Origin of the sequence: Streptomyces sp. NBC_00448, assembly GCF_036014115.1 — a bacterium.
GTDB lineage: Bacteria > Actinomycetota > Actinomycetes > Streptomycetales > Streptomycetaceae > Actinacidiphila.
Genome location: NZ_CP107913.1, coordinates 629,386 through 687,056, shown reverse-complemented (window position 1 = coordinate 687,056; position 57,671 = coordinate 629,386). Strand labels below are relative to the sequence as shown.

General features: G+C 70.7%; 43 protein-coding genes (2 of these 43 only partly in view). 23 read left to right on the top strand and 20 right to left on the bottom strand.

What is annotated here, in order from left to right; genetic code table 11:
• A protein-coding gene (locus OG370_RS03035) for a carboxypeptidase regulatory-like domain-containing protein (RefSeq protein ID WP_328460283.1) crosses the window boundary here: on the bottom strand, positions 1-1,809 show its beginning. Its footprint begins 2,361 nt before the window's first position; 1,809 of the gene's 4,170 nt are visible here — the first part of the coding sequence; its start codon is at positions 1,807-1,809; the stop codon falls past the left edge of the window.
• A 947-nt stretch (positions 1,810-2,756) separates the two neighbouring features.
• Positions 2,757-3,422: a hypothetical protein gene (locus OG370_RS03030; protein WP_328460281.1), complete on the bottom strand. Its 666-nt coding sequence runs from the start codon at positions 3,420-3,422 to the stop codon at positions 2,757-2,759.
• Positions 3,423-3,550: 128 nt separating this feature from the next.
• Here OG370_RS03030 and OG370_RS03025 point away from each other — a divergent pair, with 128 nt between their 5' ends.
• The gene (locus tag OG370_RS03025) at positions 3,551-3,982 is read left to right on the top strand and encodes an Hsp20/alpha crystallin family protein (protein ID WP_328460279.1); all 432 of its coding nucleotides are present in this window, start codon (positions 3,551-3,553) and stop codon (positions 3,980-3,982) included.
• 124 nt (positions 3,983-4,106) lie between these two features.
• The gene (locus OG370_RS03020) at positions 4,107-4,547 is read left to right on the top strand and encodes a DUF2267 domain-containing protein (protein ID WP_328460277.1); all 441 of its coding nucleotides are present in this window, start codon (positions 4,107-4,109) and stop codon (positions 4,545-4,547) included.
• Positions 4,548-4,721: 174 nt separating this feature from the next.
• Here the strand turns inward: OG370_RS03020 and OG370_RS03015 are convergent, their stop codons facing one another.
• Entirely contained in the window at positions 4,722-5,201 is a 480-nt protein-coding gene (locus OG370_RS03015) for an STAS domain-containing protein (RefSeq protein ID WP_328460275.1), read from the bottom strand.
• 100 nt (positions 5,202-5,301) lie between these two features.
• Between OG370_RS03015 and OG370_RS03010 the strand changes: the two genes are divergently transcribed.
• The gene (locus OG370_RS03010) at positions 5,302-5,643 is read left to right on the top strand and encodes a helix-turn-helix transcriptional regulator (RefSeq protein WP_443060840.1); all 342 of its coding nucleotides are present in this window, start codon (positions 5,302-5,304) and stop codon (positions 5,641-5,643) included.
• A 191-nt stretch (positions 5,644-5,834) separates the two neighbouring features.
• On the opposite strand, the gene OG370_RS03005 is transcribed toward OG370_RS03010, so the two are convergent.
• From OG370_RS03005 to glsA, 3 genes are all read right to left on the bottom strand, one after another.
• On the bottom strand, positions 5,835-6,344 hold the full coding sequence (locus OG370_RS03005; protein ID WP_328460271.1) for a DUF6328 family protein: 510 nt from the start codon (positions 6,342-6,344) through the stop codon (positions 5,835-5,837).
• Positions 6,345-6,417: 73 nt separating this feature from the next.
• Complete coding sequence (locus OG370_RS03000) at positions 6,418-7,575, bottom strand: carboxylate-amine ligase (RefSeq protein WP_328460269.1); 1,158 nt, start codon at positions 7,573-7,575, stop codon at positions 6,418-6,420.
• A 318-nt stretch (positions 7,576-7,893) separates the two neighbouring features.
• Positions 7,894-8,919, bottom strand: a complete 1,026-nt coding sequence (gene glsA, locus OG370_RS02995; RefSeq protein ID WP_328460267.1) for a glutaminase A — start codon at positions 8,917-8,919, stop codon at positions 7,894-7,896.
• A gap of 357 nt (positions 8,920-9,276) precedes the next feature.
• Between glsA and OG370_RS02990 the strand changes: the two genes are divergently transcribed.
• On the top strand, positions 9,277-10,473 hold the full coding sequence (locus tag OG370_RS02990) for a PP2C family protein-serine/threonine phosphatase (RefSeq protein ID WP_328460265.1): 1,197 nt from the start codon (positions 9,277-9,279) through the stop codon (positions 10,471-10,473).
• Positions 10,474-10,687: 214 nt separating this feature from the next.
• On the opposite strand, the gene OG370_RS02985 is transcribed toward OG370_RS02990, so the two are convergent.
• Complete coding sequence (locus OG370_RS02985; RefSeq protein ID WP_328460263.1) at positions 10,688-10,948, bottom strand: hypothetical protein; 261 nt, start codon at positions 10,946-10,948, stop codon at positions 10,688-10,690.
• Positions 10,949-11,042: 94 nt separating this feature from the next.
• Between OG370_RS02985 and OG370_RS02980 the strand changes: the two genes are divergently transcribed.
• Positions 11,043-12,902 carry an MFS transporter gene (locus OG370_RS02980; protein ID WP_328460261.1) on the top strand — a complete coding sequence of 620 codons (1,860 nt, stop codon included), beginning with the start codon at positions 11,043-11,045 and terminating at the stop codon, positions 12,900-12,902.
• A 120-nt stretch (positions 12,903-13,022) separates the two neighbouring features.
• Here OG370_RS02980 and OG370_RS02975 read toward each other — a convergent pair whose 3' ends face one another.
• A complete protein-coding gene (locus tag OG370_RS02975) occupies positions 13,023-15,197 on the bottom strand; it encodes an FUSC family protein (protein WP_328460259.1) in 2,175 nt (724 codons plus the stop codon).
• Between the two features lie 524 nt (positions 15,198-15,721).
• Here OG370_RS02975 and OG370_RS02970 point away from each other — a divergent pair.
• Both OG370_RS02970 and OG370_RS02965 read left to right on the top strand, forming a co-directional pair.
• Complete coding sequence (locus tag OG370_RS02970) at positions 15,722-16,363, top strand: hypothetical protein (RefSeq protein WP_328473741.1); 642 nt, start codon at positions 15,722-15,724, stop codon at positions 16,361-16,363.
• A gap of 218 nt (positions 16,364-16,581) precedes the next feature.
• Positions 16,582-17,016 carry a DUF2267 domain-containing protein gene (locus OG370_RS02965; RefSeq protein ID WP_328460257.1) on the top strand — a complete coding sequence of 145 codons (435 nt, stop codon included), beginning with the start codon at positions 16,582-16,584 and terminating at the stop codon, positions 17,014-17,016.
• Positions 17,017-17,071: 55 nt separating this feature from the next.
• On the opposite strand, the gene OG370_RS02960 is transcribed toward OG370_RS02965, so the two are convergent.
• The 3 genes from OG370_RS02960 to OG370_RS02950 form a co-directional block, all read right to left on the bottom strand.
• Positions 17,072-18,580: an IS3 family transposase gene (locus OG370_RS02960; RefSeq protein ID WP_328460255.1), complete on the bottom strand. Its 1,509-nt coding sequence runs from the start codon at positions 18,578-18,580 to the stop codon at positions 17,072-17,074.
• A gap of 28 nt (positions 18,581-18,608) precedes the next feature.
• Entirely contained in the window at positions 18,609-19,775 is a 1,167-nt protein-coding gene (locus OG370_RS02955) for an acetate/propionate family kinase (protein ID WP_328460253.1), read from the bottom strand.
• Between the two features lie 68 nt (positions 19,776-19,843).
• Positions 19,844-21,619: a helix-turn-helix domain-containing protein gene (locus OG370_RS02950; RefSeq protein ID WP_328460251.1), complete on the bottom strand. Its 1,776-nt coding sequence runs from the start codon at positions 21,617-21,619 to the stop codon at positions 19,844-19,846.
• Between the two features lie 339 nt (positions 21,620-21,958).
• On the opposite strand from OG370_RS02950, the gene dnaK reads away from it, so the two are divergent.
• The 10 genes from dnaK to OG370_RS02900 all read left to right on the top strand — a co-directional run bounded on the left by dnaK (position 21,959) and on the right by OG370_RS02900 (position 32,642).
• On the top strand, positions 21,959-23,869 hold the full coding sequence (gene dnaK, locus OG370_RS02945) for a molecular chaperone DnaK (RefSeq protein WP_328460249.1): 1,911 nt from the start codon (positions 21,959-21,961) through the stop codon (positions 23,867-23,869).
• Between the two features lie 9 nt (positions 23,870-23,878).
• Positions 23,879-24,457: a nucleotide exchange factor GrpE gene (locus OG370_RS02940; protein ID WP_328460247.1), complete on the top strand. Its 579-nt coding sequence runs from the start codon at positions 23,879-23,881 to the stop codon at positions 24,455-24,457.
• A gap of 7 nt (positions 24,458-24,464) precedes the next feature.
• The gene (locus tag OG370_RS02935; protein ID WP_328460245.1) at positions 24,465-25,442 is read left to right on the top strand and encodes a J domain-containing protein; all 978 of its coding nucleotides are present in this window, start codon (positions 24,465-24,467) and stop codon (positions 25,440-25,442) included.
• Complete coding sequence (locus OG370_RS02930; RefSeq protein ID WP_328460243.1) at positions 25,439-25,828, top strand: chaperone modulator CbpM; 390 nt, start codon at positions 25,439-25,441, stop codon at positions 25,826-25,828. Before OG370_RS02935 ends, OG370_RS02930 begins: the two co-directional genes overlap by 4 nt.
• Positions 25,819-28,446: an ATP-dependent chaperone ClpB gene (clpB, locus tag OG370_RS02925; protein ID WP_328460241.1), complete on the top strand. Its 2,628-nt coding sequence runs from the start codon at positions 25,819-25,821 to the stop codon at positions 28,444-28,446. The genes OG370_RS02930 and clpB overlap by 10 nt, the downstream gene beginning before the upstream one ends.
• Positions 28,446-28,976 carry a thioredoxin gene (gene trxA / locus OG370_RS02920; RefSeq protein WP_328460239.1) on the top strand — a complete coding sequence of 177 codons (531 nt, stop codon included), beginning with the start codon at positions 28,446-28,448 and terminating at the stop codon, positions 28,974-28,976. Before clpB ends, trxA begins: the two co-directional genes overlap by 1 nt.
• On the top strand, positions 28,976-29,239 hold the full coding sequence (locus OG370_RS02915) for a UBP-type zinc finger domain-containing protein (RefSeq protein WP_328460237.1): 264 nt from the start codon (positions 28,976-28,978) through the stop codon (positions 29,237-29,239). The genes trxA and OG370_RS02915 overlap by 1 nt, the downstream gene beginning before the upstream one ends.
• A gap of 93 nt (positions 29,240-29,332) precedes the next feature.
• On the top strand, positions 29,333-31,009 hold the full coding sequence (locus tag OG370_RS02910; protein ID WP_328460235.1) for an FAD-dependent oxidoreductase: 1,677 nt from the start codon (positions 29,333-29,335) through the stop codon (positions 31,007-31,009).
• Positions 31,010-31,045: 36 nt separating this feature from the next.
• Positions 31,046-31,495, top strand: a complete 450-nt coding sequence (locus tag OG370_RS02905; protein WP_328460233.1) for a DUF1931 family protein — start codon at positions 31,046-31,048, stop codon at positions 31,493-31,495.
• An 814-nt stretch (positions 31,496-32,309) separates the two neighbouring features.
• The gene (locus OG370_RS02900; RefSeq protein WP_328460231.1) at positions 32,310-32,642 is read left to right on the top strand and encodes a helix-turn-helix domain-containing protein; all 333 of its coding nucleotides are present in this window, start codon (positions 32,310-32,312) and stop codon (positions 32,640-32,642) included.
• 255 nt (positions 32,643-32,897) lie between these two features.
• Here the strand turns inward: OG370_RS02900 and uvrA are convergent, their stop codons facing one another.
• The 3 genes from uvrA to OG370_RS02885 all read right to left on the bottom strand — a co-directional run bounded on the left by uvrA (position 32,898) and on the right by OG370_RS02885 (position 39,449).
• Positions 32,898-35,369 carry an excinuclease ABC subunit UvrA gene (uvrA, locus tag OG370_RS02895; RefSeq protein ID WP_328460229.1) on the bottom strand — a complete coding sequence of 824 codons (2,472 nt, stop codon included), beginning with the start codon at positions 35,367-35,369 and terminating at the stop codon, positions 32,898-32,900.
• Positions 35,370-35,527: 158 nt separating this feature from the next.
• Positions 35,528-36,769, bottom strand: coding sequence for an SGNH/GDSL hydrolase family protein (locus tag OG370_RS02890; protein WP_328460227.1), 1,242 nt, complete (start codon positions 36,767-36,769; stop codon positions 35,528-35,530).
• Between the two features lie 67 nt (positions 36,770-36,836).
• Positions 36,837-39,449 carry a hypothetical protein gene (locus OG370_RS02885; RefSeq protein ID WP_328460225.1) on the bottom strand — a complete coding sequence of 871 codons (2,613 nt, stop codon included), beginning with the start codon at positions 39,447-39,449 and terminating at the stop codon, positions 36,837-36,839.
• A 404-nt stretch (positions 39,450-39,853) separates the two neighbouring features.
• Here OG370_RS02885 and OG370_RS02880 point away from each other — a divergent pair, with 404 nt between their 5' ends.
• The 3 genes from OG370_RS02880 to OG370_RS02870 all read left to right on the top strand — a co-directional run bounded on the left by OG370_RS02880 (position 39,854) and on the right by OG370_RS02870 (position 46,318).
• Positions 39,854-40,216, top strand: a complete 363-nt coding sequence (locus OG370_RS02880) for a CU044_2847 family protein (RefSeq protein ID WP_328460223.1) — start codon at positions 39,854-39,856, stop codon at positions 40,214-40,216.
• Positions 40,217-40,323: 107 nt separating this feature from the next.
• On the top strand, positions 40,324-44,169 hold the full coding sequence (locus tag OG370_RS02875) for a trypsin-like peptidase domain-containing protein (protein ID WP_328460221.1): 3,846 nt from the start codon (positions 40,324-40,326) through the stop codon (positions 44,167-44,169).
• A gap of 319 nt (positions 44,170-44,488) precedes the next feature.
• Positions 44,489-46,318, top strand: a complete 1,830-nt coding sequence (locus OG370_RS02870) for an alkyl/aryl-sulfatase (protein WP_328460219.1) — start codon at positions 44,489-44,491, stop codon at positions 46,316-46,318.
• A 78-nt stretch (positions 46,319-46,396) separates the two neighbouring features.
• Here OG370_RS02870 and OG370_RS02865 read toward each other — a convergent pair whose 3' ends face one another.
• From OG370_RS02865 to OG370_RS02845, 5 genes are all read right to left on the bottom strand, one after another.
• A complete protein-coding gene (locus OG370_RS02865) occupies positions 46,397-50,242 on the bottom strand; it encodes a GH116 family glycosyl hydrolase (protein WP_328460217.1) in 3,846 nt (1,281 codons plus the stop codon).
• A gap of 30 nt (positions 50,243-50,272) precedes the next feature.
• The gene (locus OG370_RS02860; protein WP_328460215.1) at positions 50,273-51,262 is read right to left on the bottom strand and encodes an ABC transporter substrate-binding protein; all 990 of its coding nucleotides are present in this window, start codon (positions 51,260-51,262) and stop codon (positions 50,273-50,275) included.
• A 51-nt stretch (positions 51,263-51,313) separates the two neighbouring features.
• Positions 51,314-52,369, bottom strand: a complete 1,056-nt coding sequence (locus OG370_RS02855; protein WP_328460213.1) for an ABC transporter permease — start codon at positions 52,367-52,369, stop codon at positions 51,314-51,316.
• The gene (locus tag OG370_RS02850) at positions 52,366-53,160 is read right to left on the bottom strand and encodes an ATP-binding cassette domain-containing protein (RefSeq protein WP_328460211.1); all 795 of its coding nucleotides are present in this window, start codon (positions 53,158-53,160) and stop codon (positions 52,366-52,368) included. The genes OG370_RS02855 and OG370_RS02850 overlap by 4 nt, the downstream gene beginning before the upstream one ends.
• 153 nt (positions 53,161-53,313) lie before the next feature.
• Positions 53,314-54,000, bottom strand: coding sequence for a FadR/GntR family transcriptional regulator (locus OG370_RS02845; RefSeq protein WP_328460208.1), 687 nt, complete (start codon positions 53,998-54,000; stop codon positions 53,314-53,316).
• Between the two features lie 570 nt (positions 54,001-54,570).
• On the opposite strand from OG370_RS02845, the gene OG370_RS02840 reads away from it, so the two are divergent.
• A complete protein-coding gene (locus tag OG370_RS02840) occupies positions 54,571-55,584 on the top strand; it encodes an MFS transporter (protein ID WP_328473739.1) in 1,014 nt (337 codons plus the stop codon).
• A 99-nt stretch (positions 55,585-55,683) separates the two neighbouring features.
• Here OG370_RS02840 and OG370_RS02835 read toward each other — a convergent pair whose 3' ends face one another.
• Positions 55,684-56,265: a TetR/AcrR family transcriptional regulator gene (locus tag OG370_RS02835; protein WP_328460206.1), complete on the bottom strand. Its 582-nt coding sequence runs from the start codon at positions 56,263-56,265 to the stop codon at positions 55,684-55,686.
• A gap of 154 nt (positions 56,266-56,419) precedes the next feature.
• Here OG370_RS02835 and OG370_RS02830 point away from each other — a divergent pair, with 154 nt between their 5' ends.
• Complete coding sequence (locus tag OG370_RS02830; protein ID WP_328460204.1) at positions 56,420-57,238, top strand: SDR family NAD(P)-dependent oxidoreductase; 819 nt, start codon at positions 56,420-56,422, stop codon at positions 57,236-57,238.
• On the top strand, positions 57,235-57,671 hold the beginning of the coding sequence (locus tag OG370_RS02825; RefSeq protein ID WP_328460202.1) for a DMT family transporter. It continues 511 nt past the right edge of the window; only the first 437 of its 948 coding nucleotides appear in the window; its start codon is at positions 57,235-57,237; its stop codon lies off the right edge, out of view. The genes OG370_RS02830 and OG370_RS02825 overlap by 4 nt, the downstream gene beginning before the upstream one ends.

The window sequence follows — 57,671 nt, the reverse complement described above, 5'->3', positions numbered from 1 at the left end:
GTCCTCCGTGCCGCCGTGGGAGTGGGAGGTGTACCCGGCCGCGGTGCATCCGGCGTCCACCGGGACTCCGATGTTCCGCGTCACGTTGCCGTCGCCGACCGCGACGGACGTCTCGTTCGGCGCGTAGCCCGGGTACGCGGCTGCGGTCTGCAGGGTGTAGCTGCCGTCGACCGGAACGCTCAGCGTGTAGCGGCCGGTGGCGGGGTCGGTGTGCACGGCGCTGGTCGGCTCGCCCTTGACCTGCACGGTGGCGTACAGCGGCCAGCCGTGGCCTGATGCGTCGGCGACGGTGCCGGTGACCGCCACCCGTGCCTTGGCGGCGAGAGCGGCGTCCTCGGTGAGCGTCTGCCCGTCCACGAGGGCGACACCGGGGAAGGTCTTCGCCGCGTAGCCGAACTTGGTAGCCGTGATGTCATAGGTGCCAGGGTCGACGACGACGGTGTACGTGCCGTCTGCCGCGGTGGTCGCTTGCGCGTCCCCGGCGGTGACGAGCGCTCCCGCGAGGGGGGCACCGGTGGCGCCGTCCGTGATCGTGCCCTTGACCGTGGCGTGCGGGCCGGCGGCGAACGCCGAGACGCCGTCGGGGGTCCCCAGCCCGGTCGGCCCGTCGTAGCCGTCGCCGCCGGTGCACAGATAGCCGCCGCCGCACGACCCGTTGGACCCCGACGTCACGTCGTGGAGCGCGCTTTGCCTGGCGTACGGGAAGGTCATCGGATACGAACCGGCGGCGGGCACACCGGCCAGCGCGTACACCGACGCGATGATGGGGGAGGAGACGCTGGTGCCGCCGAAGACGTGCCAGGTGGAGCCGGAGAAGACGGCCACACCGGTGTCGGGGTCCGCGATCGCGGAGACGTCGGCGACCGTGCGCCCGGCGCAGCCGCTGTCGGTCTGGACCGACGGCTTTGCCTCGAACTTCGAGCAGCCGCTGCCCGCGTCGCTCCACGCGGACTCCGACCAGCCGCGTGCGGAGGAGTCGCGTACCAGCGAGGTGCCGCCGACCGCGGTGACCAGGGGGGAGGCCGCCGGATAGTTCACGCCGTACCCGTCGTCACCGGAGCTCGCCGTGATCACGACGCCCGGGTGGTCGTAGTACTGCGCGTCGGACTGCGGTGCCGAGGCGTCCTCGGGGGCGCCGTAGCTGTTGGAGACGAACTTGGCGCCCTTCGCGACGGCCTGGTTCACCCCGGCGCCGAGGTTGGCCATGGAGGCGCTGTCGGTCTCGACCAGCATGATCTTGCAGTCGGGGCAGACCGCGCTGATCATCTGGACATCGAGCGCGATCTCCCCGGCCCAGTCGGCGTTGGGGGCAGGGTAGTCGGTGCCGCCGCGCTGGTCGATCTTGGTGAAACAGCCGTTGGCCGTGGTGCAGGCGGGCAGCCCGTACTGCTGGCGGTAGGTGGCCAGTTCCGTCTCCGCGGACGGGTCGTCGTAGGCGTCGACGACGGCGACGGTCTGGCCGGCCGAGGCGGCGGTCGAGGGCAGGTGGTAAGCGGCCTTGAGGTCCGTGGGGCCCAGGCCGGTCGGGGTGGCGTCTGCGCTCGCGGCCACCTGCGCCTTGGACTGCTGGACGTCGTCGCGTTCCAGCGCGGAACACGCCGCCTGCGACGGCTTGGTGGAATGGGAGCACAGGCGGTGCGACGGATGCGGGGTCTTCTTGCTGGTCGTGGCGGCCGCCGGCGCCGGGGCGGTGCCCGGTGGTGCGGCCTGCGCCGGGAGTTGAACGGTCAGTACGGCCATCGCGGCAGCGGCGCCGACGACCAGCAGTCGTCTGAGTCGTTGCCGTGAGTGGGCACCGGGTATCGCCAAGGTGTTCCCTCCGGGTACATGGAGCGGTCGTGACTCCTGTCGGGCGGTGGTGCCGCGAGCATGGCAGGAGCAGAGGGAACGCAGCGGGGTCCCGGGCGGCAGGCAGCGGCCAACTTCCGGAAGGGGACAGCAACCGGTCCGCGGGACAGCCCGCCACCTGAACGTGACCGGGGCCGGCGCTCTGCCGTGCTCAGGCGAAGGCGCCAGTCAGGGGCGTTGCCCGTGGGTGGGGGTGGACGCGGGTCGGGCGATCAGCAGGCAGGTGTCCGACCGGCCGTGTCGGCCGCTTCGGGGCGTGATCCGCTGGTCGTCCCTGCCGTCGCTCATCGATCACCGCCGTGGCTGGAGCGGCGGCTCGACGCGGCCACCGCTGCCGGGTGCCGGGTGCCGGAAGGTCCTCGCGGACAAGAAGTCAGGCAGGAACGCGCTCCGCCCCGAACTGAAGGCGTGCCGCGCCTTCTCAACCCCGGCGGCACCCTCGTCGTCCCGAGCCTGGACCGCCCGGGCCTGGCCGCCGCCCGCGAGTGAGGCCGGGTCGGCGGGAGGCCGAGCGTCGCCACCGGGCAAGTCATCCGCGCCGCGGCGATCAGCTGCCGACCCCGGCCGCTCGATCACCTCGATCGCCACGCCGCCGGCCGTCTCCCCACGCACTCCCGACAACCACATCCGCAGGACCGCGTCGCCGGACCACGAGGGGGCGCCGTCGGACGCGGCGCCCGCACGCGAGGCGGCGGGGCTGGTGTCGCGCTCGGACGGAACCCACCACATCGCATCCCGCGAGGCGAACTCCCGCCCGCGCCCTCGCTCATCCTCCCTCGCTCCCCTGAGGTGAGAGATGTGGGAGCGGACGCCGTAGGAGGGCTCGCCGCAGAGACGATCAGCCCACGGGGCGAAGGCCGCTGTGGGCGTGGACGATGCTCTCGCCGCGTACCCGGGGTTCGCGGGGCTTATGAGGCATCCTCGCCGGGACTGCGGAGCTGGTCGGTGTGCTTGGTGACCTGGTCGACGCGAGCGGCGAGATCGGGATGCTCGGCACGCAGGTGGGAGCGGGTGGCGGTGAGGGGAGCGAGCAGGCCGGCGGCGTCGTCAGCGGCGAGGGCTGTGTCGAGATCGCTGACCGCGGTCCGCGCGGTGGAGGGAAGGCCGGTCAGGGCAGTGATCTGTCCGGCAAGCCTGCGCAGGTCGGCGGCGTTGGTGCGGGCCCATGTGTCGACCGTTCGGTCGGCCGCGCGGCGGGTGCGGGTGGCGGTGACTCTTTCTTCGCCGGTGGAGCCTGGCGGGCCGGGGCGAAGGCGCAGGTACCGCCGTTCGGCGGCCTGGCGGCTGGCCACGCCGAGGGGGCCGGCGAGATCGGCCCAGCTGGCGCCGGATGCCCTCGCCGTTTCGATCAGGCCCGTTTCCCAACCGGCGAGTTGCTCGCGCACCTCGCGCAGGAGGAGCAGGGAGTCCAGAGCCTGCTGGGGCTCCGGCCCGGGCGGGGGAGTGTCGTCGGGGTGTGCGCCGCGGGCGCCGCGGACCGCAGCGTCGATCTTCTCCAGTGCCGCCTTGGCTGCGAGGAAGGAGGCCGCGCCTGGCGGCGGAGGCCCGGCCGGGGTGGGGCGTTCGGCTGTCATGGAGCTCTCCTTCGCCATGTCATCCATTGGGTGACGCTGATGTTTGTCATCCAATGGATGACATGCTACAACAGTGGGCAGGTGAACGACACCGGCGACAACCGCCCCGTCTCTGGAGGTGTACAGCGATGCTTCTGCGTACCGACCCCTTCCGTGAACTGGACCGCCTCACCGAGCAGTTCCTGCGTCCCGGCACTTGGTCGCGCCCGACGGCGATGCCGATGGACGCCTACCGCGACGGCGACGAATACGTGGTGGTCCTCGATCTTCCCGGCGTGCCGCGGGAGGCAATCGACATCGACGTCGAGCGCAACGTGCTCGTCGTGAAGGCCGAGCGGCGGCCGACAGCGCACGGCGACGGCGTCCGGATGGACCTGTCCGAGCGGCCCTTGGGCGCCTTCTCCCGCCAGATCATGCTGTCCGACGTCCTCGACACCGACCGTATCCAGGCCGACTACGAGGACGGCGTGCTGACGGTGCGTATCCCGATCGCTGAGCGCGCGAAGCCCCGTAAGGTCGTTGTCGGTTCGGGGTCCCGCCGCGGGGAGATCGCCGGCTGAATCGACCCGGCCGGCGGCCACCACTGTTGCCGGCCGCCGCCGACGGCTTGTCCATTTCCCTGTGCCCGTCGGTCCGCCCACCGGGCCGACGGGTCTGCCGAGACGGAAGGTTTCGACTTCACCCATGCACGCACAGCCCGGGTCTCGCCAGACCGCACCGGCGCTTCCCTGCGACTACGAGAGGTTGCTCGAACACGTTCGCTACGACGGCGCGTACGCCACCCGCGAGCGGGCCGAACGGGCCGTCCGCACGGTCCTCACGGCCTTGGGCAGCCAAGTCGGTGACGACTTGCGCGGCGAACTCGCCACCCACCTGCCGACCGAGGCCGTAGGCGCTCTCCTGGCCGAACCCTCGACCTCGGCGCGCCGTACCGGCTGGGCCTTCGTCCAGGACGTCGCCGCGCGCATCGGCGTTTCCCCGGCGGTCGCGCGCTGGGAGACCGGGGCGGTACTGAGCACCCTTGCCACCCTGCTGCCCCCCGATCTGCTCACCCGCGCTCTGGAGCAGCTACCTCCCGGTTACGCGCTGCTGTTCGGTCGGGCCGAACTCATCCAGGCCGCCTGAAAGCCTGGCGCGGCGGTCCCGGACATTCGAACGTACCCGCCGCCCCGTCGGGGTCTCGAAGGAGCCCCAGTACGGCTGCCGCTTGCTTGCGACGCCGGCACGGTACTGGCCCTGGCCGGGTCCGCCGCCACGATCCAGCGGCTCGGGTCGGAGCGGGCGATCCCGGTCAAAGCACTAGGCGTGCCGCCGTCCTGCTGCCGATCGCCACCTGGCCGGGCGCACGATCCGCGGCGTGGGCCCGGCCTCTTCGGGGCTACCGAACAGCCCGCGGGTGCCGGAGAGTTCCAGTATCCGTGCGACCGTCGGTGCGAGCGCCGAGACGGTCAGCGTGACATTGCGGTCGATGGCCCGCGACCTGAGCCGCAGCAACATGTTCAGACCCACGCAGTCGAAGAACAGGACGTCGCCGAGGTCGAGGTCCAGGCCGCCCGGCGAGCGTTCCAGGCAGTGCGCCAGCACGCTGCCGACGCCCGCCGCGGTGGCGAGATCGATCTCGCCGCATACGGCGGCCCGGCAGCGGCCGTTCCGCTCGACGGTCCGGATGGTGAGGCCCGAGCCGATGTCCCGGAAGGTGGCGGTTCTCGACTGCGCCGGGTCGTCTCCGTGAGCGAGCAGGTGGTTGCCGGCGGCTGACACGGGTTCTGTGACGGACATGGGACCTACCCCCCTTTGTGGTTGTACCTGGCCATGAGCGTTCCCTTCCGCTCCGCACACGTCAAGGAATACACGAAATATTGTTCATGAATTGAGCGACATGAACAACTCGCCGTATGGTGGGCGGGTGCCCGAACCAGCCGACGCCCGCCCGACCTGGACTTTCCTGACCAACCACGCGCGGGTACTGGCCGCCATCGCCGGTGACCCCGGGGTCCGCGTGCGCGACATCGCGGCACGATGCCTGCTGACCGAGCGTGCGGTGCAGAGGATCATCGCCGACCTGGAAGGCGACGGTTACCTCACGCACACGCGGGTCGGACGCGCCAACCACTACGAGATCCCCCCGGGCACCAGGCTCCGGCACCCCGCCGACGCCGGACCCACCGTCGCCGACCTGCTCGCCCTTCTCGCCCTGGAATCCGGCGACCGGTCGAGCTGACCGGCAGCACGTCACCGCACGGCTCGAGCGTGACGCCCCGGGAGCCCGGACAGGGGCTTGCGTGAGGGCGACGCGGTCAGACCACCCGTCACCGGTGTGACCGGTCGCCTGCGCACGTGCGGGAGCACGCCGAACGACCGGGTGTCGGCGCGCTCCGATCAGCAGGGCCGCAGTTGATGGCGCGCCCCGGGTCAGCGGTTGCGCCGTTCGTTGTGCCAGGCCCACAGGGGCAGCGCGAACCAGCACAGCGCGAACCACACGACCAGCGCCCCGACCAGCCATGCCGCTGTGGTATCCCGCATCGCCACCCGCAGCACCAGCAGCAGCGACGAGGCCATCGTGCACAGCAGGAGGAAGAGCCCGAGCAGCGTCAGCCGGGACGCGAGGACGACCGTCTGCGGCTTGAGCCGGCGGCCGGTGAGCAGTCGGTGCATCGTCACGGGCCCGACCAGCGCGCCGGTGGTGGCGGCGCCCAGCACGACGGTGACCACGTAGATGTGCCGGTCGGTCCCGTCCAGGGTCGTGAACCGCTGCTGGAAGACCACGGTCAGCAGAAAACCGAAGAGGATCTGCACGCCGGTCTGCGCGACCCGCACCTCCTGCAGGAGGTCGCCCCACCTGCGGTCGGCCCGCTCCTCGGGGCTCTCGTTCCGCCCGCGCCCGGCGGCCGGCGGCTCGTCGTGCGGGTCGCGGGCGTTCATCGGCCCTCCTGTCGCCCCGTCCCCCTCGTCGGGGGTATCGGCTCGATCGTCGTCCGCCTCGCGTATGCCGCGCTCATCCGACCGGGGCCGCGTGAGGGGGGAGGCAGTCCTGGCCGGGGCCTCCGGCGGGCTGTTCCGGGTCGGGTGCGATCAGGTCCAAGAGGCCGTCCATGCCGCCCTGCGCGAACGCGGCGCGCTGCCGTGCGGCCCCCGTTCCGTTGCGGATGAGGCGCTGCGCGCCAGCGGTCACGCGGCCGACGTCGCCGAGCTCCTTGAGCGCGGGGGCGATGCGTTCCAGCAGCGAACCGACCACTTCGGCCGCGGACGAGGGGGTGGCGGTGCACGGATCGACCAGGTCGGCGCTCAGGCCGCGGCGGGCGGCATGCCATCCGGCGGCCTGCAGCACGCTGGCCGGTGGGTCCAGCGGGCGGGCTCCTCGGCGGCCCTCGCGCAACGCCGTCGCCACCAGCCCCCGTGCCATACCCGCGATCGTGACCGCACTCTCGACGTCGAGCTGGACATCGGGAGCCCGAACCTCGAGCGTCGGGTATTCGTCGGACAGCCGGGCGTGCCAGTAGAGCTGGTGCCGGTCGGCGACCACGCCGGTGGCCAGCAGGGCCGCCACCCGCTCCTCGTAGTGGGCAGCGCCGGAGAAGAAGGGCGGCGGCCCGCTGACCGGCCAGCGCCCGAACACCACGGTGCGCCAGCTGGCGAACCCGGTGTCCCGCCCCTCCCAGAAGGGGGAGTTGGCGCCCAGCGCCACCAGCACCGGCAGCCAGGGCCGCAGCCGGCCGAGCGCGGCGGCTCCGGCTTCGCGGTCGGGTACGGCTACGTGGATGTGCATGCCGCAGATCAACTGCTCGTCGACCAGTCGCGCCGCGTCCGCCCGTATCTCCCGGTAACGCTGCGTGGCTGTCACGGGTACCGCCGGTCCGTCCGCCACGGGCGCGGCCCCGGTGGAGGCGAGCCGGCAGCCGGCACGGCGTGCCGCGGCTCCGACGGTCCGCCGGTACCGGACGAGATGCGAGGCGGCCTCGTCCAGTTCGGAGCACACCGGGGTGGCGACCTCGACCTGCGCCTGCAGCAGCTCGCTGTCGACCTCTTCGCGCCGCAGGCCGCGCTCCCGCTCGGCCGCCGCCTGCACCTCGCCCACGCGCGGGGCCGGCAGTCCGGTCTTCCGGTCGAGCAGCAGGAACTCTTCTTCCACGCCGAGGGTCAGGCCTGTCGTCATGTGGAGCACCTACCCCTGATCGGTGCCGGCACGACGGGACCGGGGGACTTTGGCGCTCGGACCGCAACCCCGGCCGCGCGCCTCCGGCAGGAAGGTCACCCAGACCGTCGCGGCGGCCGACGCCGTACCCGTCACCGCCACCTCGCCGGCGCTCACCGGCTCCGCGACGGCCGCCGCACGGACAAGGGCGCGGGTCGGTACAGCAGGTCGCTTCCGAACGGTTCGAGCACCAACTGAACGGGCTGTGCCCGGGGACGCGTCCTCGGGCACAGTGCGGGAACTGGAGATCACGGCCACTCCCGTCGAGAGGAGTGGCGCCTACTGCGGATCTTGCGGGGCGGATGCGAAGAGGTTGAGGCCCAGCGCGCCGGACAGGTAGTGGGTCGCCCGTTGGCCTCGGACGCTGTTGCCGGCCGGGTCCAGACCGGGGGAGAACACGGCCAGCCCGCCCTTGCCGGGAGCGATGGTCAGGATGCCGCCGGATACCCCGCTCTTGCCCGGCATGCCGATCTCGTAGAGCCAGTCGCCGCTGCGTTCGTACAGGCCGGAGGTGGCCAGCGCGGCCAGAGTGTCGCGGCATACCGCGGCGTCGACGACCTGATCGCCGGTGAGGGGATTGACGCCGCCGGTGGCGAGGGTGGCTCCCATGACGGCCAGGTCGCGGGTGGTCACCGAGAGGGAGCACTGCTTGGTGTAGACGTCCGTGGTCTCGATAGGATCCCAGCCGAGGCGGTGGTAACTGTCGAGTAGCCGGGCGATCGACTCGTTGCGCTGGTTGGCGGCAGCCTCCGACTCGTACACCCGCGTGTCCAGGTCGAGTTCACGGCCGGCGAAGCGGGACAGTCCGTGGTGGACGAAGTCCCAGCGCTCGGCGGCGTCCGCTCCGGGGACCAGGCTCGTGGTGGCCAGTGCGCCGGCGTTGACCATCGGATTCATCGGGCTGCCGTGATTGAGTTCGATGGCCAGGATGGAGTTGAACGGCAGGCCGGTGTTGTTGACGCCCACCCGCCGCCTGACCGACTCGCGCCCGAGGGCCTGGTCCACCAGGGCGAACACGAACGCCTTCGAGATGGACTGGATGGAGAACGGATGGCCGGCGTCACCGGCGTGGCGAACGCTTCCATGCCCGTCGGCGACGCTGAGTCCGAACAGGCTCGGATCGGCCTCGGCCAAAGCGGGAATGTAGTCCGCCACGCGTCCCGAGGCGTCGTCCCGAAACCGTGCGTAGGCCGCGGACAGCGCGTCATCCACGGCTGCCGCACTGGGCAAGGTGCCGGTGGAGACAGCCGCCGCCTCATGGACGGGCCCGGCCGAGTCGCCGGGATCGTGGATTATGCCGCCCATGGACTATGGCCTCCTCTCACGGATCACCCGCAAGCCTGCCCTACATGAGAGTCATATGGCACATAGTGTCGCAATTGACCCTCTTACGTGAGGTCGGCGCAGGCGGCACGTAGGCGGTGACGCTGTACGTGCGGTACCTGCCTATGCCCGGGGCGCGATCGGGCGCCGGCTGGAGCAGACTGGTGGAGGACCGGACGGCATCATGGCGCGGGCCGTGCGCCCGCGTTTGCCGCGCCCCGACGCGGCCCGCGTCCGCCGCCAGGCTCTGCCGCCCCGCCCAGGTGATCGGGCAGCAGGGCGACTACCTCAAGGTACGGCGTTGTGACGGTGGTGACTCGGCACGGCAGGGGTGATCGGATGGCAGGCGCGAGCGTTTCGGCCGCCGCTGGGGAACGGCTGCTGGCGGAGCTGATCAGGACCGCCCAGCAGGCGTCGCCCGCGGAACTGCCGACGGTCCTGGAGCGGTATGCCGAGGCCATGGGTATGGGCCGTGCGGTCGTCTACCTGGCCGATCTCCAGCAACGACTGCTGCTACCGCTGGTCGAGGGCGAGCCGGACCTGGAGATCGACGCTTCCCTCGCCGGATGGGCCTATCGGACCAACTCCCTGCGGGTGGAGGAGGGTACACCCGCAGAGCTGACCATATGGCTGCCGCTGGTCGACGGAGCGGAGCGACTGGGAGTCCTGGAACTCCGCATGGAGACACTGGACAGGCTCACACTCTGGCGTTGCCGGGCGATGGCATCGCTCCTGTCCATGATCATCAACTCCAAGCGCACATACAGCGACACCTTCGCGCGGCGCATGCGGACCCGGCCGATGCAACTGCACACGGAGATGCTGAGGGCCTTTCTCCCCCCGCGCTCGATCGGCACCGGCCAGGTGGTGTCGACCGCCGTCCTGGAACCTGCGTACGGGCTGGGCGGCGACGCCTTCGACCATTCGTTCACCGAGGGCTGTCTGCACGCCACGATCCTTGATGCCATGGGCCACGACCTGTCGTCCGGGCTTGCCACCTCCGTGGCCATGGCGGGCTGCCGCACTGCGCGTCGCACGGGGGCGGATCTGGCCGAACTCGTCGACGTGGTCGACCAGGCACTGACGAAGTGGCTCCCGGACCAGTTCTGCACCGGCATCTTCACGCAGTTGCACATGCCGACCGGCGTACTGCACTGGTCCAACTGCGGTCACCCGCCGCCGTTGCTCATCCGCGGCCAGCGCCTGCTCGATGAAGCTCTGGAGCGCGATTCCGAGCCTCCGCTGGGGCTGCCCGCCAGCCTGGCCGGCGGTTCCCGCCAGGTGCACGAAGCCGGCCTCGAACCCGGTGACCGGATACTGCTCTACACCGACGGCGTCGTGGAGTCGCGCGACGAGCGCGGGGAGCAATTCGGCCTGGAGCGGTTCACCGACTACGTCATCCGGTCGACCGCCGCCGGGCAGAACGCCCCAGAGGTGCTCCGCCTGCTCATCCATGCAATCCTCGCTCATCAGCACAACGAACTCAGCGACGACGCCACTATTCTGATGATCGAATGGCGGCCGCCAGGCCAGTGAGCCGACGCAGCCATGGCGCCCGGAAGCTCGGCGGGCTGCCGCCGAAACGCCGGGCGGTTGATGGCGAGTTGATTCCTGCAACTCTCTCCCCGCGAATCCCACGCTCGACGCCTGAGAATGCCGAGCTGTCGGGACGGCTGCAGCGCGGTCAGCAGGGTGCCCAAGTCCGCTGGCATGGGATGCGAGCGTTCAGCGACCTGGGCGGGTGTGACGGTTAGCCGGCCGCCGGGCGGGCGCGTCGCCGGTCGCGCCAGGCCCGCCACAGTCGCAGCGGGTAAAGTCCGAACAGCGGAGCGTGTCGACCGAGGGAATCGATGTCCCGACGGTCGAAAGCCCGGGCATACCGCTCCGCCTCCTCGGCGGTCGGATAGCGCTTGTCCCCGCACGCACCGCACTCCCGCAGGCAACTCCAGCGCAGGGTGCAGCCCTCGTGGGAGAAGCGGTAAAGGTGACCGAGCAGGCGGCAGCGCAGCATTCTGCCGACCATACGCGGAATTGCGCGTGCCGGGCTCCTGGATGCCTGCCGGATCGCCCGAATGGACTATTCCGAAAAGAGAGCTGAGGCACCTATGAGCGAGTCCGGCACGTTGCGCACCATTCGCACGGACATCCCGGCCCGCCTGGACCGGCTGCCATGGTCGCGCTTCCATTGGCGGATCGTCATCGGCCTGGGCACCGTCTGGATTCTCGACGGCCTGGAGGTGACCATCGTCGGATCGGTGGCCTCCCGTATGACCCAAAAGGGCAGCGGGATCCATATGTCCTCCGGCGACATCGGTACCGCGGCCGGTATCTACGTCGCCGGTGCGTGCGTGGGCGCATTGTTCTTCGGACAGCTCACCGACCGGTTCGGCCGCAAGAAGCTGTTCATCGTCACCCTGGGGCTCTACGTCGTGGCCACACTCGCCACCGCCTTCGCTTTCGCGCCCTGGTATTTCTTCCTGATCCGGTTCTTCACCGGCGCCGGTATCGGCGGCGAATACGCGGCGATCAACTCGGCCATCGACGAACTCATCCCCGCGCGGAACCGGGGCCAGATCGACCTGACCATCAACGGCAGCTACTGGGTGGGGGCCGCGCTGGGGAGCCTGGGGTCACTCATCCTGCTCAACACCTCATGGGTCAGTCTGCACATCGGCTGGCGGATCGCTTTCGGGATCGGGGGAATCCTCGGACTGGGCATCATGATCGTCCGCCGCCATGTCCCCGAGAGCCCCCGATGGCTCTTCATCCACGGCCGGGAACAGGAAGCCGAGCGGATCGTGGACCGGATCGAGAACGAGGTGCGGGCCGAGACGCAGCGGGAGTTGCCGCGGCCGCAGGGGTCCATCGCCGTGCGGCAGCGGCGCGTGATCCCGTTCCGGGAGATCGCCCGGGGGGCCGCGCAGCGCTACCCGCGGCGGGCACTGCTGGGCCTGGCCCTCTTCGTGGGCCAGGCATTCCTGTACAACGCGGTGACCTTCAACCTCGGCACGCTCCTCAGCGGCTTCTTCGGCGTGGCTTCCGGCCAGGTGCCCTACTTCATGGTGATCTTCGCGGTCAGCAACTTCCTCGGGCCGTTGCTGCTCGGCCGGCTCTTCGACACGGTCGGGCGGAAGCCCATGATCATGGCGACCTACTTCGGGTCGGCGATCGTCACCGCCATCCTGGCGGCGCTGCTGATGAACAACAACCTGACCGACTGGTCCTTCTTCGCCCTGGTCCTGGTGACCTTCTTCATCGCCTCGGCGGGAGCCAGCTCCGCGTATCTGACGGTCAGCGAGGTCTTCCCGATGGAAAGCCGGGCGCTGTGCATCGCCCTGTTCTTCGCGGTGGGAACGGCCGTCGGCGGTATCACCGGTCCGCTGCTTTTCGGCCAGTTCATCAACAGCGGAAGCAGGAACCTCGTCGCTGTCGGCTTCCTGATCGGCGCGGGCGTCATGCTGCTGGGCGGTGTGGCGGAGATGTTCTTCGGCGTACGCGCGGAGCAGCAGTCGCTGGAGAACATCGCCCGCCCGCTCACCGCGGAAGAGGCCGAGGCCGAATCCGAAGGACGCGAACCCGCCCCGCAGCCGGATCTCGGCGCGCGCGGCGCCCGGATCGCGGAGCGCAAGGTGCGTCAGAGCCAGCGGGAGCGCAGCGGTGGCCGCCGCTACGCGCCCGGCGTCGGGAGTTCCTTCTACTCTCCGGGACTGGCCGGCACCGGCGGGCAGAACAGCCGCACGGCCGCGATGGCGGACGAGGCCGAGGACAGTGAGATCGAAGAGGTATCGGACGCGCTCCACGACAACGGGACGATGGACCGGGCCGCCCTCGAAAAGCTGGTGAACGGGAAGGGCTGGGGCCCCGGCCGTTTCCGCAAGGCCCTCGGGGAAGCGGTCTTCGAGTCCCGGGCGCGGCGGACATCCGCCCACGCGTACTCCCCACCGGAGCGCGGGAACGACCACTGACCAGGTCAGACGCCCCCCGCTCACCTCCGGGGGTCCTCCACCTTCGCCTTCGCGCTGGTGGAGGACCGTGCCGGTGCGGAAGTTGGCGTTCAGCGGAAGGAGCTGACGCAGCCACACCGGTCACCCACCTCGGTGTGCGAGCCCCGACCCGTCACCTTCCGCCTCCCCGGCCGCCCGCAACCGCTGCTCCTCCCGAGCTGAGTCGACGTCCCGTTCCAGGGGTGTACGGCTCACGGCCGTTGCAAGGTCGTCCAAGGCCCGCTTCTGCAGTTCCGCCCCACGCCGCACCACCGGGCGTCGACCCCCAGCAGCGCCATCCCATGCGTGGAGCACCTCCTTCACGCGCCGCCACTCCGGATTCCTGTGCTCGCGCACGTTGACTGCCGCCTGCGCGGTGTCCGCCTCCAGGGCCTCGGCGAACCGCTTCGACTCGGGGACGAAACGGCTGTCGGCCGGAGGAGGTTGGCCCTCCATGAGCATCGCCGCCCGGCCGAACCCCTTGAGCGCTTCCTGCGCCTCCTCCGCCTCGCGCGACGTCAGACCGCGGGGGCGGACCGGTTCCTGCCTTGCCCTGTCGTACGACTCCTGCCAGGCGGCACCTGCCTCCCTGCTCGCCAGCAGTGCCCTACGCATGTCGGCGTGATGTTCCCGAGTCGGTTCAGCGTGGTTGCGGAGCACCGCGGCCGCATAGCGTCCGTTGGCGGCAAGCCAGTCCGCAAGCCGGCTCGGCAGCCGGGGTGTCTCCCATGCGGGGAACAGCACGTACGCCAGCATGGCCAGGGCCCCGCCGAGCAGGGTGAGCACCACTCGCTCCGGGACGGCCTGCTCCCATGCCTGACCTCCCATGCCGAGCAGGAAGACGGCGTACGCGGCGGTGAAACACTGGGAGTAGGCGTAGCCGGTACGGATCAGCGTGTAGGACAGGCCCGCCGAGACCACCGCCAACACGCCGTACACATGGGTGCTCGGGCCCAGGGCCTGCACCATCCCGGTGGCGAGCGCGACGCCCGCCAGGGTTCCGGCGAGACGGGCCACCGCGCGCGCGTACGTCCGGTGAAAGTCCGGTCGCATCACCATCACCGAGGCGATCGGCGCCCAGTAGGCGTGGCCCAGGGGTAGCCGGGTGGCGAGCAGGTAGCCGAGTGGGGCCACCACCGCCAAGCGGATGGCGTGCCGTAACACGGGCGAGTCCCGCCGGAGTTCACGGCGGACCGCCCGGATGATGACCGGGGCCAGCCGGAACATCGTCGGGCGCACCAGGGACCGGGCGTCCGCGGGGCCGGGCGGCGTGGGCGTCCTCCCGCGCTCGTCGCCGGTCCGGGCGATCTTCATCGCCTCGCCGAGCAGTTCCACGAGCTGCTCGGCGGCCTCCCGCGCCGGCCCCTCCAGCACCTCGTGGTCCTTGTCGACGCGCAGGACGTCCGCGCTCTCGGCCGGGACCTCGGCGGGAGTACCGCGGCGGATCGAACGGGCGGCCGTATCCAGCACGTCGGCGGCCGCGTCGAGCAACTCCCGAGCGCGGTCCCGCCCGGGCCCCTCCGCCGGGGCTCCGACGTCCGGGTCGGCGAGCGCGGCGACGACCGGCCGAATGCGCTCGGCGAGTCCCCGGGGGCCGTGGAGGACGGCGGGACGGGTGCGGGCCTGTGATGGCGTCATGGCGGCCGCGTCCCGGGCCGACATCAACGGCTCAGGGCGGAACGGAGCGGTCGGGTCGTGCCGTAGTCGGCGTGCGTAGTCCGCCACGGCGGCCAGGGCGTCGGCGAGCGCGTCACGATGCGCCCCCCAACGGCGGATCGGGAACAGCAAGATCAGCACGGCCTGCGCCACGCCTCCGAGCGCGATGACTCCGGCGTGCTCCAGGGCTCGCCAGACACTCGTGGGCAAGGTGATGGTCACCAGCATGCTGCCGACGGTCGTCGCCGCGACGATCCCAGCGGTCGAACCGACGGCCCACGCCATGCCCGCGACAAAGGCCCATACGGCCAGCAGCGGCAGGAACGTCACAAGTCGTCCCGCCGCCAGGTAGCCCACGAAGGTGCTGAGCGCCAGACCCGCGCCCGCGCCGAGTGCGATCACCTTGCGTGGACGGCAGGTGCGCTGGAAGGTGGCGCCACCCGCGGAGTAGGCACCCAGGGCGGCGGACGCGGCATACGCAGGGGAGGCCAGCCACAGCGTCGACCCGATGACGATCGCCACACCAGCTGCCGCGCGCAGTGCCAGCAGGGGCTCCAGCCGTGTCTCCTCGATCGTGAGCGCGGATCGCACGACCTCCCCGAAGGCCCGCAGCCACGTCACGGGTGTGAGCCTAACCGGAATGTCCTGCGGGGTCGCATCGGCCGCGCCGCCGCCTCCTCGCGGCGTCGCGTTCGGCGGACGCGAGCCCCCGGGCGAGTCGTTGGCCACCGCCTCGGCGCTGCCTGTTCAGCCTGAGTGGCCGCGGCTCGATGTCGTCCGCATGGCCGATCCGGAATGCCCGCCGAAGGTCGCGAAGCAGGTGAGGGCGGTACACGGAATCGAGGCCGAGAGCCGCGAGCCGGCGGGCGAGGGCGGGCGGGTGCGGTGCCCCATGCCGCAGGGACAGTGTGCGGCCGGACGGCCAGTGTGTGACCGGGGGTAGCCAGCCGGGCTTCCTGTCGATTCGGGGGGACGAGCCCGCCGGTTCCGTCGGAGTTCGAGTCGCCGGTGATAAAACTTCAGGGAAGTCGGACTACAGCGGGCAACGGCCGACGAAAGGGACGCAGGCGATGACGCACAGGCTCGCTTATGCCCGGACCAGGCGTCCCCGACACGAGCGCCGTGGAGAGGCCCGGTTGCCCGGCGTGATCGCGACCGTTTCCGCGATCGCGCTCTACGTGGGCCTGCCGCAACGACTGCTGATCGCACCGCGCTATGTACTGCCGGCTCTGGAACTGTTGCTGCTTGTACCGCTCATCGCGGTCAACCCCAAACGGTTGACACGGCAGAGCAAGGTGTTCCGGGTCCTGTCGCTGGCGCTCGTGCTGGTCATCGCCGCCAGCAATCTGGTCGCCCTCGGCATCTTGATCCACGAGCTGGTCTACGCCGGAGTGAAGGACGGGCGTTCCTTGTTGGTGGCCGCGTTGCAGGTCTGGCTCACCAACATCATCGTCTTCGGCCTGGCGTACTGGGAACTGGACCGGGGCGGCCCCGTCACCCGCACCCAGGCCCGGCGCGCCGACCTGCCGTTGGCGGACTTCCGGTTCCCCCAGGACGAGGACGACGACGCGGTTCAGGAAGTCGCGGACGGTGCCAGCGCCACATCGGACTGGATGCCCACCCTGATCGATTACCTGTACGTCTCCGTGACGAACTCGACCGCCTTCAGCCCTACGGACACCATGCCGCTGTCCACTCGCGCCAAGGTCATGATGGGCGTGCAGGCCATCGCCGCCCTGCTGACGTCACTCCTCGTTATCGCCCGCGCGGTGAGCATTCTCCACTGACGGATGGCTCGCCGACGGTGATGGGGCGCGCCCGAGACGAATACACCCGTTCGCCTCACCGGGGCGGACATACGACTCATCCGTTGGTCCAATGTTCTGGGGTGCCGCGGGGGAGCACGGCGGCCGCGATCCACGTTGCCGAGGCCTGTTTCGGTGTCTTCTCACCCCAGACCGGGCCCACCGGCCCGACCCACCCAAGGCGGCGGAAGGATCACAAGATGGTGGATACAGGTTTCTCTTCGTTCGACGTCATGGTGGACAAGGCGAATCACGTCCTCAAGGAGATCGAGCACGCCTACGGGTGGCCCAAGGATCGCCGGAAGCAGTCATACGCCGCCCTGCGAGCGGTGCTGCACACGGCTCGGGACCGCATGACGGTCGAGGAGTGCGTCCAATTCGGTGCGCAGCTGCCGACGTTGCTGCGGGGCGTCTACTACGACGGGTGGAAGCCATCGGAAGCACCGTTGAAGATGAGCAAGGAAGAATTCTTCACGCGCGTCCGAGAGAACTTCCCCTATGCGATCGAAGGCGACACCGAGCAGCTGGCACGCACTGTCCTCAAGGTGCTGCAGCAGTACGTCAGCAGCGGGGAGTGGGCTGACGTGAAGGCCGTTTTTCCCGGTTCGCTGGCGGCCATCCTGCCGCAGCCCTAACGGCGGATGAGGGCGCGGCGGAACCTGTCAACGTGATCAAGGCAGGTAGTTCGATCTATTGCTGGGCCGGGATCGTTTGATCGTGGTGTCGGAGGTCGGCCGGTTTGTTGATCCAGGCAGCCTCGGGAAGTTTTGGGGGCTCGGGTGGTCTGCGGACGAACCGCTCGGGGTGTTGTTGATAGGCGCTCGCGAGGACGTCGGCGCGCATCTCGCGGAGCTGGTCGGCGAGACCGAAGTGCACGTCGTAGGGAGCGTGCATCGCTATCCCCGAGTGTCGGTGGGTGAGGTTGTACCAGTCGAAGAAGCCGGTGCACCAGGTGCGGGCGTCCTCGATGCAGCCGAACCGGTCAGGGAAATCGTGCCGATATTTTAGGGTTTTGTACTGACTTTCCGAGTACGGGTTGTCATTCGACGTCTTCGGTCTCGAGTGAGACTTGGTGACACCCATATTGCTGAGCATCTGCGCGACGTTGTGGGCGATCATCGGCGATCCCCGGTCGGAGTGGATCGTCAACTTCCCCCGTTCAACGGGGTACTTGGAGATAGTGGAGGACAGAAACTGCTCGGCGAGCTCCTTGTTCTCGGATGCGGCGATCATCCAGCCGACGGTGTAGCGGCTGTAGATATCAATGATCGTGTAGAGGCAGAAATAGCTGCCCGGATACGGGCCCTTCAGCTTGGTGATGTCCCACGACCACACCCGGTTCGGCGCGGTCGCGATCAACTCGGGCTTCTTGCGCGGCGGATGGACGGCCTGGCGCCGACGCTCACGGACCTCGCCGTGCCGGCGCAGGATCCGGTACATCGTCGCCTCCGCACACAGGTAGGTGCCCCGGTCCAGCAACACCGCGTAGATCTCGGCCGGTGCCATGTCGACGAACTCCCCCGACCGCAACACCGCCAACACCTCCGCTTCCTCGGCCTCGCTCAGGGCCCGCGGATCGCGCTTACGCTCCCGGGTCGGCTTCACCGGCGGTGGGGACGTGCGGTGGTGGCGATACCAGGTCGCCCGGCTCATGCCGAGCGCGGCGCACGCCTTCACCCGGCCGACCAGATGGGACAGCTTGTCCAGGGCAGCCGCGCGGGCCGCCTCGAAGGCCGACCCGCCCAGGTCGCCGGCCACCTCAGCGGCCGCCGCTTCCACCGGGGTCACGTGTTCTCGCCGTTGTTCGTCGTGGCGCTGTCCGTGGCGAACTGGTCGAGCAGCGCGGAGAGTTTTGACTGCACCTCGATGACGGTGCGGGCCTTGCCCAACTCGGCTTGCAGCTTGGCATTTTCGGTCTCGATCGAGCCGGGCGATCTCCTTGTCCCGCGGATCGGCCTTCGGCCGACCCGCCGGCGCGGCCAACGCCTCCTTTGCACCCTTGTCCCGCTGCTGGCGCCAGGTTGTGATCAGTGACGAGTACAGGCCCTCGCGCCGCAGCAAGGCACCCTTGGCCTGCTTGTCGAGCCCCTCATACTCGGCCAAGATCTTTGCCTTGTACGCCGCCGAGTACCGGCGATGACCCGCCGAGCGGGGTGTCACCTGCGGATCCGAGGTCCCGTGGTCGTTGGTACTGGCCACCAAGCACTTCTCCTTCTCCACCCTCGGCTCAATGAATCATCCAGTATGCCTGACTCGACCTACGTTGCCAGAGAGGGCGGCGCGTCTCCTCGGCGATCTGCTGGGTCTCCCCGGTGGCGACGACGAGAATCGGGACGTCCGTGCCGGGTGCGTCGATCCTGCGTGCTCCGTCTTCGCGCAGCTCCTTGACCGAGGGGACGGACAGCCCGCCGCGTACTCCCAGGACGGATAGGCGCGCGCAGATCTCCTCGCGTACCTCGGGCTGGTCCTCGCCGATTTCGCCGGTGAAGACCAGAGCGTCGAGGCGGTCCAACGAGGCGGCCATGGCAGCGATGCCGCGGCAGCAGCTGTGCACGAAGGCGGCCAGAGCGCCCTGGGCGGACGCGTCTCCTTTCGCACGCGCGCGCACGAGGTCGCGCGTGTCCCCTGAGGTACCCGAGAGGCCGAGAAGACCCGAGTGCCGATGGAGTGTCTCCTCGATCTCCTTTGCGCTCAGCCCGTGTCGACGTTGGAGCCACACCAGCGCTCCCGGATCGACGCTGCCGCTACGACGGCTCATCACCAGCCCCTCCAGCGGGGTCAGCCCCATGGTCGTGTCCACGCTGCGGCCGTTGCGCACGGCGCAGGCCGAGCAGCCACCGCCCAGGTGGGCGATGACGAGGTGGAGGGTTTCGGCGGGGCGGCCCAGCACGTCGGCAGTGCGCGCCAGGGACCACGTGTAGGAGAGACCGTGAAAGCCGTAGCGGCGCAACCCGTACTGCACGCGCCACTGCTCGGGGACCGCGTACTGGTAGGCGGCGGCAGGCAGTTCCGCGTGGAAGGCGGTATCGAAACAGGCGACGTGGGGAATGTCGGGCAGTAGCTCACCGGCAGCGTCCACCACGGCGAGGGCGGGAGGCATGTGCAGGGGTGCCAGAGGCGCGGCCTCCTCCAGCAACGCGCGCACCGGTCCGTCGATCAGCGTGTGCTCCGTCAGACCCGGCCCACCGTGAACGAGGCGATGTCCTACGGCCGATGGCGTGGGCACAGTGGCCAGGAAGCCGCGCAACTCCTCGGTCGTTTCGGGCCCTGGCGGCCTCTCGGCGTCGTGACCGGCGATCCGTGTGCCTTCCGCGCCGAACAGGGTGATGTGCAGACTCGAGGAGCCGGCGTCGAGTACCAGAACACCCTCTCCGGAAGACGCGCTGGGACCCATCTTTGCCTCCTCGCGAGTCGGGCCGTTCGTGTGCCGCGGCCCGTATGTACGAGCGCGGGCGTATCCGTTCAGCGGGGTGCGTCGAGCACGTTGCGGATGCGGGTGGCGACGTGCAGGTTGAGGCGGGTCTCGACGTCGGTGAGGTCGTGCCCGGTGATCTCGCGGATGCGCTGGAGGCGGTAGCGGACGGTGCTGCGGTGGATGAGCAGCGTCTCCGAGGTCGTGTCGTAGCTGCCGCCGCTCTCCAGATAGCGCGAGAGCGTCGTCACCAGCTCGGTGTGGTGGTGGGTGTCGTAGTCCAGCAGCTGTCCCAGCCATTCGCGGACGAAGCGGTCGGCTTCCCGTTCGCCTTCGCCGGTGCCCATCATGCGGCACAGGCCCAGGTCCTCGAAGCTGGTGCTTCCGTGCGGGTCCTGAGAACGGCGGCGGACGGTGAGGGCACGGACGGCCTCGTCGTAGGAGTGCGGCAGTTCGGTGAACGAGTCGCAGCGGCCGCCGACCCCGATCGAGCCGGCTCCGGCGCCGAGTTCGTCTGCGACGGCCCGGTACAACTCGCCTTCCGGGTCACGCCGGTCCTCGCCGGCCACAAGGATGACCGTGGTCGGGCCACGGGAGCCGACGAGCACGTCCAGGCGCAGCCGCCCGGCCGCCCGCGACACTGCATCGCTGAGCGCGGCCCTCTCGGCCGTCCCGGGCCACTCCAGTACCGCGACCTTGTACGGCCGGTGCAGGTCGTGGCCGAGGACGGCTGCCTGGGCGAAGTCGTCGTCGGTCGTCTCTCCCGCGATCAGCCGCTCGACCAGGTCGTGGCCAAGGCGGGGCTTCAGCTCGACCAGTCCGCGTTCGTGGGAGAGCAGGGGGGCCAGCACCAGGGCGGCCTGTTCGAGCGCCGAGGTGTCCGTTTCCGTGGCCCGCTGGTTCGGATCGACGAGTGCTGCCACGCCGAGCAGATCTCCGGCCATCTCGATGGGGACGATCAGCCGGTCCCGGTCGCGGACGGCGCCGGGGTGGTGGCGCGCGTCACGGATCAGGGCGTCCTGGTCCCGGTGTCCCGAGCGTGGGCGCGGTCCACTCGTGTCCTCTCGACGGGGTTCGCCCCTGCCGGGACCCGCCCAGGCCCGCGGGTTGCCGAAGCGGTCCTCGGTGAGGGCCGCGAATCCCGTGTGATCGTGCAGTTCCCGCAGGATTCCGGTCTCGCCGCTGCCGGAGGCGGCGGCGCGGGAGAGCGCTTCCTGGACGGCGAGCCGCGCGGCCAGGACGGAGACGGTCGCGTCGGGTCCTGGGGTGGGCGAGCCGCCCTCGGTCCCCAGTGGGTTCTCGGTGTCTGGCAGGTCCCCGATCCCCGGCACACCCTCCGACTCGACGCGGGCCGGATCTGCCCGGTGCCCGGTGAGGCGCGCGAGGGCGATCCCGGTCTGCTGTGCGAGCAGGTCGGTCAGAGCGGTCTCCTCGGCCGAGGGCGTGGTCAGGGATCGAACGACGAGATAGCCGAGGCAGTCATCCCGGTATCGCAGAGCGATGGCTCGTGCCCACGGCCCGCCCGGCTCGTGCAGGTGCCGGCTGCGGCCGTCCAGAGCGTCGATCCGCCGGTCGAGCCGGTCGGCGGCAACCACGTCGGCGACGGCTGCTTCAGCCGGGACCCCGCCGGCGGGGCCCACCGCCGGTTTCCGCGCCGCCGCACCCCCCGGCCGGGCGACGGTGGGAGCAGCAAGCCGGCGCGGTGGGCAGCGCCGCGCCAGACCGTCGTGCACGGTGTAGGCCGCTTCGGCGGTGAAAGGGCCGGTGGCGGCGATCGCCGCCATGGCCCCCCACAGCACCTCGCGCTCGTCCTCGCCGTCGAGCATGACCGTTACCAGCCGTAGCAGTGCGTGTCGCGCGGCCCCCGGCTGCGGGATGGGGTGGAGGGGTCCGGCGGTCGGAAAGGGAACAGCGTCCATCGCAGGTCCATTCGCGGCTCGACAGCGACTTCCCACCTGCCACGCTACGCCGCTCGACACGGGGTCTCACCTGCGAACCGCGTCGCGTCCCCGTCCTCGCGGGCCGGAACGTCAGCGCGGATTGGTCCTGCCGGGGCGAGGAAGAGCGCCGCGTACCGCGCGAGGCTGCGAGGTGGTGCGGTGTGCCCCGGCTCCGTGCGCCGGGCAGCCCGCCGACCGGTCCGCGTCGCGACGGAGGAGATTCTTATGGCGAAGGCAGTAGGCATCGATCTCGGCACCACCAACTCGGTCATCGCGGTCTGGGAGGGCGGTGAGCCCTCTGTCGTCCCGAATGCGGAGGGGGCCAGGACGACCCCGTCGGTGGTCGCCTTCTCCGATGACGGCCAGCGGTTGGTCGGACAGCTCGCGCGCCGGCAGTCGATCCTCAACCCCAAGGGCACCATCACCTCCGCGAAGCGGTTCATCGGACGTCGCTACGACGAGATCTCCGACGAGGCCAAGGCGGTCTCCTTCGACGTGGTCGAGGGGCCCGGCGGCGTGGCCCGCTTCGAGGTGAGCGGAAAGCAGTACGCGCCGGAGGAGATCAGCGCACAGGTGCTGCGCAAGCTCGCCGACGACGCCGGGAAGTCGCTCGGCGAGAAGGTGACCGAGGCCGTCATCACCGTACCGGCGTACTTCAACGACGCCCAGCGCCAGGCCACCAAGGACGCCGGGAAGATCGCCGGCCTCGAAGTCCTGCGGATCATCAACGAGCCGACAGCCGCGGCGCTGGCCTACGGGCTGGACAAGAAGGGCCATGAGACGGTCATGGTCTTCGACCTCGGCGGCGGCACGTTCGACGTCAGCCTGCTGGACGTCGGCGACGGCGTGGTGGAGGTCCGCGCCACGGCGGGCGACTCCCACCTGGGCGGCGACGACTTCGACCGCCGGCTGGTGGACCACCTGGCGGACGGCTTCCAGAAGGCCGAGGGCATCGACCTGCGCAAGGACCCGCAGGCTCTGCAGCGCCTCTTCGAGGCGGCCGAGAAGGCGAAGACCGAGCTGAGTTCGGTCAGCCAGACCCAGGTGAGCCTCCCGTTCATCACGGCGGACGCCTCCGGGCCGAAGCACCTCACCGAGACGGTCCGCCGCTCCACCTTCGAGCAGATCACCTCGGACCTGGTGGAGCGCTGCCTGGAACCGGTCAGGACGGCGATGAGCGACGCCAAGGTCACCGACAACGACATCGACGAGGTCATTCTCGTCGGCGGCTCGACCCGCATCCCGGCCGTGCAGAACCTGGTCCGCCGGATGACCGGCGGCAAGGACCCGAACATGAGCGTCAATCCGGACGAGGTGGTGGCGCTGGGCGCCGCCATCCAGGCCGGCGTGCTCAAGGGCGAGGTCAAGGACGTCCTGCTGCTGGACGTCACCCCGCTGTCGCTGGGCGTCGAGACGGCCGGCGGCGTGATGACCAAGATCATCGAGCGGAACACCACCGTCCCTGCCCGCCGGTCCGAGACCTTCTCCACGGCTGAGGACAACCAGCCGGCCGTGGACATCGTGGTGCTCCAGGGCGAGCGCGAACTGGCAGCTGACAACAGGGTGCTGGGCCGTTTCCGGCTGGAGAACCTGCGGCCGGCTCCGCGCGGGGAGACCCAGATCGAGGTCACCTTCGACATCGACGCCAACGGCATCCTCAGGGTCAGCGCCAAGGACCGGGACACCGGCGCCGAGCAGTCGATCACCATCAGTGAGGGCTCCAACCTCGACCCGTCCGAGGTCGAGCGGATGATCAACGAGGCCGAGACCAACCGCAGCTCCGACCTGGCCCTGCGCGAGGCCATCGACGCCCGCAACGAGCTCGACGCCGCCGCGTACCAGGTGGAGCGCCGGCTGGACGACCTCGGCGACGCCGCACCGGAGCACGAGCGCGCCCGCGCCCAACTGCTCGTCGACGAGGCACGCACCGCCGTCAAGGAGGAGGCGCCGGCGGAACGGTCCCGGAGCCTGACCTCCGAACTCCAGCAGATCCACGCGGCGCTGGCCGCCCACGCCGCTGGACCGGGTGGAGCCGGGGGTGAAGCCCAGCCCGGCGCAGCTCCCGGCCAGGGTCCCGAGCGCGGCTCCTCGAGTGGCGACGACGAGGTCATCGACGCCGATTTCGACAAGAGCTGAGGCGGCGACATGTCGGATCAGGAACAGACGCGTCCCGCCGAGGACCGCTCCCCGCCCGAGTCCGAGCAGACGTCGGCCGAGCGGGCACCCGCACCGCAGACGACCCCGCGGGTCCCCGAAGCCGGGGAGCAGGAGGCGGCACCTGCCCGCCGCAGCCCCGAGGTGGAGGAACTGGAGGACCGGTGGCGGCGAGCCCTCGCCGATCTCGACAACCTCCGCAAGCGCTACGCCCGCGAGCTTCCCCGGGAACGGGAGGCCGAACGGGCCAAGGTGGCTGCGGCGTTCCTGCCGGTCGTCGACAACCTCGAACTGGCCCTCGCCCACGCGGGCGACGGCGACCCTGGCGCGATCGTCAGCGGAGTCCGGGCGGTACGCGACCAGGCCGTCGAGGTGCTGCGAAGCCTCGGCTACCCCCGCTACGAGGAGACCGGCGTCCCCTTCCACCCCGAGCAGCACGAGGTGGTGTCCGTGGTGGACGAACCTGACGTACCTGCGGGAACCGTCGTCCAGGTGCTGCGGCCCGGCTACGGCGAAGCCGGTCACCAGCTGCGGCCGGCAGCGGTAGCGGTCAGCCGCAGGCAGGAGTGAGGCCGCCATGGCAGAGGACTACTACGAGGTGCTGGGCGTTCCCCGCACCGCCGACGGCGCCGAGATCCAGCAGGCGTTCCGTACCCTGGCCCGCCGCTACCACCCGGACGTCAACCGCGATCCGGCCGCGGAGGAGCGCTTCAAGCAGATCAACGAGGCGTACAGCGTGCTGTCCGACCCCGACACCCGGTCCCGCTACGACCGCTTCGGCCCCGACTTCCGGCAGGTTCCGGAGGACTACGACGAGCGTGTCGCGGCCGGCCAGGGCTTCGGCGGCGGAGCCGGCGCGTACCGCGGCAGTCCCTTCGGCGGCAGCCGAGGCGCCGACCGGGCAGGCGGCCGGACCTGGACGGAGACCGGTTTTGATGCCTCTGGCGTGGACTTCGAAGATCTCTTCGGAGGCATGTTCGGCGGCCGGGCGGGGGGCGCCGGGCGGGGCAGCCCGATCCCCGGCGCGGATCAAGAGGCCGAACTCACGCTCAGTGTGGAGGAGGCGTACCGCGGCGGCCGGCGGAAGATCACTCTCGGCGGCCCCGGCGGGGAGCGCAGCTACGACGTCACCATTCCGGCCGGCGTCGTCGACGGGCAGCGCATCCGGCTCGCAGGAGAGGGCGGCCGGGGCCGCGGTCCGGGTTCTGCCGGGGACCTCTATCTGGTGGTCCGCATCGCCCCCCATCCCCGCTACCGGCTCGTTGGGCGCGACATCCATGTCGATCTGCCGGTCACCGCCTGGGAGGCCGCGCTGGGGGCCACGGTGCCGCTCTCCGCTCCGGGCGGGACGGTCAAGGTGCATGTGCCGCCCGGTACCTCCACCGGCCGCCGGCTGCGGCTGCGCGGCGAGGGGATGCCCCACCCCAAGGGTTCCCCCGGGCACCTCTACGCCGAAATCCAGGTGATGGTGCCGCCCTCGCCCAGCCCGCGCGAGCGTGAGTTGTTCGAGGAACTGGCCGCCGTCTCCTCCTTCGACCCGAGGAAGCAGACATGAGAGCCGAACACCGTTCGCCCGCCCAAGGAGCCGGACAGCCCGGCACCAGGGCTGCTTATCCGCTGGTGCGCGTCTACCGGACCAGGCCCAGCCCCTACCAGCTCCCCATGGCCGCAGTGACCAGCAGGAGCGGACTGCCGCCCGAACTCGTCAGCCGCTTCGTCGCCCTCGGACTGGTGGACGCCGAGCGTGACGCACGGGGCCGGCTGTGGTTCCGGCCGAGCGCGCCGTCGGCCATCGCCCGGGTGCAGCGGCTGCGGGACGGACTGTGCCTCAACTACGCGGCCATCGGCGTGGTCCTGGACCTGCTCGACCGCATCGAACGCCTGGAAACCGCACTGCGGCACAGCGAACGAGCCGCCAAGGAGCCCACGACATGGACATGAACCGCCTCACCCAGAAGTCCCAGGAAGCGCTGCAGGAAGCGCAGAGCGTCGCGGTGCGGATGGGCCAGACCGAGGTCGACGGGGAGCACCTGCTGCTGGCCCTGCTCGATCAGCAGGATGGCCTGACCACCCGTCTGCTGGCCGACGCCGGTGCCGATCCGGCCGCCCTGCGGGCCGCAGTCGAGGCCGATCTCGCCAAGCGCCCGCGCACGACCGGTCCGGGTGCCGCCCCCGGGCAGGTGATGGTGACCCAGCGGTTGGCCCGGCTGCTGGACAGCGCGGAGCAGGAGACCAAGCGGCTCAAGGACGAGTACGTCTCCACCGAGCACCTGGTGCTCGCACTGGTGGACGAGGGTTCGACCACCGCGGCCGGCCGGCGGCTCGGCGAACAGGGCGTCACCAAGGACTCCTTCCTCGCCGCCCTCACCACGGTGCGCGGGAATCAGCGGGTCACCTCCGCCAATCCTGAGGAAGCCTACGAGGCCCTGGAGAAGTACGGGCGCGACCTCGTCGTCGAGGCCCGCACCGGCCGCCTCGACCCGGTGATCGGCCGGGACGCCGAGATCCGCCGGGTGATCCAGATCCTCAGCCGCAAGAGCAAGAACAACCCAGTCCTGATCGGCGAACCCGGCGTCGGCAAGACCGCCATCGTCGAGGGCCTGGCCCAGCGGATCGTGCGCGGCGACGTGCCCGAAGGGCTGCGGGACAAGACGGTGTTCTCGCTCGACATGGGGTCGCTGGTGGCCGGGGCGAAGTACCGCGGCGAGTTCGAGGAGCGCCTCAAGGCCGTTCTGTCGGAGGTGAAGGGCGCCGAGGGCCGGATATTGCTGTTCGTGGACGAGCTGCACACCGTCGTCGGGGCCGGCGCCGCCGAGGGCGCGATGGACGCGGGGAACATGCTCAAGCCGATGCTGGCCCGCGGCGAGCTGCACATGATCGGGGCCACCACGCTGGACGAGTACCGCAAGCACATCGAGTCCGACGCCGCCCTGGAGCGCCGCTTCCAGACCGTCCAGGTGGACGAGCCGACCGTCGAGGACGCCATCTCCATCCTGCGCGGCATCCGGGAGCGACTGGAGATCTTCCACGGCGTCAAGATCCAGGACAACGCCCTGGTCGCCGCGGCCACCCTCAGCCACCGCTACATCAGCGACCGCTTCCTCCCGGACAAGGCCATCGACCTGGTCGACGAGGCCTGCGCACGGCTGCGGACCGAGATCGACTCCATGCCCGCCGAACTCGACGAACTCACCCGCCGGGCAACCCGCCTGGAGATCGAGGAGGCCGCGCTGGACCAGGAGACCGACCCCGCCAGCCGCGCCCGCCTGGAGGACCTGCGGCGTGAACTGGCGGACCTGCGCGGTGAGGCGGACGCCAAGCATGCCCAGTGGGAGGCCGAGCGCCAGGCCATCCGCAAGGTCCAGGAACTGCGCCAGGATCTGGAACGCGCCCGGCAGGAGGCCGAGCACGCCGAACGCGCCTACGAACTCAACCGTGCCGCCCAACTTCGCTATGGAACGGTCGCCGAACTTGAGCGGCGCCTGGCGTCCGAGGAGGAGCACCTCGCCGACAAGCAGGGCGAGAGCCGGCTGCTGCGCGAGGTGGTGACCGCCGAGGAGATCGCCGAGATCGTCTCCGCGTGGACCGGCATCCCCGTCACCCGCCTTCAGGAGGGCGAACGGCAGAAGCTGCTCAAGCTGGACGAGATCCTGCGCGAGCGGGTCGTGGGCCAGGACGAGGCCGTCCAGCTCGTCGCCGACGCGGTGATACGGGCCCGCTCCGGGGTACGTGACCCGCGCCGGCCGATCGGCTCGTTCATCTTCCTCGGCCCGACCGGCGTCGGGAAGACCGAGCTGGCCAAGACGCTGGCCGCAGCGCTGTTCGACAGCGAGAGCAACATGATCCGCCTCGACATGAGCGAGTACCAGGAGCGCCACACCGTCAGCCGACTGGTCGGCGCGCCCCCCGGATACGTGGGCTACGAGGAGGGCGGCCAGCTCACCGAGGCGGTACGCCGCAAGCCCTACTCCGTCATCCTGTTCGACGAGATCGAGAAGGCGCACGCCGACGTCTTCAACACGCTCCTCCAGGTGCTGGACGACGGCCGGATCACCGACGCCCAGGGCCGGACCGTCGACTTCCGCAACACCGTGATCATCATGACCTCCAACCTCGGGTCGCAGTACCTGCTCCAGGACGCCACTCAGGCGGGCGAGATCAAGCCCGAGGCGCGGGCGCTGGTGATGACCGAACTCAACGGCCATTTCCGCCCCGAGTTCCTCAACCGCGTCGACGACATCGTCCTCTTCCACCCGCTCGGCATCGCGCAGATCGAGCGCATCGTCGACCTGCTCCTCGACGAGCTGCGCGACCGCCTCTCCGAGCAGCGCATCACGCTCGTCCTCACCGAGCCGGCCCGCCACCTGATCGCCGCCGAGGGCTACGACCCGGTCTACGGAGCCAGGCCGCTGCGCCGCTTCATCTCGCACGAGGTCGAGACCAGGATCGGCCGCGCGTTGCTCAGCGGCGAGGCACGCGAAGGCGTGACCGTCCTGGTCGACGCCGCGGGCGGCGAACTGACCGTCACCCTGCAGGACGACGAGCCACAGGAGCCGTGATGAGTACTTCTCCAGAAGGCCGAGCCGACCGCGGCGGTCGTGACGGCAGTACCGGCGGTGCCGAGAGTTCGGTGCGGACGGTCACCTGCGCCAACTGCGGCCGGACCAACCGCGTACCCGCCGCGGCGGAGGGCAGCCCGCGCTGCGGAAACTGCCGGGCCCCGCTTCCGTGGATCGCCGAAGCGGGCGACGCCGACTTCGGGGAGGTCGCCGAGCAGGCGAGCCTGCCGGTGCTGGTGGACCTCTGGGCCACCTGGTGCGGCCCCTGCCGCATGGTGAGCCCGGCCCTCGAACAGGTCGCCAGGGACCTGGCCGGCCGGATCAAACTCGTCAAGGTCGACATCGACAAGTCCCCGGCCTTGGCACGGCAGTTCGAGGTCCAAGCCGTACCCACCCTGCTGATCCTCGACAGGGGCAGGCAAGTCGCCCGCCAGACCGGCGCCGCGCCCGCGAACGCGCTGCGCCAGTGGGTGGACGAGTCGCTGTCGATGTCCCATGGACCAGCCGATCCCGCCTCCCGGAGGCCGTGATGACCAACTTTCCCGACCCGCACCTTTCCATGGTCCGGCCCGTTGCGCCCAGAACACCGCAGGGCTGCGAGGACTGCCTGCGCATGGGGACTCAGTGGCTGCACCTGCGCCTCTGCCTGACCTGTGGCCACGTCGGCTGCTGCGACTCCTCGCCGATGCGGCACGCCCGCGCTCACGCGGCGACCGACGGGCACCCGATCGTGCAGTCGTTCGAACCCGGCGAGGACTGGCGGTGGTGCTTCGTGCACGAAGCGATGGTCTGAGCGGGCCGGCGCCTCCTCCTGCGCCGCTGCTCTGGCTGACCTTCAAACTGTGCTCATCGCCTCCGCCTCTGCTTCCGACGAAGGGAGCGAACCGTGCCGACCCTGACCCCGACGGCCGACGTCCACGGTGCCTACCCGCGGCTGACGGACGACCAGATCGCGATCCTGAGATCCTGCGGACGGAAACGGCACGTCCGCGAGGGGGAACAGCTCTTCCGGGCCGGCGAACGCGGTGACGAGTTCTTCGTCGTCCTCAGCGGCACGGTGGCCGTGGTCGAAGGCCGCGACGACCAGGAGCACGTCGTCCAGTTGCACGGTCCGCGCAGCTTCCTCGGCGAACTGGGCGTACTGGAGGGCCAGACCGCCTTCGTCAGCGCGGTGGTGAACAGGCCCGGAGAGGTACTGGCTGTGGGTTCGGCCGCCCTGCGCGACCTGCTCAGCCGCGAACCCGCGCTCGGCGACGTCATCCTGCGGGCCTACCTTCTGCGCCGCAGGATGCTGGCCGGCGCGGGCACGGGCTTCCGCATCATCGGCTCCGCCTTTTCCCCCGACACCCGGCGGCTACTGGAGTTCGCCGCCCGCAACCGCCTCCCGCACCGCTGGGCCGATCTGGAGAAGGACACCGAGGCCGAGGCGCTGCTCACGCGTCTCGGGATCGCTCCCGAGGAGACCCCGATCGTCGTCTGGAACGACTACCGGGTGCTGCGCAATCCCTCCAACGTCGAACTCGCCCAGGTCATCGGGCTGCGGACCGAGACCGCCGCGAAGGCCGTCTGCGACCTGGTGGTGGTCGGCGCGGGACCCGGGGGCCTTGCCGCCGCGGTGTACGGCGCCTCCGAGGGACTCTCCACCGTCGTCCTGGACGGCGTGGCGACCGGCGGCCAGGCCGGGACCTCCTCCCGGATCGAGAACTACCTCGGTTTCCCCGCCGGGATCTCCGGCATGGAGCTCGCCGAACGCGCCGTCGTACAGGCCAAGCGGTTCGGCGCCCGGATCGACGTCCCCGCCGAGGCCACCGGCCTCGAACAGCGCGACGGGACCAACGTGGTGCGGCTCGCCGATGGCGGCACGGCCACCGCCACCAACGTCGTGGTGGCCACCGGCGCCCGCTACCGGCGGCTGACCGCCCCCGGCGTCGAGCGGTTCGAAGGACTCGGGGTCCACTACGCCGCCACCGTCTGGGAAGCACGGAACTGTCGCCTTGACCCGGTCGCCGTCGTAGGCGGCGGCAACTCCGCCGGCCAAGCAGCCCTGTTCCTGGCTCGCGAGTCGCCCGCCGTCCATCTTCTGGTCCGCGGTGGAGACCTGGAACACAGCATGTCCCGCTACCTGATCGACAGGATCGAGCGGCACCCCCGGATCAATGTCCAGTTGCATACCGAAGTCCGGGAGGTCACCGGCGAGGACCGGGTCGAATCCCTCATCGTCGAGGACAACCGCACCCGCGAGCAGCAGGTGCTGGCAGCCCGCGCCCTGTTCGTCTTCATCGGCGCGCGCCCCGCCACCTCCTGGCTCGCCGACGCCGTCACCCTGGACCGGCGGGGCTTCATTCCGACCGGGCAGGACGTGGTCCAGGTAGCAGCGGACCTCTGGAATCGCCTCGCCCGCACCCCGCTCGCCCTGGAGACCGGTTTGCCGGGAGTCTTCGCCGTCGGCGACGTCCGCAGCGGCTCGGTCAAGCGGGTGGCCTCCGCTGTCGGTGAGGGCGCCATGGCTGTGCGCCTGGCGCACGAGCACCTCGGGGAGGTGGGAACACCCGCCATCCGCTGACCTCAGCGTATCCACCACGCGAGAAGGTGAAATGAGATGCCCGTCATGGGAGTCACCAAGTTCGAGCGCTTCTTCCGCGCAGCCGCCGGCATCGACGTCAACAAGAACGACCTCAAACGCTACAACGACTTCGTGGACGCCAAGCTCTACGACCTCTTCCTCATCGGCACGGCCGATGCCAAGGCCAACGACCGGGACGTCATCGAGCCTCAGGACCTCCCGGTCACGAAAGGCCTGCAGGAGAGCATCCACGCCTTCCGGAAGCTGGAGGAGGGCATCGAACTGCGCCCCCTGCTCGAACAGCTCGCCGCCCGCCCCGACCTCGGCATGGATGCCGCCGAGGACACCCAGCAGCGGCTGCCCGACCTGGCCGGCGGCCTCAGCGTCGCTCTCGCGCGCGCTCTCAAAACCCTCGCGCGCGACACCCGGCGCCCCTCCACGGACCAGTGGGACGAAGCCTTCGAACTGTTCGACCTGCTGATCTGAGCGGAGACGTCCTGCGGCCCGGCCGGTTCGGCCGGAGCCGATCAGGCTGCGGGCTGTCGCCGTGCTGCCGAGCTCTCCGTCTGTGGTCGAGGGCGACTACCTTTGCGATCGACACGCGAAAATCTGTGTTCGCTGGAGTAGACATCGGGGGTCGGTGTGGCTATGGTTTCTCTCGTAGCCGAGATCGAGCAGGGCCTGGCAGAGACGAACTGCCGGGCAGTGGTACCCGCAGTTGAAGGACGGTGCGGTGGTGGAGTTCCGGCGCTGGATTGCCAGATGGCGTCGGGGCTGACGACCGGACCGGGCGGCCCGCGGTGATCAGGGGCCGCCGGGAGAAGTACCGCAGTTCGGTATGTGCGGTTCGCAGTACCCAGCAGTGAAGTCAGTGAGCAGTACCTCGGTGAAGGCGTCGGCTGCGGGCGCGCGCACCGGGAAGTTCGGCACGTGGGGTTCCAAGCCAGAGCAGAGGCAGGACAGGCGACGGGGCCGGCTGCCGAAGAGTGGCGCTACCGCAGGCCACGGAGCAGTTCGCATGACCAATGGGTTTTCGGTCGACAGAGGAAAGAACGGAGGGGCCAGGCGCCATCAGGATCGCCCGGGCGGAAGTGTGAGCCCGGGTACCGCAGGACATCGATAGTGAGGTGGTCTCCGGTCAAGCAACCGCGATCCCCGCGGCTCCGACGGCATCACGGTCGGGTCAGCGGAAACAGAGAGCCGGCGCAGTGGCAAGGCCGGCAGATGGTGTAGTAGTTCCTTCGGGGTCCTGGCGCCGTACGGTGCCAGGACCCCTCCACGCGTTCCACAGAGAGGTGCAATGACAGCAGACGACTCGTTCGGCCGTCTCGATGACGACGACTACCCCGCCTTCACCATGGGCCGCGCCGCGGAACTCCTGGGCGCCACTGCCGGCTTCTTGCGCGCCATCGGCGAAGCCCGGTTGATCACGCCGCTCCGTTCCGAGGGCGGTCACCGACGCTACTCGCGCTATCAACTGCGCATCGCTGCCCGTGCGCGGGAGCTCGTCGACCAGGGCACCCCCATTGAGGCGGCCTGCCGGATCATCATCCTCGAAGACCAGCTCGAAGAAGCGCAGCGCATCAACGCCCAATACCGCCGCTCCGCATCGCAGGACGTGGCCGAGAATTGATCTGCGGTCGCCGGAAGCGGGCGGGTACCCCCGCCGCTCCGGAGACACGTCCGGCGTCCTCCACACCCCCCGCCGTCGATTCGCCTGCGTCGCGCACCGGCAGGCGGCTCGGTCGTGATCGCCATTCCCCGCTCGGCAGCGGTAGCGGAGGCGTGCCGGGAAGCGTCATGGACGCGTTCGCCGGCTGGTCCTGACGCCGCGAACGATCCTGCGCACCGGAGCCGGCTGACCGGTGCGTAGTGCCTCGCGCTGTCGTCAGGAGCGCGCGAGCCGGGCTGCGAGGTAGGGCGCGGTGGCGCTGCGGCGGGCCCTCGCCACCTTGGCCGGCGGGCCCGACGCGACCACCCGCCCGCCCGCGTCTCCGCCGCCCGGCCCGAGGTCGATGACCCAGTCCGCGGTGGCGATCGTGTCGAGGTCGTGCTCGACGAGGACGACCGTGTTGCCGGCGTCAACGAGCCGGTGCAGCTGTCGCAGCAGCAGCGCGATGTCCGAGGGATGCAGCCCCGCCGTCGGCTCGTCGAGCAGGTAGAGCGCGTGCCCGCGGCGGGCCCGCTGCAGTTCGGTGGCCAGTTTGATGCGTTGCGCCTCACCACCGCTGAGTTCCGTCGCGGGCTGCCCCAGCCGCAGGTACCCGAGTCCCACCTCGCGCAACGTCTCCAGACTGCGGGATGCGGCCGGGACGGCGGACAGGAACTCGGCGGCGGCGTCGACGGACAGCCCCAGCACGTCCGCGATGTTCTTGCCGCGGTAGGTGACTTCCAGCGTCTCGGCGTTGTACCGGGCACCCTGGCAGGTCGGGCACGGCGCGTAGGTGCCGGGCAGGAACAGCAGTTCCACCGCGACGAATCCTTCGCCCTGGCAGGTCTCGCACCGCCCTTCGGGCACGTTGAAGGAGAACCGCCCGGCCGAGTAGCCGCGCGCCTTGGCCTCGTCCGTCTCCGCGTACAGCTTGCGCACCGCGTCGAACATCCCCGTGTACGTGGCCAGGTTGGACCGGGGAGTTCGGCCGATGGGCCGTTGGTCGACCCGGACCAGCCGGTCGAACGACTCGACCCCCGACGCGTCCTGGACGTCGACCTCCAGCTGTGCCTCGTCGGGCTCCTCGGATACGAGTCCGAGATGGCCGCGGACGACCTCGGCGAGCACCTGCGTCACCAGCGTCGACTTTCCGGAACCGGACACGCCCGTCACCGCGGTCAGTACGCACAGCGGTACGTCGACGGACACATTGCGCAGATTGTGGCGTGAGACGCCGCTCAGATGCAGCCAGCCGTGCGGTGTGCGCGGGCGGTGATCGAGCGGCTGGGCGCGCCCGAACAGGTACTGGCTCGTGGCCGACTCCCCGACCCGCTCAAGACCGGCGACCGGGCCGCTGTACAGCACGCGTCCGCCGCCCTCGCCCGCGCCGGGGCCGATGTCGACCACCCAGTCCGCCCGCCGTACGACGTCCATGTCGTGCTCCACGACGAACAGCGAATTGCCCGCCGCCTTGAGGCGGTCCAGCACGTCCAGCAGCGGTTCCGCGTCGGCCGGGTGCAGCCCTGCGGAGGGTTCGTCGAGGACGTAGACGACGCCGAAGAGCCCCGAGCGAAGCTGGGTGGCGATCCGCAGGCGCTGCGCCTCGCCGGGCGACAGGGTCGTCGAGCGGCGCCCGAGGCTGAGATATCCGAGGCCCAGGTCGAGCAGTACGTCGACCCGCGCGACGAGATCGCCGCAGATCCGGACCGCGACCTCGGTCGTCTCCCCGGACCGGGCGGTCGACGTGGCGGCGTCGGCCCCGGACCGCCCCGCCACGGGCCGCAGCAGCGCCACGACCTCGGTGAGCGGCAACGCGTTGATCTCGGCGATCGAACGTCCGGCGAAGGTCACGGCGAGCGCCTCGGGCCGCAGCCCGCTGCCGTGGCACTCGGGGCAGGGCACACTCCTGACGAACCGGAGCGCCCGTTCGCGCATCTTGTCGCTCTTGGAATCGGCGAGGACGTGCATGACGTGCTTGCGGGCGCTCCAGAACTTGCCCTGGTAGCCGTAGTCGACCCGGTCCTCCTCCGGCTCGATGTACACGGAGGGCTGCTCGTCCGTGTACAGCAGCCAGTCCCGGTCCTTCTTCCTGAGCCTGCGCCACGGTCGGTCGATGTCGATCCCCAAGCCACTCACGACACTGCGCAGGTTGGCGCCCTGCCAGGCGCCCGGCCAGGCGGCGATCGCCCCCTCGCGGATGCTCAGCGAGGGGTCCGGGACCAGCAGGTCCTCGGCGACGTCGTGCACGACGCCCAGTCCGTGGCACTCCGGGCAGGCGCCGGCCGCGGTGTTGGGTGAGAACGACTCCGCCTCCAGCCGTGCGGCCCGGGGCGGATAGGTGCCGGCGCGGGAGTACAGCATGCGCAGCAGATTGGACAGCGTGGTGATGGTGCCGACCGTCGAGCGCGAACTGGGCGCCCCGCGTCGCTGCTGCAGGGCCACAGCCGGTGGCAGTCCGGCGATTTCCTCCACGTGCGGTGCGCCGACCTGCTGCAACAGCCTTCGGGCGTACGGTGCTACGGACTCGAAGTAGCGCCGCTGGGCCTCCGCGTAGAGCGTGCCGAACGCGAGCGAGGACTTGCCCGAACCGGAGACGCCGGTGAAGGCGACCATCGCGTCCCGCGGAACGTCGACATCGATGTTCCGCAGGTTGTTCTCACTGGCGCCCCGGACATGCACGAAGGGGTCGGTCGCGTCCTTGTTCACCATTCCTGGTTACCTGATCGCGCCGGGAACCGCGCGACGGGCGCCGCCACCGAGCCTAGGCGACGTCCTACCGGGCGGCGGCGCGGGATGCCTGGCCTACCCCGCCCACCGGTACTGCGCGTGAGCGGGCAGCGGACCGTGGTCGCTGCCCGCACCTGCGGTCAGGTCAGCAGCCTGAGGTCGACCGCGTCCGCGAGCGCCTGCATGCCGGCCTCGTTGGGGTGCAGGTGGTCGCCCGAGTCGAAGCGGGGGTCGAGGGCCGTCGGATCGGCGGGGTCGACGACCGCCTTCTCGAAGTCGACCGTCCCGTCGAACGCCCCGCTGGTGCGTATCCAGGTGTTGACCGCCTGGCGGAGGGCCTCCGCGGAGTCGCTGTAGTAGCCGTTTCCCTTGTCCGGCAGCAGCGTGCCGCCGATGATCCGGACGCCGGCGGCGTGCGCCTGCCCGATCAGGTTCCGGTAGCCGTCGATCAGGTCCTGGGCGGTGAGAGGGGCGCCGTCGGGGCCGGCGTTGTTGCCGATGTCGTTGATGCCCTCCATCAAGATCACGTATCGCACCCCGGGTTGGCCCAGCGCGTCGTGGGCGAACCGCTTGGTCGCGCTGATCCCCTGCCAGATGTTCGGCACGTCGGTCAGCACCCGGTTGCCGCCGATGCCCGCGTCCACGACGCTCATCGGGTGCGGCCCGGACAGCCGGCGGGCGAGGTCGTCGGGCCAGCGGTGATACGCCCCGGCCGGGGTGTTGTACCCGTCGGTGATGGAGTCGCCGAACGCCACGACGGTGCCGCGGGCGCCGGGCGAGATCACGTCGAGACCGGACAGGTAGTACCAAGAGGTCGTCGCCGTGGTGTAGTTGCCGTCCCCCGTCTCGGCGGTGTGGTCGCCCGGCGCGGAGAGGTAGCTCGTGTCGAAGGCGTCGGAGTGCCAGGTGGCGGAGCTGGTCGCATCCGGGAGGTAGACGCTGACCAGCACGTTGTGGTCGGCGGCGACGGACATCGCGACCGGGTCGCTGATCGCCTCCGCGCCGGCGGCGAGGGTGACGGATCTGTGGTTCGCGAAGGTGACCGCGTGCTGCGAACCCGGCACGGCGGTGGCCCGGTCCGCCTGCGCGGCGACGCTCACCGCTCCGACGGTGAGCGGGGTCGTGCCGCGCAGGTTGGACAGGTGTATCCGCAGGGAGGTGCCGCTGACGCTGGAGTGGGCGACCATGCGGATCGTCTCGTCGTCGAAGTTCGGTCCGCCGATGGTCATGCTCGGCGACCACGCGGCCACCCGTGCCGGGGCGGTGGCCCGGCCGTGGCCGGCCTGTCGGCCGTGGGCCGGGTGGGCGGCGGCGAGCGGCGCGCCCGCCGGCAGCCCGGCGACGACCGCGCCCGCCGCGATCAGGGCCAGTAGTACCGGCACTGCCCTTCCCTTGGTGCGCAATCTCCTCGTGACCAGCATGGTTCACCCTTCTCCCGTTCGGCAGCCGTCAGTCGAGCGTGAATCCGTCCACCAGCAGGTAGGTCCCACTGAGCTTGGTCACCGTCAGCGTGTGCCGGCCGGGCGCCATACCGGACGCCGTGTACAGACCCTGCCGGGCCCGCCGCTGCGGGGTGTTCGCGTCGACCGTGCCCTTGGAGACCCCGTCGAGGGTGATGCCGATGGCGCCCTCGTCGGAGTTGGTCTCGGTGAGGAAGCCGATCGCGGTACCGGTGAACGTGATCGTGGCGGCGGCGCCGCTCTGCTGGGTGTAGTGCACCCCGTCGTCAAGGTCGCCGTCGCCCCGGGACCCGCTGGACGACCAGCTGCCGGTGTACGCGACGCGCAGGTCGTCGTCGTCGGCCGTGCCGCCGGCCGGGGTGCCCGGCCCGGCGGCGGCGACGATCGCCTGCGCGGCGGGCGGCCAGTCGCCGTCGGGGACCACGGTCGCCTGCTGGAAGGTGATGTCGGTGCCGTTGTTGTGGTACGACGCGGTGTCGCTGTAGTTGTCGTGGATCGAGTCGTCGTGGATGCTCGGCGTCCACAGGTTCAGCCACAACGAACCGTTGGCGAAGCGCAGCACGTTGTCGTGGGTGTTCCAGTTCGAGCTGCCCTCGTCGTGGTAGATCATGTTGCAGCCGTTGACGCACTCCGACAGGACGTTCCCGGCGAGTTCCGAGGGTGCGGACTGGCCGCCGAGGGTGTAGATCGGCCCGCCGTCGTTCAGCACTCCCATCACGCTGTGCACGTGGTTGCCGATGATCCGGTTGCCGCCGCCGTAGGTGGTGCCGTGCAGGCACGGGTCGGGCAAGCCCTGCTCGGCCTGGAGGGCGCAACTCGACGCCCAGCCCCAGCCCCAGCCCAGCGAGATGCCGGAGTACGGCGTGTAGCCGACGTCGTTGTGCGACAGCAGGGTGCCGCGGGCGTGACCCACCCAGATGCCGACCGCGTCCTGGTACTCCTGGCCGGGAAACCGGACCGTACTTCCGGTCACGGTGTCGCCGCTCGTCATCAGCGCGGGGTCGGTCTGGTAGTAGTCGTCGACCTCGCCGATCGCCACGCCGGTGCCGGAGGTGTCGGTCACCGAGGCGCCGCTCACCGTGGAGTCCTGTGTCTGGTCGGCGAGTTCGATGCCGCTGGTCCCGGTGTGCCGCACGACGTCGCCGCTGAAGGTGATCCGCAGGCCCCGGTGCACCTGGACCGCCGCCGGGATACGGGCCGGCGCCCGCGTCGTCGGGTCCCAGATCACGCCGGCCTGGTTGTCCACGTAGCCCTCGGCGGTCGGGGCGTTCCACGTGGTGTAGGCGAAGGCCAGTCCGGAGAACTCCACGTCGTGCACAGGTGCGATCACGTCGGGGATCACCGTGAAGCCGTCGACCAGCAGGTAGGTCCCGCCGGTCTTGACCACGCGCAGGGTGTGCGTTCCCTTGGCCAGTCCGGTGACGGAGACCATCGCCTGCTGCGCCAGCCGCTCCGACCCGTTGCCGGAGACCGTCGAGACCTTCTTGCCGTCGATGTAGACGTCCGCGCTGCCTTCGTCCGCGCTGGACTCGGAGAGCATCTGGATGCCGGTGCCGCTGAAGCCGTAGGAGACCGCGTCGCCGTCGGTCTGGGTGTAGTGCACGTCGTCGCCGAGGTCACCGAGGTGCCGGCCGCTCGAGTACGCCCAACTGCCGGTGTAGACCGCGCGCCAGTCGCTGTCGTTCAGCGGGGCGAGGTGGCCCGGGGTGCCCGAGGCGTCGAGCAGTTCCGGCGCGATCGGCAGCTCGACGTCCGCGGTGGCGAGGTCCTCGCCGGGCCGGGGAACGTAGTAGAGATCGCCGGCGGAGCCGTCGAGAAAGAACTGGCCGGGCGTGCCCAGCAGTTGGTAGGCGTTCTCCAGCCAGGTGATGCCGCTCAGGGTGGGCAGTCCGGCGCCGTTGAAGGGGAAGCTCGGGTGGGGCACCGAGGTGTGGTTGTTGTTCCAGCAGCCGGGGTCGACGGTGAGGTCGGAACCGCCGGACGCGGACCGTGTGATGGACGCCAGCGGGCAGCGCATCTGCTTCCACGCGTTGTTCTGCACGACCTCGACCTGGGCGGGGTCGGTCCACGACGCGTACGACGGGTCGCTGGTGGTGAACCCGGTGGCGGTCACCGAGAACCCGGCCGGGTTCCTCGGGCTCTGCGCGCGTACCGCCCGCACCCCGTTGACGAACATCTCCCGGCTCGCCGTTCCCACCGGGACCTTGGCCCGGTAGATGTGCTTGGCCGCGTCGACCTCGGCGAACCCGGTCACCCGGGTCGCACCGCTGAGCACCGGCGTCTGTCCGGCGGCCGCGCGGTACACCACCGGATGCCCGGGGCGCCCGGAGTCCTCCACGCCGAGCCGGAACGGGCTGGTGAGCCGGTACGTCCCGCCGCTCAGTTCGACCACCACGTCCGCGGCGGCGTCCGGCACCAGGGCTCTGGCCCGGTCGCGAGCCGCATCCAGCGAGCACGGGTCGCTCGCCGAGCAGTCGGACCCGCGCCCGTCCGGTGCGACGTGCAGCGCCTCGGCACCCGAGGCCGCCTCGGCCGGCGCGGCGGTGAGGCCCAGAGCGGCGACGGCGACAGCGGCAAGGCAGGCGACAACGGCGCTGCGCATCGTGGGCCTCCAGCGGCAGGTGGGGTGGGGGGCCAGGAGCTGGGGTGCGGCGGGACATCCGGGACACCCGGGGCGCCGGGGGTTCAGGGGACACGGGGGGCGTAGACGTCCCATGAATATACGAGCCGACCCGGCCAACTCCTAGAGTCGTGCACGACCTTCCGAAAGAAGGTCCGACGTATGCCCCCGAACCGCCCCTGCGTGGGCAGCCGGTGGGCTCCAGCAGGAACGTACGGCCGCCGAGCCCGCGCGCTCGTCGCCGGAACGGCCGGCCGCACCCCAAAATCCCGCCTCTGGCCGGCCTGCACGCGCCTTCGCCGCGGCTTCACCCGAGGTGACCGCCGGCTTCGCTGGTCCCCTGTTGGCGCCGGACGCGGCGCGGCTCGTTGTGGGAAGGTGGCCGCATGACAAGTCGACTGCTTCCGCTGCGTGTTGGCGACGTTGACCTCTTGGTCGAGACGGTCACGGTCGCCGGGTCGGAGCCGACCTCGCGGTTACGGAACGCGAGCGGACGGGTCGTGGACGCCTTCGACCATGCCCGTGACGCGATCGTGGAGATCGCCTCCGCCACCGGGGAGGCGATCGGCCGGCTGACGCACGAGGCAACGCGCCCCGAGCAGGTGGAGGTGGAGTTCGGACTGAAGTTCTCCACGCAAGGCACCATCGTCGTGGCCGGCGTCTCCGGCGAGGCGTCGCTGGTGGTACGGCTGAAGTATCCCGCGCCGCGGGGCGAGCAGGATGGCACTGCGGCCGACCGCGCCGACTGACCGCCCGTGGCGTACGACGGGGGCGGGACGAGGCACGCACGGCTGAGCCGTCCGCGGGGAGAGGGCCGTGGCAGCGGCGTCCGCGGGGGAGACGGGGGAGCGCAACGGTGGTGGACGCGGTGTGGGACGCGAGGGTCCCCGGTTTCCTGGGCCGGGTCCTCGATGTCGACGGTACGCCCGTGGGCACCTGCTTCCAGGTGTCCCCCGGCGTGCTGGTGACGGCGGCGCACGTCCTCGCGGACGTCGGATGCGACTGGCTCGGTGCGTCGTTGTCCGTGGACGCCCTGAACGGATCGGTGCGGCGGGCGCCCGCGCAGGTGGTGGCCCTCGACATGGCCCGGGACCTCGCGGTGGTGCGCCGGGCCGAGCCGCTGGGGGAGTCCGTCCCCGTCTCCCTGCACCCGGTGGCCTTCCAGGCGGACGTCGTCGTGACCGGCGTCGCCGAGGTGGACGACCCCGGCCACGGCTACCAGTCGCTGGACGCCCCGGGGAGCTGGCAGGGCGGCACCATGCGGGATGACCAGGTGATGCTGTGGCGTGTCAGGTCCGCGGACGTCATGCCGGGGATGAGCGGTGCCCCCGTGCTGCGCCTCGCGGACGGTGCCGCCGTCGGCGTGGTCTCCGCGCGGTACAACAGCGCGGACGGCTGGCTGCGGGACTCCGTGTGGGTGGCCCGGGTCGAGGACGTCGCTGTGCTGTTGTCGACCGTCCCGGGGATCGACGCGCGTCGGCGGCTCGTGTTCGCCGACGAGGTCGGCACCGTGCTGTCCGTACGCACCGTGGACACCTCCCTGGTCCCCGGACGGGCCGGCGCGGTGGCCACCCGCGTCGCACCCGATCCGGGGCCGGCCCGGGACCGGGGGGCACCCGAAGGCGTCGGGGGCCTGAACGAGGCCGCGGTGGAGGCCGCCCGTGCGCTGATGGCGCTGGACGACGCGTACCGCGGGGTCGGCGGGGCCGGGGACGCGGCGGAGTGGTTGCTGTCGAGAGCCGTCGCCCACGGCCGCCACGAAGGCGACGCCGTACGGGACTTCCGCCGCCGCACCCGGCTGCGCGGGCTCGACCCTCGGGTGCTGCTGCTCGCGCACCCGCAGCACGAGGAGGCCCTGTGTCACTGGTCGGCCCCGCTGGACGGCTCGCGCACGCGGAACGACGCGTACGGCTCCGGTCCGAACGGCCTCGACCCGTACGGCACCGAGCCACCAGGTGCCGGCCCGTCCGGCTCCGGTCCGAACGGCTCCGCACCCGGAACCTCTGACGCGCTGCTCGACTCCTTTCGGCACGTCCTGGTCGAGGAGCTGTCCGAAGAGCTCTTCGTCGAACTCTCCGCGGTGTGCCGAAGGCAGTTGCGGGCGGTGCTCACCGACGGCCGGACACTGCACCTGGAGGCATTCCTCACCGCCCTCACCGCACGGCTCCCGGAGCTGCGTACCGCCTCCACCCGCGCCGTCATGGTCCGCAGGCCGGACCCGAACGGGAACGGTGCGCAGGGCGAACAGGGCGAACAGGGCGAACAGGGCGGGACGAGCGCCGCCGCCCCCGGGGCGGCCGAGGTCCAGCGCCGTGCCCGACGGGCCGTGGCCGCGGCCCAGATGTGCCGTATCCCCGATCCCGATCCCTTCGTCCTCGGCCGTACCGAACTGGTCGCCGACGTGGTCCGCGCTGTGCGCAGGAGCCGGGCACGGCAGGGCACGGCGACCGCGTTCCTGTCGGGGCAGCCGGGCGTCGGCACGTCCACCGTGGCCATCGAGGCCGCCCGCGCACTCGCGCCGGACTTCCCCGGTGGGGTCTTCCACGTCGACCTTCACGGACTGGTCCCCGACGCCCGAAGACCCGCCCGTACCGTCGTGCGGATGGTGGCGGAGGCGCTGGGCCTCGACATCGGCGCGGACCTCGACGCGGGGGAGCACCTGGGCGACGCCGCGCTGTTCGCCCGGTTCACCGCCGAACTCCAGGGCCGAGGGGTGCTGCTGGTGCTCGACGACGCCCTGGACGCCGCCCACGTCGCGCCCTTGGTGAAGCCCCCCGCCACCTGCGCGGTCGTCGTCACCTCCCGCGATCGTGTCCAGGGGTACGCCGACCGGTCACTCGTCTTCCGCGTGGAGCCGCTGACGCGCGACTCCGCGGTCCGGGTACTCGCCGCGTGCGACCCCGAGCGCAGCCACGACCCCGCCGTGCTGCACCGGTTGGCCCGGCTGTGCGCGGACGTGCCGCTGGCGCTGCGGATGGTCGGTGGACGGCTGGCGAGCCGCCCGGACCTGCCGGTGGACTACCTGCTGCACCTGCTGGAGGAGGAGTCGACCCGGCTGGACTACCTGGACTCGGGGGACCGGGCGGTGCGCGCGGCGATCAGGCTCAGCTACGACAACCTGGACGCCGCGGCCCGCCGCACCTTCCGGTTGATCGCCGCAGTGCCCGGCGCGGTGACGACCGGCGAGGAACTGGGCGCCTGCCTGGCCGCCCCGGCGCTGCGCCAGGAACTGCTCCTGAACCGGCTGGTCGACCGCAGCCTCGCCCAACACGCCGCCTTCGTGCGCACTTTCTCCGGCGGCGTGCTCGCCTCCTTCGCCCTCTTCGACCTCGTCCTGCTCTTCGCCAAGGAGCGCCTGGCACAGGAGGAGCCGGAGGAGGACGTGCACGATGTCACCTACCGCTCCGTCCACTTCCTGCGCGACCGGCTCGGCCGGATCAACCGGGAGGAGCCCGACGCGGAGCTGTCCGGCGCCCTCGACCCGGCCCGCTTCCACGCGGCGGTGCGCACGGCGGAGGAACGCGGATGGCTTGCGCTGGCCCTGGAAATGGCGGAGGGGGTGGCGGCCCTGTACCAGGCGGCCGGCGAGCTCGACGGCGAGGTTGCGGCCAACGACGTGCGCGTCCACCTCCACCAGCGCCTCTCGGCGCCCGCCGATGCCGTACGGCTGTGCTGGGACAACGCGGAGCTGCTGCGCGACACCGACCCGGCGCGCGCACTGGTGTACGCGCAGCGGGCCCGTGACATCGCGGGGGCCCACAACCTGCACGCGGGGGCCGCCGAGGCCGACTTCCTGATCTCGCTGATGCAGTGGGACCAGGGCGACGCGGCGGCTGCCCTGGCGTCCGGTCGGCGCGCGGTCTCCGTGCTGACCGCCTTGGGCCTGGCGGCCACCGCCGTCCCGGTCGCCATCAACAACTCCAAGCTGGCCTTCGAGACAGCGGACCCGGAAGAAGCCCGCGTACTGGCACGGCGCGCCCATGAACTTGCCGAGGGACACGGCACCGCGGAACTACGGGCCTCGGCGCTCTTCCAAAGGCAGCGCGCGGAGCTGTGGGTGGGAAACCACGCTGAGGCGCTCCCACTGGCGCGGCGCGTCGAGACCGCGTACACGACGCTCGGCAACTGGTGGACAGCGGCCGTCGCGTGCGAGAACGGGGCCTGTGCGGCAGAAGCTCTTGACGATCACCACGCAGCGAAGGACTTGGTTGCCCACGCCGTCGAGTACTGGCAGCGCTGCAACACCCCGCCCCACCTCGTGAGCGCACTGATCGACCTGAGCGCGGCCCACATCCGCCTCGACGAGATGGCACGCGGAGCGGAGGCGCTGACCCGCGCGGTTGCCGCGCTCGACCTGGCCGACGGCGCGAACGTGTCCGCCGCCCTGAGCTCCGAGCTGCTGCTGCGTTATGCCGCGGTGTACGCCCTTTTCGACGCCATCCCGCCCAGCGCGGGCCTCGACCACGCGCTTCAATCCGCCGCTGAAAGCGCGGTGCACGACGGAGATCCGGACCCGGATGTCGAACGCCTCCGGACCGACCTCCGCTGCTTTCTCACCACCGGCACGGGCCGTGGCAAGGCCACGAAGGCAGCCCGCCACCTGCTGTCCACCGGTGCCCGCCATCCCCCCGCCGGCGAGTTGCAGCTGCACGAGACCCTGGGCACCGAGCCGGCCCCACGTTCGGCACTCGGCACCGCCTGACGCCTCGTACGAGACCTGCCGCGCGCCCGGGCGGCCGGCGCACCGCGAGTCTGGTCGGGGCCGACGCGTGTGCGGCGCTGTGCGGGTGGGCGCGTGTACGGCGTCGTCTGTCCGTGGGCCACTGAAACGGGAATGTGCTGGTGGCCCGGCTGGGCTCCACCCAGGAACGAGGCCGACGGAGTTGAGGCGGCGGTCGCCACCGTTCACTGCCCCGGGCCCGGGCGGTGTCCACGGCCTCGGACGGACTTCCAGGGAACACGTGGCAAGGCACGCGATACAGTTATGTGCAAATGTACCGTTTCTGGGCTATTCGTTGTCCATGAGTGATCTCGACTACGCAGACAAGTCCGACTTCGAGGACGCCGACCGAGGGTTCGTCGCCGCCCTCTCACCCGCGGTGATCCGGACGGACGACGGCCGGGTGATCTGGGACGGTGACGCGTACGGCTTCCTGGACGGGGACTGCCCTGCCAGCGCGCACCCCAGCCTGTGGCGGCAGGGCCAGTTGTGCGACAAGCAGGGCCTGTTCGAGGTCACCGAGGGGATCTACCAGGTCCGGAACCTGGACCTGTCGAACATGACGCTGGTCGAGGGCGACACCGGTGTCATCGTCATCGATCCGCTGATCTCGGCTGAGACCGCGGCCGCCGCGCTCGCGCTGTACCGCGAGCACCGCGGCGACCGCCCCGTCACCGGGCTGATCTACACGCACTCCCACGGCGACCACTTCGGCGGCTCGCGTGGGGTCCTGCCGCACGGCCACGCCCCGGTGCCGGTGATCGCTCCGGCCGGTTTCCTGGAGCACGCGGTGGCGGAGAACGTGTACGCGGGCGGCGCGATGACCCGCCGTGCGGTGTACATGTACGGCGCCGAACTGGAAAAGGGTCCCGAGGGGCAGATCGGCGCCGGGCTGGGCATGACGACGTCGAAGGGCACGATCACCCTGGTCCCGCCGACGCTGGACATCACGCGCACCGGTCAGGAGGAGACGGTCGACGGGGTGCGGATCGTCTTCCAGATGACGCCGGGCACCGAGGCGCCCTCGGAGATGAACTTCTACTTCCCCGACCGGCGTGCCCTGTGCATGGCGGAGAACGCCACGCACAACATGCACAACATCCTGACCCTGCGCGGAGCGGTGGTCCGCGACACCCGTATCTGGGCGCACTACCTGGGCGAGACGATCACCTTGTTCGGCGACCAGGCGGAGATCGCGTTCGCCTCCCACCACTGGCCCACCTGGGGGCAGGACCGCATCGTCGAGCACCTGGCGGGCCAGCGGGACATGTGGGCGTACCTGCATGACCAGACCCTGCGCATGACCAACCAGGGACTGACCGGTATGGAGATCGCCGAGCGGATGGAGCTGCCGCCGGCGATCGCGAACCGGTGGGCGAACCGCGGCTACTACGGGTCGGTCAGCCACAACGTCAAGGCCATCTACCAGCGCTACATGGGCTGGTTCGACGGCAACCCGGCCCATCTGTGGGAGCATCCGCCGCTCGAGCAGGCCCAGCGGTTCGCCGCTGACTACGGCGGTGTGCCGGCGTTGATCGCCAAGGGCAAGGAGTACGCGGCTACGGGGGATCTGCGGTTCGCCGCGACGCTGCTGGGGCACGCGGTCTTCGCCGCCCCCGACGACTCGATCGCCAAGCAGGCGCTGGCCTCGGTGTACGAGAAGCTCGGCTTCGGCGCGGAGAACGGCACCTGGCGCAACTTCTACCTGATGGGTGCCCAGGAACTGCGCGGCACCGTCGCACACACCGCGCTGGAGACGACCAACCCCGAGATGGCGATGGCCCTGACCGTCGACATGCTCATCGACTCCCTGGCGATCCGGGTCGACGGCCCGAGGGCGTGGGACGCGAAGCTCACCATGACCTGGAACGTCACCGACGAGGGCCGCACCTGGCACCTCCTGCTGTCCAACGGTGCCCTCACCTACCGCAGCACCGACACTGCCTCCGGCACGAACGAGCCGGGCCCGGCGGCCGACCTGACCCTCACCCTGACCAAGCCGGAACTCCTCGGTGTCCTGGGCGGCAAGGGGCTGGACGGCGGGCACGTCGATGGCGACCCGCAGGTCTTCACCACCCTCACCGGCCTGCTCGACACCCCCGCCCCCGACTTCGCCGTCGTCACGCCCTGACCGCACAACCCTCGGGACAGGGGTGCCCCGTCTCCCGACAGGGGGAGACGGGGCACCAGGCGGGTATGCCGGGCCGGGTCAGCGGGTGGTCAGGCGCACCTTCAGGCTGCTGCCGGAGGCGACCGTCACCGTGTGGCCGAGGTCGATGGTGGTGCCCCCCTTACCGGTGTGCAGGGTGGCCGGCACGGCGGTGCCGTCGAGGGTGACCGTGACGGCGGTCGCCGCGGTGGCGGTGGTGAAGGTGAGGTGGCTCAGGGACAGCGGTCCGTAGGTCACCTTGAGGGTGTCGGTCTGGCTGCCGCCGGCCCTGGTCTGGCTGAACAGCCCCCAGGCGTTGCCGGCGGTGAAGAACGAGCTGTGGTTGCCGGGCTGGAACTTCGGTGCGAAGCCGATGGTCCGGGCCGGACCGTTGTAGGTCAGGCCCTGGAGCGCCTCGATGATCGACCAGCTGCTGCCCGAGCGCCCGTACCACTGCCCGCACTCGTCGTCGCCGAACGGGTTGCCGGTGCCGTCGCCGGTGGCGCAGGTCCCGCTGGTGATGCCGTTGCCGGTGCGCAGCACGCCGTCGTAGCGGTTGTTGACCGCGTCGACCATGGTGAGCCCCTGGGTGACCAGGCCGTTCTGGATCATGGTGGCGGCGGCGGAGTACTCGAAGCCGCTCATGGTCTCGTCGTTGTAGTTGACCGCGTTGGCGGGCTTGTCGTCGTGCGGCCAGGTGAACATGACCGCGGCGGAGTCGGTGGGCGCGACGAAGTCGCGCCACTGGTGGCTGTAGCCGAGGAAGTTGTTCTTGAAGTTGTCGCGGAAGAGGGTGCTCAGCGACTGCGTCTCGCGGTCGGCCGGGTAGATCTGGCCCAGCCCGAGCAGGCTGGACCACCACTGGCCGAGCAGCATGTCGATGGAGACGCCGTTGCCGTAGCTCTGGCCGGAGCCCTGGCTGACCTCGCGGTAGTACTCGCCGTTCCACAGCAGGTCGTTCTGTGCCGTCCGGCCCGCCTGGTAGATGCCGGTGAGCAGGGCGGACTCGGTCGAGTCGCCCTCCACGGTGGCCATCAGGGAGGCGGCGTTCGCCGCGGCGAGGTAGAGCGAGCCGGTCCAGGAGCTGGTGCCGGAGAAGTCGGTGTCCAGGGTGTTGTGGGCGAGCCCGGTGGTCAGGCCCGTCCGGTCGGGGTCGTTGGTCTTCCAGATCCAGTCCATCGCCGCCTTCAGGTGCGGCCACTGGCTGTCCAGCCATGCCTTGCCGTCGGTCGGCGAGTCGGCCAGGTACTCCCGGTAGGCGGAGAGCACCACGCCGGCCTGGCCGTCGATCGCGGACCCGGTGCTGCCGCTCAGCGGGCGCTCGGGCAGGCTGCCGTCCGGGTTGATCTTGTCCAGCCACTGGGTGACCATGTCGGTGCCGATCTCGGGGAAGAGCTGTGGTGCGTCCTGGTTGTACTCCCAGACGTGCGGCGGCATCCCGCTGCAGCACCCGTAGCCCTCGTACCCGCCGAACATGCCGGAGTCCGTCCAGTACACGGTCGGGGTGTGCAGCAGTGCGGCGCCGGAGCTGGCCCTGTCCAGCACGTACTGCGGCAGGTTGGAGGCGTAGAGGGTGTCGTGGTACTTCCGGGTCAGGGCCTGGGCGTCGGCCAGGTGCGTGTCCAGGTAGGTGTCCAGATTCGCGGCCGACTTCCACAGGGTGGTGTAGTACCGACCGCTGTAGAGGCCGCTCTGGTGGGACGCGTCGGGGACCCACCAGCGCAGCGTGACCGGGATGTCGACCGACTGGCCGGCGGCGAGGGTGATGGTGGAGGCGAGCGCGGCGTCGACGGTCTTTCCGGTGCCGCTGGTGGCGGTCGTCGGGCCGGTGAGGTCCGGGCTCCGGGTGAAGGCGCTGAGCAGGTTGGCGCTGCCCGACCAGGAAGCGGTCGCGGTGGCGTGGGGCGCGGTCGTGCTCAGCCGCAGGCTGGCCGCGCTACCGGACTTGGTCAGTTGGATGCGTGTGCCCGACGCGTCCTGCTCGACGGTGTCGGTGTTGTTCCCGTAGCCGGAGTAGCTGGTTCCCGACACCTTGGCCAGGCCGTCCCAGCCGACCGCGTTCTGCTGGGCGGCGAGCAGGCTGACCTGCTTGGCCGCCTTGGTGGTGTTGGTGAGGGTGAAGGTGTAGGCCGCCACCGGCAGCGAGGAGTCCTTGGTGTCGCCCGGCACCATGGGGCTGTCGAACTTCTCGGTGACGTCGAGGCCGGGCACGGCCGCCTTGAACTGGTAGCTTCCCATCGGGTATTCACCGGTCATGGTCAGCGACGGCGAGGCGGGGAACGAACCGGCCGGGACGCTCTGCAGCGCCGCGACCGCCCCGGCGGAACCCACCTTGCCGGAACGGACCGCGAAGAAGGTGTCGGGCAGCGGATCGGCGGTGTAGGTGACGTTGTCGGCGGGGTAGAAGTTCTCCCAGTTGCGGCGCTGCCCGGTGCCGTCCTGGAGCAGCCCGCCGTCGCCCAGCGGGCCGACCGGGAACTTGATGTCGGTCAGCGCGCTGCCGGAGTACACCTTGGTGGTGCCACGGGCGCTGAGGTCCTGGTAGGCGCGGGCGATGGTGTAGGCGGCCGGCGACTCGTCCCTCCGCGCGTCCACGGCCTTCACGGTGTAGATGTACCCGCCGGCCGCCTTCGCGGTGCGGTCGGTGTATGCCAGCTCGGTGACCGGCACGTTCGCCAGCAGGCTGGGCGTGCCGGTCGGATCGGTGGCCGTGGCGGAGGAGAGCGGGGCACGGTAGACGCGGTAGCCGGTGACGCCCGAGCTGATCGGAGAGGTCCACTGCAGGGCCACCGGCCCGCTCTTGGTGTGGGTGGAGGCCAGGTCGCCGACGACCGCGGGCGCACTGCCGGGGGCGGGGAGGTTGATCTGCACGTCGTCGAGGGTGATGTGGCCCCAGTTGGAGGTGGCCTCGTCGACGACCCGCAGATGCAGGGTCTGCCCCAGGTAAGGGGTGAGGTCCGCCGTCAGCGGCCGCATGGCCTCGGAGTTGCTGCCGCTGCCCCGCCAGACCTGGGTGCCGTCGGCGGTCTCGACGGCGACGTACTCCTTCGGACCCTTTCCGCCGCCGACCATCATCTGGATCGTCGGCCGGCTCAGCACGAAGTCGGGGGAGACCACCTGGCCCGTGTAGCCCTCGTCGGTGGTCCCGTCCGGGGCCTCCTGGGTGGAGAAGTAGAAGGAACCCTGCTTGGTGTAGGGCAACGCCGGGTCGTCCAGCCGGTAGTCGCGGTCGGTCACCAGGGAGCCGAACGATCCGCTGACCGTGGTGAACCCCTGCGGGGTCCCGCTCTCGAAGTCGAAGGCCTGATAGCCGGACAGCGGCTGGTTGACGTGGACGTCGTCCAGAGTGACGTGCCCCCAGCTGCCGGTGGCCTTGTCGACCACCGCGAGGTGCAGGGTCTGCCCCAGGTACGCGGACAGGTCCAGGGTGCGGCGAACCATCGTCTCGGCGTTGTTGCCCTGGGCCTTGGCGACCGTCTTGCCGTCGGCATCGACGACGCCGACATAGGTGTTCGCCGAGTTGCCACCGCCGACCAGCATGCTGATGTCGGGCTGCGTCAGCACGAACGCGGGGGAGTCGATCTCCCCGGTGTAGCCGTCGTCGGCGGCCTGGGTGGGCGACTCCAGGGTCGACAGGAACCAGGTGCCCTGCTTGGTGTACGGGGTGGTGGGGCTGTTGTGCTCGAAGGCGCGGTCGCTGATCAGCTGGCCGAAGGAGCCGGACGTGACCTGCCAGCCCTGGGCGGTGCCGTCCTCGAAGTCCCAGGTGGTGCCGGCGTCGGTCGCGGAGGCGGTGGAGGGCGCGGGCAGTTGAAGGGTGAGCGCCGCCGCGGTGAGAGCCAGGGCGAGCGCCGCCGGTCCGAGTGCGCGGACGCGTCCGGTGCGGCGGGTGGGTGGAGCGTGCATGTCTTCCTCCAGGGTCGGGGTGGCGGAGGTTCAGCAGCTGCTCTTGTAGACGTACTTGGCGATCTCCGGGGTGGCCATGTTGGCCTTGGTGAGCACCACGTACGGGGTGGCGATGCTGGTGGTGGTCGCCTTGCCCTGGAGCGCGGCGAGGGCCTGGTCCACGGCGTCCTTGCCGATCTGCAGCGGCTCCTGGACCACGACGTCCTGGACCACGCCCTTGCTGACGTCGTCCATGATCGGGGCGGAGGTGTCGAAGCCGACGACCTTGACCCGGCCGGTGGCGCCCGCGCTCTGCACGCCGGTGGCCACGCCTTCGACCTCCTGGGTGCTGACCGCGAACACCCCGGCCAGGTCGGAGTTGGCGGCCAGTACGGCGCTGAACTTGGCGGTGGCGGTGGCGGGCTGGCTCTCGCTGTACTGCGGGTCCAGCACGGTGATGCCCGGGTGGTTCTTCATCTCCTCGACAAAGCCCTGCTGGCGAGCGTCGGTGGTGGAGATCCCGGGCTTGGCGCCCATCACCAGGACCTTGCCCTTGCCGCCGATCTCGGTGGCGAGGGTCTTGGCGGCGAGGACACCGCCCGCGTGGTTGTCCGACGCGATCTCGGACACCGCGAGCGAATCGTCGGCTGCCTTGGAGTCGGCGAAGACCAGTTTGATGCCCTGGGCCTTGGCCTGGGTGAGCGCCGGCACCATGGCCTCGCCGGCCATCGGCGAGATCAGGATGGCGTCCGGGTGCTGAGCGATGACCGCGTTGAGCACCGGGGTCTGACTCTCCGGGCTGTAGTCCTTCCCGCCCTGGGCGTCGAAGGACACGCCCTTGGCCTTGGCCTCGGCCTGGGCGCCGCAGGTCAGCGAGGTGAAGAAGGGATTGCCCGCCATGCCCTGGACATAGACCATCTTGTAGTGCTTGCTGCCGCCCGAGCCTCCTGCGGCGGTGGAACCGGAGCTGGAGCAGCCGGCGGTGAGGGCGACGAGCGCGGTGAGGGACACGGCGAGTGCCGCGGATCTCTTGACAGGCATGGTGACGGGACCTTTCGGGCGGGTGGGTGACGGAGCAGGGGGAGCCTGGGGTCAGAAACGTTCGAGGGCACTGCGCTTGAGCTGGTCCAGGTAGACCGCGAAGACCAGGACCAGGCCGATCACGACCTCCTGCCAGAAGGTCTGCACCCGGACGATCACGAAGCCGTTCTGCAGTACCGCGGGGATGAACACACCGATCACCGTGCCGAGGATGGACGCGGTGCCGCCGAAGAGGCTGGTTCCGCCCAGCACCACGGCGGTGACGGCCTGCAGGTTGTCGTTGGTGTGCCCGGCGATGTTGGCGCTGGCGTAGAGGGCCAGGTCCAGGAAGCCGGCCAGCCCGGCCAGGGTTCCGGCCAGCGCGTACACCATGATCAGGTGCCGGGTGACGTCGATGCCCGATCGGCGCGAGGCCTCGCTGTTGGAGCCGATGAAGAGCGTGCGCAGTCCGAACCGGGTCCGGGTGAGCGCGATCCAGGCGCCGATCGTGACGGCCGCCGCGATCACCACGATCCACGGCACCACGCCGAACAGTCGCCCCAGCCCGATGGTGGTGAACAGCGCGGTGGGGACGCCGTTGAGGTCGGAGCCGTTGGTCACCAGCTCGGCGATGCCCAGGGCCACGCCCATCGAGCCCAGTGTGGCGATGAGTGGCGGCACCCTGAGCCGGGCCACCAGCAGGCCGTTGATCGTGCCCCACACCAGCCCGGCCAGGAGCGCGGCGGCCAGGCCCACCAGTACGGCGCCCGCGCCGCCGCCGCCGACAGCATCCATCGCCTTGATCGAGACGACCCCGGCGAAGACCAGCACGGACCCGACCGACAGGTCGATGCCGGCCGTGGCGATCACAAAGGTCGAGCCGACCGACACCACCAGCAGGACCGAGGCGACGGTCAGCATGGTGCGGATGTTGTACACCGTCAGGAAGGAGCCGGGGGCGGCGATCGAGAAGCCGACGACGAGCACGGCAAGGGTGACGGAGAGGTACAGCAGCGAGGAGCCGAGCAGCCGCTGCCGGAGCGTCCGCGCGAGCTGGTCACCGTCTTCGCCCTGCCGGCGTTCCCTGCCGGGGCCCGGCCGAAGACCGGCGGGAAACAGTGCGCTCATCGGGTCGCCTCCGGGGCATCGTGTACGAGTAGTCCGGTCATGGCGGCCACCAGGTCCTCCGCGGTGGCCTCGCCGGTGCGGAAGCGGGCGACCCGGGCACCCAGCCTGAGCACCTCGATCCGGTCCGAGACCTCCAGCACCTGCGGCATGCTGTGGCTGATCAGCACGACCGACACCCCGGCGTCGCGGACCCGCCGGATCAGGTCCAGGACCCGTCGGGTCTGCACCACTCCGAGCGCGGCGGTCGGCTCGTCCATGAAGACCACACGCTTGGCCCAGGTGACCGCACGGCAGATGGCGACGGACTGCCGCTGACCGCCGGAGAGCGTGGCGACCGGCGAGTCCACGTCGTTCAGCTTCTGTCCCAGGGAGGCCAGTTCCTCCACGCAGCGGCGGCGCATCGCGGACTTGTCGAGGAACCCCATGCGGCCCAGAAACCCGGCACGCAGCGGCTCGCGACCCATGTGCAGGTTGGCCGCCGATCCCAGCCCACCGGCCAGCGCCAGATCCTGGTACACCGTCTCGATGCCGGCGGCCTGGGCATCCTGCGGGGAGGCCAGACGCACCGGCTCGCCGTCGATCCGCACCTCGCCGCTGTCCGGCAGGAGCGCGCCGGACATCGCCTTGACCAGGGTGCTCTTGCCCGCTCCGTTGTCCCCGATGAGCGAGACGATCTCGCCCCGATAGACGCTGAAGTCGGCGCCGCGCAGTGCCTCGGCCCGGCCGAAGCGCTTGCGTACGGCGCGGGCTTCGAGCAGGGGTACAGGTGGAACCAGGGGTGGGGAAGGCATGGCGAGGAGTCCCTTCGGCGGGTGTGCGGGCAGCGGGCAGCGACAAACGGCGTGCGGCGAGAACCGGCGTGCAGCGATATACGGCGATCAGCTGCACGCGGGCAGTGAGATGCGCGGGGTATGCGAAACAGGTACGTCCGGGAGCGGGTCGGCTCAGTGGGCGGACAGCATGGCGTCCTCGATGCCGGCCACATGTGCGGCGGCGCGGATTCTTGCCCGGTAGGTGTCCCCGGCGGCGAGGGCCTCGTAGATGGCCCGGTGCTCGCTGAGGGTGAGATGGAGGTCGGATCGATCGGTCACGCCGCACCATGCGTGCGGACGCAGCGTCTTGCCGGAGATGGTCTCCACGATGGTGGCCAGTACCGGATTGCGCGAAGCCCTGGCGATGACGCGGTGGAACGCCTGTCCGTTCTCCGCGGTGAGTTGACGATCCGGGTCCCGACCGCTCACCAACTTCTCGCCCTGGTCCAGTAGTCGGTCCAGTTCGGCGAGCTCGTCCGAACTGATGCTCAGAGCGGCCTTGGCCGCGGCTTCCGGCTCCAGCAGACGACGGACCTCCAGGAAGTGCCGGACCGTGCTGTCGTGGTGCAGATCCACGACCATGTGCATGGTTCCGAGCAGCAACTCCGGGTCGAGGCTGGTGACGTAGGTGCCGTCGCCGCGACGGGTGTGCAGGACGCGCATCAGGGTGAGTGCCCTGACCGCCTCCCGGAGCGAGTTGCGTGACAGCCCGAGCCGCGCGGCCAGTTCCTTCTCCGCCGGGAGCTTGTCTCCCGGCGCGAGTTCACCCGTGATGATCATCTGGCGAATACCGTCCACCGCGTCGTCGGTGAGTGCCACGTACCTCCCTCCCTCGCGCATTAACCCGATGTTTCCTTGAATTGACGGAACCATACGAGCGCGCCGCGTCCCTGTCAATAACCCGATGTTTCCCGCATCCGCGATGCCGCGCCTCGAAGCGTTCCTCTGGCAACAGGCGTGTGTCAGACGGCCTATGGCCCCACCCGCCACCGGCCGACCAGGGGAGGAGGCCGACGGCTCAGGCGGCCTGCTGATGGAGTCGGCGGACTCCGTCCGAGGGCTTGGCCGAGCAAGTCATCCGACTTATCATCGCAACCGCGATGCTTCGGCTTCGCCGTCCCTATCGGGTCCTACCAAGGACGCAACCGCGACAGACGACCGCCCGACGGGGGCGCCTGTTGCGTCGGATGTCACGCGGCGGTCTTGCCCTACGGGAGATCGGGATCGGGCGTGGCGCGAGTCGGTCCGGCGAGCTCAGCCGTCCGCATGGCGCGGCTCGCCGGGCTACTGAACACGGCAACCGGACGGCGGTCGGCCGGCCTCGGGGTGAGAGCACTGGCCGCAGCCTCAGGCCCAGGGTGACCCGCCGACCACGCCGACTGGCGCTCGATCTTCTCCATCAACCTGCCGCTCGGCGTCGCCGTCCTCGTCGCCGCCGGCTGCACCCTGCACCTGCCACAGCAGACCGTCGCCCGCCGCATCGACTTCGAGGGCGCCGCCCTCGCGGCCGCCTTCGCCGGCGCGCTGCTGCTGGTGACGGAGTGGGGCGGCACCGACTACGCGCGGTCCTCGGCCATGATCCTCGGGCTGATCGGCGCCGCGGCCCTGCTCCTCGCGCTCTTCCTCCGGCGGCAGGTGACCGCGCCGGAACCGATCCTGCCCCTGTCGCTCCTCAAGCACCCGGTGCTGCGCAGCGCCTTCGCCCTCCAGGTCCTGCCCGGTGCGGCCCTGACCGGCTCGATCGTCTACGTCCTCATGTACCTGCAGCTCGCCCGGGACACCGCAGCGACCCAGGCGAGCCTGTACCTGATCCCCATGGCGATCGGCATGGCCGTCATCGGCCTCACCTCCGGACGGCTGGGCCGCCGGGGCTGGACCACCCGGACCTTCGTGGTGTCGGGCACGGCGACCGTGACGCTCGCCCTGGCCCTGCTGGCGACGAGCGGCACGAGCACCGGCCTGTGGCTCGTACGCGGCGAGATGCTGCTGCTCGGCCTCGGCTTCGGGCAACTTCTCGGCCAGCTCATCCTGCTCGCCCAGGAGACCACCCCGGCGCACCAGTTGGGGGTGGCCACCACCGCCACTCGGTTCTTCCAGACGCTGGGCAGCGCGCTGGGCACGGTGCTCTTCGGCAGGGTACTGGCACGGGTGTACGGAGCGCACGTGCCCGGCTCGACGACGGGCGCGATCACCCACCTCGAAGGCACGGCACGGACCGAGGCGGTACACGGCTTCGTCGCCGCCACCCACTGGGTCTTCATGTGCGCGGCCGGCGTGATGGCGCTAGCCCTGCTCCTGTCCGTCCTGCTGCCGAAGCGGCCCGGCCCGGCACGGCCGGAGCGGCGGCAGCCGCCGGAGCCGCAGCCGGAGCACGCCGGCACGGTTTCGGCTGTAAACGGTTGAGGCCGCCCGGCCGGACGAACGCCCGTCCGCGTCAGGGCGTCGCATCAGCCCTGGGGGCCGGCCTGGGCACACAACGGCGTGGTTCCCCGTGGCTGTCGCTCAGGTGCGTGGTCCGGCGCCGTGGAGCAGGGTGTCGATGATGCGGGCAGCCAGCGTGTCGGTGTCGATGCCTGAGTCGTCGGGGCTCCCGTGCAGGGACTCCCCGAGCAGTGCGTAGTAGACCCGTCGCAGCCAGTGGAGGTCGGCCGTCTCGTCGATGAGCCCGTCCGTCCGGGCCCGTTCCAGCACGGTGAGGCAGCGCCGGGCGATGTCCTCGTGGAGGACGGCGGCTTCGCTGCCGGGCTCGGACGGCAGTCCCAGCGCGAACGCCCAGGCGCCCTTCACGTCGAGCACGCTGGCCGTGATCCGGTGCAGCGCCACCAGGGGAGGGGCCGTGTCGGGTCGGCCGTCCTCCACGGCTTGGGCGAGCCGGCGGGCGGCGGACGAGGCCAGCGCGTCGATCAGCGTCTGACGATGGGCGAACCGCCGGTGGACCGTTGCCCTGGCCACCCCGGCCGCGGCCGCGATCTGCTCCATCGTCGCGCCCGGATCGGCGGAGAGCACGCGTTCGGCCGCCTCCAGGATCGCGCGCACGCTGCGCTCCGCGTCCGCCCGCAACGGCCGTGCCGTCGACTCGCTCATGGTGCCTCCCACGTGGCCGCTTGGTCCGGTAAACGATACATCGCTGAGTCAACTCCAGGCTATCTGAGACAACTCTGTTGCAGATGCTCGGGAAATGGGTATTCTTCCGTCTCAGTTGCTCGCCACTCGTTGCTCGTCAAGCGAAGGAGATCCCGTGCACAGCGCAGCGCTCGTCACCGGCGCCTCATCCGGACTCGGCGCGGAGTTCGCCGCACAGCTCGCCGCCCGCGGACACGATCTGGTCCTGGTCGCGCGGTCAGAGGACAGGCTCACCGCCCTCGCCGAGAATCTGATCGCGGAGCACGGCGTCCGCGCCGACGTCCTGGTCCAGGACCTCGCCGAACCCGACGCGGCCCAGCGCGTCGCCGACCGGCTCGCCGCCCGCGGTCTGGCGGTCGACCTGCTGGTCAACAACGCCGGGTTCGGCACGTGCGGCCACTTCGAGGACATCGCCACCGACCGTGACCACGACCAGCTGATGGTCAACGTCGTCGCCCTGGTCGACCTCACCCACCGACTGCTTCCCGGCATGCTGGCGCGCGGCACGGGCGCGATCGTGAACGTCGCCTCCACCGCAGCCTTCCAGCCCTCCCCGTACTTCGCCGTCTACAGCGCGTCCAAGACCTTCGTGCTGAACTTCGGACTCGCGCTGCGCCAGGAGTACCGCGGCCGCGGCATCCGCGTGCTCACCCTCTGCCCCGGCCCGGTCGACACCCCGTTCTTCGACGCCATCGGCACCCGTGAGGCAGCCGTCAACGGCTCGATGACCACGCCGGAACCGGTCGTCCGCGCCGCTCTTCGCGCCCTCGACCGCGACCGCGGCTACGTCACCCCCGGGCTCGCCAACGCCCTGTCCGCCCATCTCCTGCCGCGCCGCCCGCGCACCCTGGTCACCGCCCTCGCCGAACGCGTCACCCGCAAGGTCCTCAGCCCCTCGCGCACCGTCCCGCAGCCCAAGGAGTACGCGGCATGACCTCCTCCACGGTCCCGGCGACGGGCGCCGCCGCCGCGATGCTGCTCGTCGGCACGTCGACGGCGGTGTCCGCGACCGTCGCCGACTACCCCGTCCTCAGCGGCCAGGCCCTGCGCTACGGCCTCGCCGCGGCGATCCTTCTCGCCGTCGTGCGCCGCCGGCGCCTGCCCCGCGCCGGTCTGACACCCCGCGACCTCCTGCTCCTCGCCGCGCTGGCCGCCACCGGCCTGGTGGGCTTCAACATCTTCCTGGTGGAGGCGACCCGGTACGCGAGCCCCGCCATGATCGGCACCGTGATCGGCATGATCCCGGTGGTCCTCGCCCTCGTCGGGCCACTGACCCAACGCCGCCGACCCGCCGCCCGGACCATCGGCGCCGCGGCCGTCGTGACCGCGGGCGCCGCCGTTGCCGCCGGGTTCGGCGGCGGAAGTCC

Coding starts and splice junctions, on each gene's coding strand:
- OG370_RS02885 (WP_328460225.1), bottom strand. CDS start 39,449: ATGCGCAGCGCCGTTGTCGCCTGCCTTGCCGCTGTCGCCGTCGCCGCT.
- OG370_RS02935 (WP_328460245.1), top strand. CDS start 24,465: ATGGCAGAGGACTACTACGAGGTGCTGGGCGTTCCCCGCACCGCCGAC.
- clpB (WP_328460241.1), top strand. CDS start 25,819: ATGGACATGAACCGCCTCACCCAGAAGTCCCAGGAAGCGCTGCAGGAA.
- OG370_RS02940 (WP_328460247.1), top strand. CDS start 23,879: ATGTCGGATCAGGAACAGACGCGTCCCGCCGAGGACCGCTCCCCGCCC.
- OG370_RS02900 (WP_328460231.1), top strand. CDS start 32,310: ATGACAGCAGACGACTCGTTCGGCCGTCTCGATGACGACGACTACCCC.
- uvrA (WP_328460229.1), bottom strand. CDS start 35,369: ATGGTGAACAAGGACGCGACCGACCCCTTCGTGCATGTCCGGGGCGCC.
- OG370_RS03000 (WP_328460269.1), bottom strand. CDS start 7,575: ATGACGACAGGCCTGACCCTCGGCGTGGAAGAAGAGTTCCTGCTGCTC.
- OG370_RS02990 (WP_328460265.1), top strand. CDS start 9,277: ATGGCAGGCGCGAGCGTTTCGGCCGCCGCTGGGGAACGGCTGCTGGCG.
- dnaK (WP_328460249.1), top strand. CDS start 21,959: ATGGCGAAGGCAGTAGGCATCGATCTCGGCACCACCAACTCGGTCATC.
- OG370_RS03015 (WP_328460275.1), bottom strand. CDS start 5,201: ATGTCCGTCACAGAACCCGTGTCAGCCGCCGGCAACCACCTGCTCGCT.
- OG370_RS02855 (WP_328460213.1), bottom strand. CDS start 52,369: ATGAGCGCACTGTTTCCCGCCGGTCTTCGGCCGGGCCCCGGCAGGGAA.
- glsA (WP_328460267.1), bottom strand. CDS start 8,919: ATGGGCGGCATAATCCACGATCCCGGCGACTCGGCCGGGCCCGTCCAT.
- OG370_RS02985 (WP_328460263.1), bottom strand. CDS start 10,948: ATGCTGCGCTGCCGCCTGCTCGGTCACCTTTACCGCTTCTCCCACGAG.
- OG370_RS02860 (WP_328460215.1), bottom strand. CDS start 51,262: ATGCCTGTCAAGAGATCCGCGGCACTCGCCGTGTCCCTCACCGCGCTC.
- OG370_RS02865 (WP_328460217.1), bottom strand. CDS start 50,242: ATGCACGCTCCACCCACCCGCCGCACCGGACGCGTCCGCGCACTCGGA.
- OG370_RS02850 (WP_328460211.1), bottom strand. CDS start 53,160: ATGCCTTCCCCACCCCTGGTTCCACCTGTACCCCTGCTCGAAGCCCGC.
- OG370_RS03020 (WP_328460277.1), top strand. CDS start 4,107: ATGCACGCACAGCCCGGGTCTCGCCAGACCGCACCGGCGCTTCCCTGC.
- trxA (WP_328460239.1), top strand. CDS start 28,446: ATGAGTACTTCTCCAGAAGGCCGAGCCGACCGCGGCGGTCGTGACGGC.
- OG370_RS03025 (WP_328460279.1), top strand. CDS start 3,551: ATGCTTCTGCGTACCGACCCCTTCCGTGAACTGGACCGCCTCACCGAG.
- OG370_RS02955 (WP_328460253.1), bottom strand. CDS start 19,775: ATGGGTCCCAGCGCGTCTTCCGGAGAGGGTGTTCTGGTACTCGACGCC.
- OG370_RS02980 (WP_328460261.1), top strand. CDS start 11,043: ATGAGCGAGTCCGGCACGTTGCGCACCATTCGCACGGACATCCCGGCC.
- OG370_RS02965 (WP_328460257.1), top strand. CDS start 16,582: ATGGTGGATACAGGTTTCTCTTCGTTCGACGTCATGGTGGACAAGGCG.
- OG370_RS02870 (WP_328460219.1), top strand. CDS start 44,489: ATGAGTGATCTCGACTACGCAGACAAGTCCGACTTCGAGGACGCCGAC.
- OG370_RS02915 (WP_328460237.1), top strand. CDS start 28,976: ATGACCAACTTTCCCGACCCGCACCTTTCCATGGTCCGGCCCGTTGCG.
- OG370_RS02950 (WP_328460251.1), bottom strand. CDS start 21,619: ATGCTCGACGGCGAGGACGAGCGCGAGGTGCTGTGGGGGGCCATGGCG.
- OG370_RS03005 (WP_328460271.1), bottom strand. CDS start 6,344: ATGAACGCCCGCGACCCGCACGACGAGCCGCCGGCCGCCGGGCGCGGG.
- OG370_RS03030 (WP_328460281.1), bottom strand. CDS start 3,422: ATGACAGCCGAACGCCCCACCCCGGCCGGGCCTCCGCCGCCAGGCGCG.
- OG370_RS03010 (WP_443060840.1), top strand. CDS start 5,302: ATGAACAACTCGCCGTATGGTGGGCGGGTGCCCGAACCAGCCGACGCC.
- OG370_RS02880 (WP_328460223.1), top strand. CDS start 39,854: ATGACAAGTCGACTGCTTCCGCTGCGTGTTGGCGACGTTGACCTCTTG.
- OG370_RS02930 (WP_328460243.1), top strand. CDS start 25,439: ATGAGAGCCGAACACCGTTCGCCCGCCCAAGGAGCCGGACAGCCCGGC.
- OG370_RS02835 (WP_328460206.1), bottom strand. CDS start 56,265: ATGAGCGAGTCGACGGCACGGCCGTTGCGGGCGGACGCGGAGCGCAGC.
- OG370_RS02905 (WP_328460233.1), top strand. CDS start 31,046: ATGCCCGTCATGGGAGTCACCAAGTTCGAGCGCTTCTTCCGCGCAGCC.